This is a genomic window from Bacillus sp. FJAT-29790 (assembly GCF_019039215.1).
In the GTDB taxonomy this organism is placed as follows: domain Bacteria; phylum Bacillota; class Bacilli; order Bacillales; family Cytobacillaceae; genus Cytobacillus.
Genome location: NZ_JAHNZZ010000001.1, coordinates 2,571,424 through 2,629,094 on the forward strand (window position 1 = coordinate 2,571,424; position 57,671 = coordinate 2,629,094).

Annotated in this window: 45 protein-coding genes, 2 pseudogenes and 1 other annotated feature; of the genes and pseudogenes, 14 read left to right on the forward strand and 33 right to left on the reverse strand. The window is 39.3% G+C overall.

Translation table 11 applies throughout. The features are described 5' to 3' along the window. Positions 1–38 precede the first annotated feature (38 nt). The 5 genes from rarD to BGM26_RS12145 form a co-directional block, all read right to left on the reverse strand. On the reverse strand, positions 39–971 hold the full coding sequence (rarD, locus tag BGM26_RS12125; RefSeq protein WP_217040066.1) for an EamA family transporter RarD: 933 nt from the start codon (positions 969–971) through the stop codon (positions 39–41). Between the two features lie 327 nt (positions 972–1,298). Next, positions 1,299–2,885, reverse strand: a complete 1,587-nt coding sequence (mbcS, locus tag BGM26_RS12130) for an acyl-CoA synthetase MbcS (RefSeq protein WP_217040067.1) — start codon at positions 2,883–2,885, stop codon at positions 1,299–1,301. 154 nt (positions 2,886–3,039) lie between these two features. Next, the gene (locus BGM26_RS12135; RefSeq protein WP_217040068.1) at positions 3,040–3,240 is read right to left on the reverse strand and encodes an alpha/beta-type small acid-soluble spore protein; all 201 of its coding nucleotides are present in this window, start codon (positions 3,238–3,240) and stop codon (positions 3,040–3,042) included. Positions 3,241–3,579: 339 nt separating this feature from the next. Beyond that, on the reverse strand, positions 3,580–4,785 hold the full coding sequence (gene thiI / locus BGM26_RS12140) for a tRNA uracil 4-sulfurtransferase ThiI (RefSeq protein WP_217040069.1): 1,206 nt from the start codon (positions 4,783–4,785) through the stop codon (positions 3,580–3,582). A gap of 1 nt (position 4,786) precedes the next feature. Continuing rightward, positions 4,787–5,929 carry a cysteine desulfurase family protein gene (locus BGM26_RS12145; protein WP_217040070.1) on the reverse strand — a complete coding sequence of 381 codons (1,143 nt, stop codon included), beginning with the start codon at positions 5,927–5,929 and terminating at the stop codon, positions 4,787–4,789. A gap of 243 nt (positions 5,930–6,172) precedes the next feature. Here BGM26_RS12145 and brnQ point away from each other — a divergent pair, with 243 nt between their 5' ends. Further along, a complete protein-coding gene (gene brnQ, locus BGM26_RS12150; protein WP_217040071.1) occupies positions 6,173–7,528 on the forward strand; it encodes a branched-chain amino acid transport system II carrier protein in 1,356 nt (451 codons plus the stop codon). A gap of 140 nt (positions 7,529–7,668) precedes the next feature. Here the strand turns inward: brnQ and ezrA are convergent, their stop codons facing one another. Continuing rightward, entirely contained in the window at positions 7,669–9,357 is a 1,689-nt protein-coding gene (gene ezrA, locus BGM26_RS12155; protein ID WP_217040072.1) for a septation ring formation regulator EzrA, read from the reverse strand. A 406-nt stretch (positions 9,358–9,763) separates the two neighbouring features. Here ezrA and hisJ point away from each other — a divergent pair, with 406 nt between their 5' ends. Then, complete coding sequence (hisJ, locus tag BGM26_RS12160; protein ID WP_217040073.1) at positions 9,764–10,570, forward strand: histidinol-phosphatase HisJ; 807 nt, start codon at positions 9,764–9,766, stop codon at positions 10,568–10,570. A 21-nt stretch (positions 10,571–10,591) separates the two neighbouring features. Here the strand turns inward: hisJ and refZ are convergent, their stop codons facing one another. Next, positions 10,592–11,224, reverse strand: a complete 633-nt coding sequence (gene refZ / locus BGM26_RS12165) for a forespore capture DNA-binding protein RefZ (protein ID WP_217040074.1) — start codon at positions 11,222–11,224, stop codon at positions 10,592–10,594. Between the two features lie 193 nt (positions 11,225–11,417). On the opposite strand from refZ, the gene BGM26_RS12170 reads away from it, so the two are divergent. Beyond that, positions 11,418–11,897, forward strand: coding sequence for a GAF domain-containing protein (locus BGM26_RS12170; RefSeq protein WP_217040762.1), 480 nt, complete (start codon positions 11,418–11,420; stop codon positions 11,895–11,897). Between the two features lie 145 nt (positions 11,898–12,042). On the opposite strand, the gene megL is transcribed toward BGM26_RS12170, so the two are convergent. The 3 genes from megL to BGM26_RS12185 form a co-directional block, all read right to left on the reverse strand. After that, positions 12,043–13,230, reverse strand: a complete 1,188-nt coding sequence (gene megL / locus BGM26_RS12175; RefSeq protein ID WP_217040075.1) for a methionine gamma-lyase — start codon at positions 13,228–13,230, stop codon at positions 12,043–12,045. Between the two features lie 398 nt (positions 13,231–13,628). Beyond that, positions 13,629–15,509 carry a sensor domain-containing diguanylate cyclase gene (locus BGM26_RS12180; RefSeq protein ID WP_217040076.1) on the reverse strand — a complete coding sequence of 627 codons (1,881 nt, stop codon included), beginning with the start codon at positions 15,507–15,509 and terminating at the stop codon, positions 13,629–13,631. Between the two features lie 141 nt (positions 15,510–15,650). Then, entirely contained in the window at positions 15,651–16,238 is a 588-nt protein-coding gene (locus tag BGM26_RS12185; RefSeq protein WP_217040077.1) for a hypothetical protein, read from the reverse strand. A gap of 332 nt (positions 16,239–16,570) precedes the next feature. Here BGM26_RS12185 and rpsD point away from each other — a divergent pair, with 332 nt between their 5' ends. Further along, positions 16,571–17,173: a 30S ribosomal protein S4 gene (rpsD, locus tag BGM26_RS12190; RefSeq protein ID WP_217040078.1), complete on the forward strand. Its 603-nt coding sequence runs from the start codon at positions 16,571–16,573 to the stop codon at positions 17,171–17,173. Positions 17,174–17,298: 125 nt separating this feature from the next. Here the strand turns inward: rpsD and tyrS are convergent, their stop codons facing one another. Next, positions 17,299–18,558, reverse strand: a complete 1,260-nt coding sequence (gene tyrS, locus BGM26_RS12195; RefSeq protein WP_217040079.1) for a tyrosine--tRNA ligase — start codon at positions 18,556–18,558, stop codon at positions 17,299–17,301. A 47-nt stretch (positions 18,559–18,605) separates the two neighbouring features. Continuing rightward, positions 18,606–18,833 (reverse strand) — a binding site (T-box leader). 341 nt (positions 18,834–19,174) lie between these two features. Here tyrS and BGM26_RS12200 point away from each other — a divergent pair. Next, positions 19,175–22,096: a transglycosylase domain-containing protein gene (locus BGM26_RS12200; RefSeq protein WP_217040080.1), complete on the forward strand. Its 2,922-nt coding sequence runs from the start codon at positions 19,175–19,177 to the stop codon at positions 22,094–22,096. 57 nt (positions 22,097–22,153) lie between these two features. Here the strand turns inward: BGM26_RS12200 and acsA are convergent, their stop codons facing one another. Further along, positions 22,154–23,872: an acetate--CoA ligase gene (acsA, locus tag BGM26_RS12205; RefSeq protein ID WP_217040081.1), complete on the reverse strand. Its 1,719-nt coding sequence runs from the start codon at positions 23,870–23,872 to the stop codon at positions 22,154–22,156. A 291-nt stretch (positions 23,873–24,163) separates the two neighbouring features. Here acsA and BGM26_RS12210 point away from each other — a divergent pair, with 291 nt between their 5' ends. From BGM26_RS12210 to BGM26_RS12220, 3 genes are all read left to right on the forward strand, one after another. Then, complete coding sequence (locus BGM26_RS12210) at positions 24,164–24,796, forward strand: GNAT family N-acetyltransferase (protein ID WP_217040082.1); 633 nt, start codon at positions 24,164–24,166, stop codon at positions 24,794–24,796. A 280-nt stretch (positions 24,797–25,076) separates the two neighbouring features. Then, entirely contained in the window at positions 25,077–25,724 is a 648-nt protein-coding gene (locus tag BGM26_RS12215; protein WP_217040083.1) for an acetoin utilization AcuB family protein, read from the forward strand. After that, positions 25,721–26,893 (forward strand): acetoin utilization protein AcuC, encoded by a 1,173-nt coding sequence (locus BGM26_RS12220; RefSeq protein WP_217040084.1) that lies wholly within the window; start codon positions 25,721–25,723, stop codon positions 26,891–26,893. The genes BGM26_RS12215 and BGM26_RS12220 overlap by 4 nt, the downstream gene beginning before the upstream one ends. Before the next feature lie 32 nt (positions 26,894–26,925). Here the strand turns inward: BGM26_RS12220 and motS are convergent, their stop codons facing one another. The 4 genes from motS to BGM26_RS12240 all read right to left on the reverse strand — a co-directional run bounded on the left by motS (position 26,926) and on the right by BGM26_RS12240 (position 31,316). Then, complete coding sequence (gene motS, locus BGM26_RS12225) at positions 26,926–27,675, reverse strand: flagellar motor protein MotS (RefSeq protein ID WP_217040085.1); 750 nt, start codon at positions 27,673–27,675, stop codon at positions 26,926–26,928. Continuing rightward, positions 27,665–28,483 (reverse strand): flagellar motor protein MotP, encoded by an 819-nt coding sequence (gene motP, locus BGM26_RS12230; protein ID WP_217040086.1) that lies wholly within the window; start codon positions 28,481–28,483, stop codon positions 27,665–27,667. The genes motS and motP overlap by 11 nt, the downstream gene beginning before the upstream one ends. Positions 28,484–28,902: 419 nt before the next feature. Beyond that, positions 28,903–29,901 (reverse strand): catabolite control protein A, encoded by a 999-nt coding sequence (gene ccpA / locus BGM26_RS12235; RefSeq protein ID WP_217040087.1) that lies wholly within the window; start codon positions 29,899–29,901, stop codon positions 28,903–28,905. Between the two features lie 344 nt (positions 29,902–30,245). Beyond that, complete coding sequence (locus BGM26_RS12240; RefSeq protein ID WP_217040088.1) at positions 30,246–31,316, reverse strand: bifunctional 3-deoxy-7-phosphoheptulonate synthase/chorismate mutase; 1,071 nt, start codon at positions 31,314–31,316, stop codon at positions 30,246–30,248. A gap of 436 nt (positions 31,317–31,752) precedes the next feature. Here BGM26_RS12240 and pilM point away from each other — a divergent pair, with 436 nt between their 5' ends. Then, on the forward strand, positions 31,753–33,939 hold the full coding sequence (gene pilM / locus BGM26_RS12245; protein WP_217040089.1) for a cell division protein FtsA: 2,187 nt from the start codon (positions 31,753–31,755) through the stop codon (positions 33,937–33,939). Between the two features lie 34 nt (positions 33,940–33,973). Here the strand turns inward: pilM and ytxJ are convergent, their stop codons facing one another. The 3 genes from ytxJ to BGM26_RS12260 all read right to left on the reverse strand — a co-directional run bounded on the left by ytxJ (position 33,974) and on the right by BGM26_RS12260 (position 35,334). After that, on the reverse strand, positions 33,974–34,297 hold the full coding sequence (gene ytxJ, locus BGM26_RS12250) for a bacillithiol system redox-active protein YtxJ (RefSeq protein ID WP_217040090.1): 324 nt from the start codon (positions 34,295–34,297) through the stop codon (positions 33,974–33,976). Between the two features lie 69 nt (positions 34,298–34,366). Beyond that, a complete protein-coding gene (locus tag BGM26_RS12255) occupies positions 34,367–34,837 on the reverse strand; it encodes a YtxH domain-containing protein (RefSeq protein ID WP_217040091.1) in 471 nt (156 codons plus the stop codon). 17 nt (positions 34,838–34,854) lie between these two features. Further along, positions 34,855–35,334 carry a DUF948 domain-containing protein gene (locus BGM26_RS12260; protein WP_217040092.1) on the reverse strand — a complete coding sequence of 160 codons (480 nt, stop codon included), beginning with the start codon at positions 35,332–35,334 and terminating at the stop codon, positions 34,855–34,857. A gap of 413 nt (positions 35,335–35,747) precedes the next feature. Between BGM26_RS12260 and BGM26_RS12265 the strand changes: the two genes are divergently transcribed. Next, entirely contained in the window at positions 35,748–36,863 is a 1,116-nt protein-coding gene (locus tag BGM26_RS12265) for an aminopeptidase (protein WP_217040093.1), read from the forward strand. Positions 36,864–37,005: 142 nt separating this feature from the next. Here the strand turns inward: BGM26_RS12265 and murC are convergent, their stop codons facing one another. The 5 genes from murC to BGM26_RS12290 all read right to left on the reverse strand — a co-directional run bounded on the left by murC (position 37,006) and on the right by BGM26_RS12290 (position 44,728). Beyond that, positions 37,006–38,304 (reverse strand): UDP-N-acetylmuramate--L-alanine ligase, encoded by a 1,299-nt coding sequence (murC, locus tag BGM26_RS12270; RefSeq protein ID WP_217040094.1) that lies wholly within the window; start codon positions 38,302–38,304, stop codon positions 37,006–37,008. 522 nt (positions 38,305–38,826) lie between these two features. Next, positions 38,827–39,924 carry a nicotinate phosphoribosyltransferase gene (locus tag BGM26_RS12275; RefSeq protein ID WP_217040095.1) on the reverse strand — a complete coding sequence of 366 codons (1,098 nt, stop codon included), beginning with the start codon at positions 39,922–39,924 and terminating at the stop codon, positions 38,827–38,829. Between the two features lie 487 nt (positions 39,925–40,411). Then, a complete protein-coding gene (locus BGM26_RS12280) occupies positions 40,412–42,214 on the reverse strand; it encodes a DNA translocase FtsK (RefSeq protein WP_483297803.1) in 1,803 nt (600 codons plus the stop codon). 1,310 nt (positions 42,215–43,524) lie between these two features. After that, positions 43,525–44,325, reverse strand: coding sequence for a DUF1444 domain-containing protein (locus tag BGM26_RS12285; RefSeq protein WP_217040097.1), 801 nt, complete (start codon positions 44,323–44,325; stop codon positions 43,525–43,527). Between the two features lie 85 nt (positions 44,326–44,410). Further along, the gene (locus BGM26_RS12290; protein ID WP_217040098.1) at positions 44,411–44,728 is read right to left on the reverse strand and encodes a thioredoxin family protein; all 318 of its coding nucleotides are present in this window, start codon (positions 44,726–44,728) and stop codon (positions 44,411–44,413) included. A 718-nt stretch (positions 44,729–45,446) separates the two neighbouring features. Here BGM26_RS12290 and BGM26_RS21945 point away from each other — a divergent pair. Further along, positions 45,447–45,980, forward strand: a pseudogene (locus BGM26_RS21945) (HAMP domain-containing protein); the annotation flags it as partial. A gap of 402 nt (positions 45,981–46,382) precedes the next feature. Beyond that, positions 46,383–47,024: pseudogene (locus BGM26_RS21950) on the forward strand (methyl-accepting chemotaxis protein); the annotation flags it as partial. Between the two features lie 29 nt (positions 47,025–47,053). Here BGM26_RS21950 and BGM26_RS12300 read toward each other — a convergent pair. Continuing rightward, on the reverse strand, positions 47,054–47,560 hold the full coding sequence (locus BGM26_RS12300; RefSeq protein WP_217040100.1) for a hypothetical protein: 507 nt from the start codon (positions 47,558–47,560) through the stop codon (positions 47,054–47,056). A gap of 159 nt (positions 47,561–47,719) precedes the next feature. On the opposite strand from BGM26_RS12300, the gene BGM26_RS12305 reads away from it, so the two are divergent. Continuing rightward, positions 47,720–48,166, forward strand: a complete 447-nt coding sequence (locus BGM26_RS12305; RefSeq protein ID WP_217040101.1) for a YtoQ family protein — start codon at positions 47,720–47,722, stop codon at positions 48,164–48,166. A gap of 23 nt (positions 48,167–48,189) precedes the next feature. Here the strand turns inward: BGM26_RS12305 and BGM26_RS12310 are convergent, their stop codons facing one another. Then, positions 48,190–48,708, reverse strand: coding sequence for a DUF84 family protein (locus BGM26_RS12310; protein ID WP_217040102.1), 519 nt, complete (start codon positions 48,706–48,708; stop codon positions 48,190–48,192). Between the two features lie 166 nt (positions 48,709–48,874). Then, positions 48,875–49,948: a M42 family metallopeptidase gene (locus BGM26_RS12315; RefSeq protein WP_217040103.1), complete on the reverse strand. Its 1,074-nt coding sequence runs from the start codon at positions 49,946–49,948 to the stop codon at positions 48,875–48,877. Positions 49,949–50,279: 331 nt separating this feature from the next. Here BGM26_RS12315 and BGM26_RS12320 point away from each other — a divergent pair, with 331 nt between their 5' ends. Beyond that, a complete protein-coding gene (locus BGM26_RS12320) occupies positions 50,280–50,594 on the forward strand; it encodes a PepSY domain-containing protein (RefSeq protein ID WP_217040104.1) in 315 nt (104 codons plus the stop codon). A 247-nt stretch (positions 50,595–50,841) separates the two neighbouring features. Here BGM26_RS12320 and BGM26_RS12325 read toward each other — a convergent pair whose 3' ends face one another. The 6 genes from BGM26_RS12325 to BGM26_RS12350 all read right to left on the reverse strand — a co-directional run bounded on the left by BGM26_RS12325 (position 50,842) and on the right by BGM26_RS12350 (position 57,497). Further along, positions 50,842–52,272, reverse strand: coding sequence for an NAD-dependent succinate-semialdehyde dehydrogenase (locus BGM26_RS12325; protein WP_217040105.1), 1,431 nt, complete (start codon positions 52,270–52,272; stop codon positions 50,842–50,844). 126 nt (positions 52,273–52,398) lie between these two features. Next, positions 52,399–53,100, reverse strand: a complete 702-nt coding sequence (locus BGM26_RS12330) for an alpha/beta fold hydrolase (protein ID WP_217040106.1) — start codon at positions 53,098–53,100, stop codon at positions 52,399–52,401. After that, positions 53,100–54,269, reverse strand: coding sequence for an acyl-CoA dehydrogenase family protein (locus tag BGM26_RS12335; protein WP_217040107.1), 1,170 nt, complete (start codon positions 54,267–54,269; stop codon positions 53,100–53,102). The genes BGM26_RS12330 and BGM26_RS12335 overlap by 1 nt, the downstream gene beginning before the upstream one ends. Positions 54,270–54,283: 14 nt before the next feature. Beyond that, positions 54,284–55,846, reverse strand: a complete 1,563-nt coding sequence (locus BGM26_RS12340; RefSeq protein WP_217040108.1) for a long-chain-fatty-acid--CoA ligase — start codon at positions 55,844–55,846, stop codon at positions 54,284–54,286. 26 nt (positions 55,847–55,872) lie between these two features. Further along, the gene (locus tag BGM26_RS12345; RefSeq protein ID WP_217040109.1) at positions 55,873–56,715 is read right to left on the reverse strand and encodes a 3-hydroxyacyl-CoA dehydrogenase NAD-binding domain-containing protein; all 843 of its coding nucleotides are present in this window, start codon (positions 56,713–56,715) and stop codon (positions 55,873–55,875) included. Between the two features lie 17 nt (positions 56,716–56,732). Continuing rightward, positions 56,733–57,497 carry an enoyl-CoA hydratase/isomerase family protein gene (locus tag BGM26_RS12350; protein WP_217040110.1) on the reverse strand — a complete coding sequence of 255 codons (765 nt, stop codon included), beginning with the start codon at positions 57,495–57,497 and terminating at the stop codon, positions 56,733–56,735. Positions 57,498–57,671: the final 174 nt, after the last annotated feature.

Below are 57,671 nucleotides of genomic sequence, written 5' to 3' on the forward strand. Positions count from 1 at the left end.
TCACATTATAAAAGCAACAAACTTTACAAAACAGCCGCTTACATCCCGAGGTCTTCCCCTTTCTTCCATTTCGTTTCAAAGTGTAAAAAAAGCTTTGTTTTCGAAATAGAATAAAGCGTTAATGCTAGCCAAATAAAGAAAAACGCAAGTAAGTTTGTTTTCGAAAAAGGTTCGTGATAAATAAAAACGCCAAGAATTAACATGATCGTCGGGGCAATATATTGGAGAAAACCAAGCATAGACAAGGGAATTCTCTGAGCCCCTTTTGCAAAATACAGGAGCGGTATGGCGGTAGCGGCCCCGGCGCCTATCAATAAGAGATCTGTTCCAAGTGATATGCTTAGGAAAGATTGTTTTCCAGATGTAAATAGATTGATCATATAGATGAATGCAACAGGAGTAACAGCAAATGTTTCCAATGTTAAGCCTATGCTTGAGTCTACTTTAATTAATTTTTTCGTTAACCCATATAAACCGAAAGTTATGGCAAGAATAAATGCAATCCATGGAAAACGGCCATATGATATGGTTAAGATCATAACCCCAACCAGTGCTAAAGCAAAGGACATATATTGCGCAGGTGATAACCTCTCTTTAAAAACAAGCATGCCTAGTAAAACACTGACAAGAGGGTTAATATAATAGCCGAGACTCGATTCAATCAATTGGTCCGAATTGACTGCCCAAATATAAATAAACCAGTTGCAGCTAATTAAAAGTGAGGCAATTATTAAAGCAAATAACTGCTTTTTATTCGTCCGAAAACCTTTCAGCGTCTGTACAAAGGCCCCCCACTTCTTGGTGGCCAATATCATAAACAACATAAATGCAAACGACCAAAAAATCCGGTTAGCCAAAATTTCATCAGCATTTACATTGTTCAGGAGCTTCCAATAAACAGGTAAGAACCCCCATATGATATAGGAAAAGCCCGCGTATATAACGCCCATTTTGATTTCATTGTTTTTCATTTGCTTTGCCTCGATTCTTTCTAGTATCGAAATATTACTATTATAGATCGAATAGAAAGATGCTACAATCTTTTTGTTTTGGGGAATAGTTATCCAATTGTGGAATTATGGGGATTTAAGTCTAATCATTAGGCCGTTTTCGCATAGTTTGTTGTTTTTGGCATTAAAAGTTTACCCGTTGATTTCCGCTGGAGTCAAGTGCCCTCCGCTCCAATCAACTCAGATTCACTAGATAAAATCACACTAATAAAGCAACTAAGTTTACAATAACAGCCAATCATAAAAAAATGCAGGCGCGTATATGCCTGCATTTTAAGGTGTCATTATTTAACTTTGTGCAGCAGCTCCCAGCTCTTTCTTCCTGAGCTCGATCCGACGGATTTTACCTGAAGTTGTTTTTGGAAGTTCTGATAAAAATTCAATTTTGCGCGGATATTTATATGGTGCTGTCAATTCCTTCACATGATCTTGGAGATTTTTAACAAGATTAGAATCTGTTTCATCTATTCCTTCGCGCAAAACGACGAAAGCTTTGACAATATTTCCGCGAACTTCATCAGGACTTGCTACGACAGCGCACTCTTTTACGGCGGGGTGTTTGACGAGCGCATCTTCGACTTCAAATGGTCCAATTGTGTATCCGGAGCTGATGATAATATCGTCTGCCCTTCCTTCAAACCAAAAGTAGCCATCTTCATCTCTCTTCGCACGGTCTCCAGTTACATAATAATCCCCTCTGTATTGCATAGCAGTTCTCTCAGGATCTTTATAATAGTTTTTAAATAATGCAGGTGTTTCATTATGAACAGCAATATCCCCAACCTCGTTCACTTCGCATGGATTGCCTTCTTCGTCAATGATTTCCACACTGTTTCCAGGTATCGGCTTCCCCATTGATCCTGCTTTTAAATCCATTCCTTTTGTAACGCCAACAAGCAATGTATTTTCAGTCTGACCATAGCCATCCCGGACATCGATATTAAAATGCTTTTTAAATGTATCAATAACTTCACGGTTCAACGGCTCCCCAGCAGATACAGCACTCCGAAGATTCGGGAGCTTGTATTCATGGAGATTTTCTGCTTTTGCCATGATCCGGTATTCTGTAGGTGTACAGCATAGGACATTTACATCATAATCTTGCAAAAGCTGTAAATATTTATTTGGCTCAAACCTCCCATTGTACACGAAACCAGTACCGCCAGAGCCAAGGACGGATAAGAACGGACTCCATATCCATTTTTGCCAGCCGGGACCGGCAGTCGCCCATACAATATCCCCTTCTTCAATGCATAACCAATTTGGCCCCGCCGCACGGAGATGCGCAAATGCCCAACCATGAGTGTGCACGACCCCTTTAGGGTTCCCGGTTGTTCCTGATGTATAGGATAGGAATGCCATATCGTTCTTGTTCGTATCTGCTAATGGAAGCTCATCAGATGCATTCTTCATGGCCTCGTCCAAATCAATCCACTGATCTGCTTGACTGCCCACGACAAACTTTGGAAGACTTTCCGCTTCCTTTATTTCTGAGAATTGAACAGCATAAGGATAATAACTTACAATTCCTTTCACATCCCCATGTGTAATTCGATATTGAAGATCTTTCGAGCGAAGCATTTCTGAGCTTGGAATAACAACAAGACCCGCCTTTAACGCAGCAAGATATACTTGATAGGCCTCAATTAGCCGAGGCATGATAATAAGAAGAACATCGCCTTTTTTCAAACCGTGTTCGATAAAAACATTTCCAATTTTATTCGCATTTTTAAGAAGTTCCTTATAACTAACTTCTTTCTTCTCCCCTAACTCATCTTCCCATCTGATTGCGAGCCTGTCCGAATCCTTTGCAAAACGTTCCATTTCGCTAACAAGATTGTATTGTTCTGGTGCCAGTAAGTCTTCTCGCTTCATCAAACTTCCCCCTATTTTCAAAAACATATTTCTAAAATAATTATACTAAATTATTAAAAAATTTGTAATATTATTTTATAATAACGAGAAATGACAAAATAAAAGGAGCAGGCATAAATCCTGCTCCTTGTAGCCATATTATTTATTTTTTATATTATTTTTGATAACCGCCCATTTGCTGTTCAGCCATTTGGACTAAGCGTTTTGTGATTTCTCCACCCACTGAACCGTTAGCACGAGAAGTAGTATCTGCACCAAGGTTTACACCGAATTCAGTAGCGATTTCGTATTTCATTTGATCTAGAGCTTGTTGAACTCCAGGAACTAAAAGCTGGTTTGAATTGTTGTTTGCCATGTGGTTTTCACCTCCTTGTGAGTATAGAATGTGTAGAACCACATGGCTATATTCAGTTTTTCATTGGTAATTGTTTCAATCTTTAGAAACCGGAGCCAACAAATTTTTATTGCGGCAAACCATATATAAGGCTGTTTTCGTAAACTTTGTTGCTATTTAACTAAAATGTGGTCTAGTTGATCTCCGCTCCAGAAGCTTGCTTTCCGCGGGGCGGGCGGTGAGCCTCCTCAAGCATTAAGCCTGTGGGGTCGCACCTTCCGCTCCAATCAACTTTATACAAAATTTGTTTAAAAACAACACTCATTTAGAAAACAGCCATTTCAAAAGTCCATTATATCCTTAAAATAGATCCTCTATTGATTCCTCTTGAGCGGATTGCGGGGTAATAAGCACTGTTTCCGTATTAGCAACTGCCTTTGCAATGAGTGGTTCAAAATCAATAAAGCTTTCGAAATGCTGTACTTTTTCCCGCTTTGGTTTTGTTTTTGGTGATGATGGTACGAAAACCGTGCAACAATCCTCATAAGGACGATTAGAAATGTCAAAGGTATCAATCTTTCTAGAGATGTCAATAATTTCCGATTTATCCATTGTGATTAAAGGCCGTAAAATGGGGGTATTCGTGACGTCATTGATCGCATACATACTCTCGAGTGTCTGGCTTGCAACCTGGCCTAAGCTTTCCCCTGTAATTATTGCCAACCCATCATTTCTTTTTCTGATTTCATCTGTAATGCGAAGCATCAGTCGCCTTGTTGTCGTCATTGAATAATTCTCAGGAACCTGCTTCTGGATAAGTTGTTGAATTTCTGTAAAGGGGACAATATTAAGCGCAACAACTCCGCTAATATTTGCCAACCTTTCCGTCAGATCGATCACCTTTTGCTTTGAACGCTCACTCGTAAAAGGCGGGCTGTAGAAATGGACAGCCTCTAGTTCAAGCCCTCTTTTCATTGTTAAATAGCCAGCCACAGGGCTGTCAATTCCGCCTGATAACATTAACATTGCCTTTCCGCCTGAACCTACCGGAAGCCCTCCAGCCCCCGGAATATTCTCGCAAGATAAGTAAACTGCTTCTTCACGGACTTCAAGTTGGAGGTTGATATCCGGATTTTTAACATCTACTTTTAATCCAGGCACATTTTTAAGCATATGGGCGCCAAATGTATGATTTAATTCTTCTGTATTGAGAAAATAACTTTTATCCGCTCTTTTTGTTGTGATTTTAAATGTATTTCCTTCCTTGTATATTTTTCGGAAGAGAGCAAGGGCGGCATCCTTTATATTTTCAATTTCTTTATCGATTTTTACTGCAGGGCTAAATGATTGAATTCCGAAAACAGTCTTTAATCGTTCAACGATTTCAACTCCATCTTCCCCATTCAACAGGATAAACATTCTCTCTCTAGTTGCTTCAATTTTTATCTTCGAATAATTCTTTAATACCATTTTTATATTTTTTCTCAGTTTATCAATAAACTTGTTTCGGTTTCTACCTTTTGTTGATAGTTCCCCGTAACGAATGAGAATTCGATCATATTTCATATTAGTTCATAACCTCTCTTAGCCGTTTTATAGCTATATTTACCGCTTCGATAAAAAGCTTGGCCTCATCTAGCGTATTTTCAAACGACAGGCTAAGCCTAATCGCACTTATCGCTTCATCCTCAGAAACCCCCATAGCTAACAGAGTACCGCTTGCCTTCTGTTTTTTAGAAGAGCAGGCACTCGTCGTTGAGACGTAAATATCCATCTCTTCAAGCGCATGAACAAACACTTCTGCTTTAAGTCCCTTTATTGAGAAATTTATAATATGTGGAGCAGATTGGCAAGTTGGCGTATGAATCGTCACTGTCTCCAGCTTATCTAGTTCACTTCGAAGGAAGTCTCTTATCGTAATCATTGTTTCAAGATGTTTTTCATAATCGAGAAGGGTCAGCCTTAATGCTTTAGCCATCGATACGATCCCGGCAACATTTTCTGTACCGCTTCTTTGTAGCTGTTCCTGATTTCCTCCAGAAAAAAGGGGGGAGATTTTCACTCCATTACGGATAAATAATAAACCTGTACCTTTTAAACCATGAAATTTATGTCCAGATATCGACAATAAATCAATATGGCAATCTTTGATATGAAGAGGCATCTTGCCGATTCCTTGTACATTGTCAACATGAAAGAGAATTTTTGAATATTTTTTTAAGAGCAGCCCAATTTCTTTAATCGGCTGAACAGAACCAATTTCATTATTTACATGCATCACAGATACTAAAATGGTATCAGTAGAGATGGCTTTTTCAATATCACTCACACTTACGTATCCATTTTGGTCGACCGGAATAATGGAAATTCGAAATCCCATTGCCTTAAGCTGTTCCATCGATTCCCTTACAGAAGGATGCTCAATTGCAGTTGTGATTATATGACGTCCCCTGCCTTTATGCATGAGGGCTGTTCCTTTTATGGCCAAATTATTACTTTCTGTTCCTCCAGAAGTAAAGTAAATCTCATTCGTTTGGACGTTTAGAAGCTTCGCAATTTGTTGTCTAGCCTGCAAAAGAAGCTTCTCAGCTTGTGCCCCCATCCTATGCAGGGAGGATGGATTGCCAAAGTATTCGGCTGAAACTTTAGAAAACGAATCTAATACTTCCTTATATGGTTTTGTTGTTGAACTATTATCAAAATAAATCATGGTTTTCTCCTTCCGTTAACAAAACCAATTTTGCGCAGCTTCATAGCTTTTCTTCAACTGTAAATCTTACCATAAATAATTCGTTATTTAAATAGGGGGAAATTCATTTAGATTTCATGGGAATATTAATCGTAAAATCCTCGCCAAATTATTATCTCAATATATTTAAAATTGGCACTTCGATAATATTCGACATTTTTTTCACCACTTATGTTAGTATGTAAATGTTCTAAACATTTAGATATGATATCAGGAGGATTTAATGTGAAAAAGTTATCATCAAAGGAAATTATGGCTATAGGACTAATGCTTTTTGCGCTCTTTTTCGGGGCTGGCAATATGATTTTCCCACCATTTCTAGGGCAAGAAGCAGGTACCAATGTGTGGACTGCTATTATTGGCTTTTTAATTACTGGGGTTGGATTGCCTTTATTAGGAATCATTGCAATTGCAAAGACCGGTGATTTGCAAACGCTAGCAAACCGTGTTCACCCGACTTATGCAGTAATATTTACAGTCGTCTTATATTTGGTAATTGGACCGCTTTTCGCAATTCCTCGTACAGGAACTGTTACTTATGAAATCGGGGTTGTTCCGTTTCTTTCTGAAAGCGTTGCCAACAATGGATTATCACTCCTAGCGTTTACGATTGTTTATTTCGCTCTTACTGCATGGTTATCGATGAATCCATCTAAACTAGTAGACCGTATTGGGAAGTTTTTAACACCTGCATTATTGATAATTTTAGCAGTATTCGTTGTTAAAAGTCTGATTACCCCATTAGGAGCACCATCAGCTCCGACTGGTGCTTATGCTGATGGAGCCTTCTTCAAAGGGTTCGTTGAGGGATATTTAACAATGGATGCGATTGCAGCCCTTGTGTTCGGAATCATTGTCATTAGTTCAATTAAAGGGTTCGGTGTTACAGATAAAAAATCATTAACTAAAATTTGTGTGATTGCTGGCATCATTGCTGCTGCAGGTCTTGCACTCGTTTACTTTGCCCTTGCTTATATCGGGGCTACGAGTCCAGATGCATTAGGCGTACAAGAAAACGGTGGAGCTATCCTTTCAGGTGCTGCCAACTATTTATTCGGATCATTCGGTTCAATCATTTTGGCATTAGCAATCTCGTTTGCTTGCTTAACGACTTCTGTTGGCCTAGTTTCATCATGTGCAGAATATTTTTCTAAGCTGTTGCCTCGTTTTTCTTATAAAGCGATTGTCATTATTTTCTCGCTTTTTAGTACGGTTATTGCAAATGCTGGGTTAACACAGCTTATAAAATTCTCAATACCGGTATTAGTCTTTATCTATCCGCTTGCGATCGTACTAATCTTGCTATCGTTTGCACATAATGCATTTAAAGGATATTCTTTGGTCTATATTTGTGCATTAATTCCGACAGGATTCATCGGTCTCATTGACGGATTAAATGCGGCTGGAATGAACGTATCCGGAATAACAGAGGCACTTAATTTCCTGCCATTATTTGAACAAGGCATCGGCTGGCTTGTACCCGCAATAGGTGGCGCCGTAATCGGGTATGTCATTGCTTTAGCTACAGGAGAAGCAAAAAAGACCGTGCCAACTAATTAATAATATTCCAAAAGTCATTTTATACTGAAATGACGGGACGAAAAAGAGGAGTAATCGGCGAATTGTCGATTGCTCCTTTTTCTAATCTGCACAAAACGGCAAAAAAAAACGGTCCGCTATCATTATTGCGGACCATTTTTTTACTGTTCACTTATGATTACTTCAATTTTCTTCATTGCACTAGGATCAATTTCCTCGACTGCTGCTGCCGCCTGCTCTAAAGCCGTTTTGTAATCAAAGCCTCTGAAGGAAGCCTCCGCCTCTAATAACCCTTTATCTACAGATGGATACCTGCTTCGATACCTGTTCCCGTATTGAATCACTTTTTCAACAAGTAAAATCGTTTCAACCATATCGTCTGTTATGTTTGCGACTTTATCGACTGTCAGTACGGCGACTTCTAAATATTGCTGGATCGCTTGGATATTCAATGGCTTCTCCTCCAGCTTTGCTATAACGTTTTCAATGCCTTCTTTCGCATCTTCTAATAGGTATTTATAGTCCTGAGGTAGTCCAGGCACATTGCTTTTTGAAACAAGCCTGATCGATTCAGCCACTCTTTTTCTAAGTTCATTCACGCTTTCACGTGCAGTCATTTCGTCCTTCCTTAGTGCCTGAAGTTTTTCCGTAAATGAAGCTTGGTCATCTGCAATTTCTTCGAGTTGGATTTTAATACCTTCTAGCTCTTCTCTTAAAAGAGAATGAGCAGTATTTTCAGAAGCAACTTTGTGTTCAAGGACTTCGAACCTTTTAAAGGCTTGAGTCAATTTCCTATCTAGCTGCGATTGAATTTCGATATCCTTATCAGAAAGGTGGTAGCTTTGGCGAACTAGCGAAATTTCGGCCTTTAACTGATTGTTTATTTCCCTATGGGCGAAAAGCATATTTCTTGTTGCCTCATCCTGCTGACCTACATAATGTCTCGAATGCACTTCCTCTTCAAGAAGGTCATAAAGCAAATCAATACTTTCTTTAATTTCTGCTACACCATTTTGAACATCAGTAATTTCTCCATGTTCAATTTTATTTGCAAAATCAACAATTTCCTTTTCAAGCCTCTCTGTCTCTGTTGCTAACTGAATATGGTCAAGAATATAGCCATGCTCTGCCATTTCTTTATATCCCTCTTTAAGTTCATTAATTTGGGATGGGATTTTAGATTGACATTCCACAAGCAAAGTAGGAATGACATCCATTTTGAAATTAATTTCCTCGATCTCCATTTTAAGCGTTATTACAACTTCACGTGCTTCGAGGTAATTGCCATTACTGGTCTTTTCGTCAAAATCTTGGAACTTAGCGAAGGCTTCATTTAATTGCTCTTCTAAAGGATTTGCGGCTTTTCCATATGTATGATGATGAGCAAGCAAGGACTTCTTACTTTCACGGTACATGTCTTTTATCTCTTCGATCTCCGTCCTGTTTTTTTCTTCGCTCCCAACAAGTTCGTTCAATTCGCTTAGCAGCTTCTTAATATCGTCTTCAATCTCTGTTAAGTATTTTTCAATTTCTCCCTGAACTTCCTTCGCTTTTCTGAATCGATATTTATCAATAAATTCCTCAGCATCAAATAAATATTCTTCAACATCCGGGAGTCTTACCGTAACAATCTCATCCCATTCATTTCTCCAACGTTCAAATAGCTCTTCTGTTTGTCCTGTCATATTTAATTTCTTAACCTTTGACATTTCATCAAGAACGGGGCGATTCGTAATATCCATCTTCCATGTTTCAAGCCGGTCAATTTCTTTATAATACTTTTTCTTTAATAAATATCCCGTTAAAAATAAACCTATTAGAATGACGATACCGCCAATAATGTAATTCATTTTTATTATAAGCCCCCTGTTCTGTTCCGAGCCGTTATGATGATCTATGTTAATAATTGAAATCATGTTAAGTTCAATGTTTTTATGATACCATGTATACGACATTTTTTGACTATTTATTTCACTTTTTTGTATAATTTATTGTTGAAAAGCTTGTAATCTTATAATAATGTATACATTTATTGAATAACATAGATTCTTTATTTTCAAATAATTCGCTCAGCTATTTTAATTTTAGGCTGTTTTCGCACATATTAATGTCTTTAGCCTTCAAAGTTTGCCCGTTGATTTCCGCTGTGGGCACTTACTTTCCGCTCCAATCAACTCAGATTATTAAATAAAAATCACATTATAAAAACAACAAACTTTACGAAAATAGCCATAACAAAGAAAGGCGGGATTTTTGATGTTAAAAGATGGACATATTCATACCCGTTTTTGCCCTCACGGCACACAGGATGCTTTGGATGGATATGTAGAAAAAGCACTGTCATTAGGTCTAAAAGAAATATCTTTTACGGAACATGCACCATTGCCGGACGGTTTCATCGATCCTGCGCCTGCTAAGGACAGTTCAATGAGAATGGAAGAGTTGGAGATTTATTTTGAAGAAATAGCGCGAGTAAAGTCTGTTTACACTAGAAAAATAAAAATTAATACAGGACTTGAAGTGGATTTTATCGAAGGCTTTGAACAGGAGACGGAAAACTTTCTCGACCAATATGGCAAACATTTAGACGATGCGATTTTATCCGTTCATTTTCTAAAATATGGGGGGCAATATGATTGTGTTGACTACAGCCCGGATACATTCGCAAAAATGATTGAGAGATATGGGACAATTGAAGAAATTTACCGAGTATACTACCAAACATTGCTTCATTCTATTCATAGTGATTTAGGGCCATACAAACCGAAACGGATCGGTCATATGACGTTAGTGAATAAATTCCAAAAAAGGTTTCCCATCAAAAAGGATTTTTCAGAAGAGATTATGGATGTGCTATCAGCGATTAAAACAAAAGGATATGAAATTGACTATAATGGTGCCGGGTATTTTAAGCCGCTTTGCAAAGAATCGTATCCGCCTGAATGGGCTGCTAAAGAAGCATTAAATAGGGGAATCCCGCTTGTATATGGTTCTGACGCACATCAAATAAAGGATCTTGGGCAAGGTCAAAACCTTATGAAATATTGGCGGGAAGTCCTTTAATGGGATTTTCCTCCGCTAAAGTCAATTAACTGCTAAATATACCCTTTCGTATTCATGCCTGCATAGAACCCCATCCACCCATTTGAAAATTTCCTTTTTATATTTTTCAGCAAAATATGGTTCATGGGGAGGAACATGCAAAACCTCGGTCATATACTGTGTATTTAAAAAAGGCATGCTCAAAAGGCCCTTCAGCTGCAAAATGATATAATCGGACGTAAGGGGACGAAATTCTTTTGTTTTCAAACCTCTTTCGAAAACTTTACTAAAATAAAACCGTTCTTTCATCAGATAAGTTGACATAAGTTCACGAACAACTTGCGAATCAATTGAAATCTCTCGTAAAATCAGTCGAGTTAAATGGATATTTTCAAACTGATAATACCAAATATTTCCGACAATCTGCTTTAAACATTGAGCTGCGCCTTGATCAAGGGAGGTAAAACCCTTCTCAATTTCTTCAATATACCTTTCAAAAAAAAAGGTAAAACAATGCTCAAGAAGTCCCTGTTTATTTTCAAAGTAATAGGAAATATTGGCGGGATTCACCTTTGCCTTCCCAGCGATATCCCTGATAGAAGTCCCATTAAATCCATTGGCATTAAACAAGGAAATCGCAGCCGAGACAATGGTGTCTTTAGAGTTTTTTCTCATGTTACCACCTCTACTTTGTTTTTATAAAAGAAATTGATCTCATTAATGGTCATATAAAGTGAATTTCTTGTTATAAATAAATATTCTTGTTAAAATCACCTTATCCTTTATATAAATCTCGACAAATTTTCTGCTATTTCTTCGAATTTAGCCAAAGTACCAAAAAACACTCTAGGAAGTATGGTGAATGAAGTTGTTTAACGTCGAAACTTATCGTGGAAGCCGTCAAGAAAATTATACATTAGTAAAAAAGCAGCTTGCTGCACTGCTTGAAGGGGAGTCAAACCGAATTGCAAACCTGAGCAATGCTTCATCCTTATTAAATCTTTTTTTAGACCGAATCAATTGGGTAGGCTTTTATTTGCTTGAAGACAATGAACTCGTACTAGGTCCCTTTCAAGGTCTTCCAGCATGCGTTAGAATTCCGCTCGGAAAAGGCGTATGTGGTACTTCTGCCAAACTTATGGAAACCGTACGAGTGGAAGATGTCAATCAATTCCCTGGCCATATTGCCTGTGACGCTGCATCCCAATCGGAGATCGTTATTCCATTAATTAAAGATGGCAGCCTTATTGGCGTACTGGATATTGATTCTCCTGAAAAAAATCGCTTTGATGAGCTTGATCAAGAGCAATTGGAAGCTTTTGTAGAGGTCCTTGTTTCTTATATTTAGGCTTTGTAAAACAATCTTTTTTCCGCTTATACAGGGATTTCAACAACAAAAGGGGCTATCCAAAGCTAAGAACCTTCTCCTTCTTTCATTTCTTATAGAAAATAAAGGGAGGAGAAGGCACCATGGGATAGCCCTTTTTCTATTATCATATTTTTTCAAATGCCTGCTCTAAATCAGCTCGAATATCTTCCCACGATTCAAGTCCAACTGATAACCTAAGCAATGTGTCCTCAATCCCCATTTTTTCCCGCGACTCTTTTGGTACAACCGCGTGTGTCATCGTTGCAGGATGTTGAATTAACGTTTCTGCGTCTCCAAGACTGACAGCAATTTTTATGAGTTTTAATTCATTCATGAGTGTTTGAGCCGTTTCTTTATTCCCATGTAGTGTGAACGAAATCATCCCTCCTGGTTTTTTCATTTGCTTTTGGGCGATTTCATACTCGGAATTCCGTTCATCTCCTGGATAATATACCTTTTCCACTTTGGGGTGGGATGATAAAAAGCTTGCAAGTTTTTCAGCATTCTCACAATGTCGGTCCATCCTTACCGCCAAAGACTTTAAGCCGCGTAGCAGCAGCCATGCATCGAACGGAGAGATAACTCCACCTACATCTTTTAGTGTCGTCATCGCAACATTTCCAATAAACTCCTTGTTTCCGACCGCAATTCCTGCGATTACATCACCATGTCCACATATATACTTTGTTGCACTATGGACAACGATATCACAGCCAAGGGAGATCGGATTTTGCAAATAAGGGGAACAAAATGTATTATCTACGACAACCGCAATTCCTTTTTCTTTTCGAATTTCAGCAATCATTTGTAAGTCTACTAGTCTCATAGTAGGGTTAATTGGAGTTTCTACATAAATACAAACCGTTTCTGGACGAATCTCCTTTAATATTTGTTCTTTTGTTTCCATTGCGGAAAAATTATGGCTGATTTTATACTTTTCATCCATCATTTGCAGCAAGCCGAACGTACAGCCATATAAACCTTGCGAACATAAAATATGGTCACCCGTTTTTGTTAAGGCAAGCAAAATCGCTGAAACAGCAGCCATTCCCGATCCGAAGGCAAGGGCAGCCTCCCCATTCTCAAGAGCCGCCATTCGATCTTCAAGCATCTTCACTGTCGGATTGCCAAGCCTTGAATAGATAAACCCTTCTTCCACTCCCGCAAAGCGCCTTTCTCCTTGTTTTGCGGTCTCGAAAGTATAAGTCGACGTTTGAAAAATGGGCGGTGCAAGACTCCCATGATACTTTTCTGATTCATATCCCTCATGGATTAATTTTGTTTCAAATTTAGTAGGATTCTTTTCAGTCACAATTCTTCCCCCTTTAATGTAAACGCTTTCAATTATATTCAGAAATATAACACTCTTATAGAATATGATAACTCAAATCACATTGAATGTATTTATTTATTAAAATATTGAATGTTAATTTCATTATTTTAGGCTGTTTAGAAAAATTTATTGTTTTCTGTAACAGTAATAATCATTTCCAAAAATGGTTATTAGTACCGAAAGGGTAATTGAAAGGAGAAAAACGAGCACGAAAAGGGGTTATTCGTGCCCTAAACTAATCGAATCAGGAAAACCGGTCATTATAAGGAGATCATGGTTATTTAGATAAAAAAGCATGTAACAACAAGCTCTTAGAGATGAGCTTTATTTTTGAAAAATAAAGAAAGACCTGTCGCACATGCATCACGACTAGGTCCTTATCTGTTAGCTTCGTCAAACCCTTGATTGACAACCTTATTTTTTCCTGTTTGTTTAGCTGTGTACAGCGCTTTGTCTGCTCGTTTAAATAAGGCAGAGTAGGTGTCTTTGCGCCCTCTGTTCCAATAGGAGACGCCACATGAAATGGTCACTTGCGGTTTCGTATTTTCAAATACTCTTCTGACGAGCCTTTCTGCTATTACGAGTCCAGCAGTTAAAGATACACCTGGCAAATAGATAGCTAGCTCTTCTCCACCCCATCTTGCACCGATGTCAGTTCCTCTTATATTCGCATTAACGATGTCGGCTACTTGAATAATAACATCGTCCCCCACCTGATGGCCGAATGTATCATTGACTAATTTAAAATCGTCAATATCAATCAGCATAAATGTGCCTTCGTGATCTTCATTCATCGAGAGATGTATCTTTTCATCAAGATAGTTTCGTGAAAACAGCTTCGTTAGATGATCCGTGACAACCATTTTTTCAAGTTCTTCCCTAAGCATCGAATTGGTAAATGCGAGGGTTGAGTGATGGATTAGTGATTGGAGCAATTTAAATGTATCAAAAGAGAAATGGTAAGGTGCTTGACTCATAACAAGCGCAAATCCTTTTAATAGCCCTGATTGAATCATCGGAACGGCCATAATTGATTTAAAGTGAATACTAGGAGAATCTTCTTGCAGATTAAAATCCCCGATGAAAAGGGCTTCTTTCTCCTTTTCTACTTTTCCCTTTATGTAATTGATATAAATTTCTCCAGCTTTCGAGTGAAAGAACTCTGTACTGCCTTCTAACACTTTTATTTGCTGATAGTCTTGGGAGAGCAGGATAAATCCGACTTCCTCCGCATCAAATGAATTTGAAATCTGCATAGTAATGAAAGCCATTGTTTCTGTCAGCCGCAAATTGGAATTTAATTTATGTGACGTTTCATTGATTAATTGAAGATCTGATATTAAACGTTTTGATTGCTGATAAAGCTGAGCATTTTCTAAAGCGCTTCCAGCTGTGTTTGCCAAAAGAGTAATAAATTCCACTTCATTATTCGGGAACACAAGTGTATTTGGCGCTATTACCTGTAAAACCCCATACACCCCTTGCTTCCCCTTCAAAGGAGCATAAAGAACGGATCTTCTCTCTTGTATTGAATCTTCAAATTGAACGATTCCAGTTACATATGCCTGCATCGCAGCAATATTTTCACTATCATACTCTAAATCTCTTATCGGTAAATCCCGATGTTTATTGTTGTCATGTGATAAAAGAAGATAGTAGGAAAATGTTGGGTAAACTTCCTGCAATGTATAAATGATTTCCCCTAGTACATCGTCCATATTCATCGAGGAATGAAACTTTTCCGTAACACGAAACAGCTGTTTATACCTTTTTTCTTCTAAAACAGTTTTTGCAAGGCTCTGTACCTTAAATAAAAATTGTGCAGATTCTTCGCTTAGCTTTTCAAGAACAGGATCTGGGAATTGGTCAAAAAAACCTTTTTGCCCTTTTAAAGCTAAAAAACCAAGCATACAGTCTTTTTTCATAAGGAGCAGCATTATATTCGATTCTTCAAATCCGGGAAATGTGTGTTGAAAGATCCTTTTTTCTTGAGCCTTTTCTTTGAGCTCAAGCCAGGAAATATCAGGCTGAAGGAATAATGGATCTGAATCTGCCATTGTAGAAGCTTCAAGCAGTATTTCCTGTTTCCACTCATTATAGCTAAACAGAGTCACATCCTGTGCACCCGTCACTTCTTTTATCACTGCAAGCATTTTTATCAATAAATCTTCATAATTCAATAAACCATTTTCCGTATCTATAATCTCAAAGAAGCGACTTTTCAATATTAAAATCATTTTGTTTTCAAGATATTCCATCTTTGTCATCACCTATTTATAATCCTATTCGCTACCCCTAATGTAATAATTTCAATTGTACCGTCCAACATAATAAATAGAAACTTCATTAAACTAATTATATATTCTTTTGCCTGAAATCCCCTACAAAACTTATGTCAATTATGTTTCAATCGTCGCAATTTTCAAACCTTGACGGGTAATGACTAACCACAACAACCCATCTTCTGATAGAGAATATATGCCTTTTGGCGTTTCCCCATCCATCAAGGGGATTGACTGCTTGTCGTTTATTAAAATGACAGATTTTTTTTCATTATAAATAAAAGTTGTTTCTAACGGAGAAGTCTTCCTCTGGCTTTGATTTCTTTTTACTTCCTTTAAGCTGTTGGTAAAATACAGCCACTCTCCATTTATATGAATCCAGAGCCCTATTCCACTTAGATCTAGGGACATATCGTCTGGAGCACTCCCCAGTTCCGCTGCCTGGAGCGTTTTGAATTTAAAGCGATTCGTTCTTTCGATTTCATAGACTGCCAAAAGGTGCTTGCTGTTCTTATATTCATAAAGTGCCACAACCGGATGGTCTTTCGTATGTATACTAGTCTGAAGAACGAGGGCTAAAGGATGATTTGCTTCGACTTTTAACCGACTATTCTCATGACGGTATAAAAAAGCACTTATCGTAATGAGAATAAAAAAGCCGATTAACATAAATCGGACACATTTCTCTTTCATCGTTTCGTTCATATAATCACTCTTATATCAATTAAACTTTATTTTATTATACCATATCTTTTTGAAGTAAAAATAAAATAATGTAAGGCGATTCTTGTATTCGAAATTGATTACCCCTTGACTTCCCATTATGAAAAATTATATACTATTAGTTGTGTAAAATATTGCAGCCTATGTGATCGCATGATGTCTTATTTTGTTCCTCAATAGAATCTATTTCTAGGATGGGGTACTGTGTAACCCTCTGCTGCTAGGGCGAAGGTACATGAAAACAAAATGAACATGATTGCTCGGCACATCTGTTTTTATTTTACCAAAATAAAAACATTAAAGGAGGAGTCTTAATGGCTCGTTATACTGGTCCAAGCTGGAAACTTTCCCGTCGTCTTGGAATCTCTCTAAGCGGAACTGGAAAAGAATTAGATAAGCGTCCTTACGCACCTGGACAACATGGTCCAAACCAACGTAAAAAATTATCTGAATACGGATTACAATTACAAGAAAAGCAAAAACTTCGTCATATGTATGGAGTAACTGAGCGCCAATTCCGTAACTTATATGACAGAGCTGGCAAAATGGCTGGTAAACACGGTGAAAACTTCATGGTTCTTTTAGAATCACGTTTAGACAACGTAGTTTATCGTCTAGGATTAGCTCGTACTCGCCGTCAGGCACGCCAAATTGTTAACCACGGTCACGTGATGGTTGATGGAGCACGTGTTGATATTCCATCTTACCGTTTACAACCAGGTCAAACAATTACTCTACGCGAAAAATCTCGCAATCTTGACATCGTTAAAGAAGCAATCGAAGTGAATAACTTCGTTCCTGACTTTGTAACTTTCGATGCTGATAAATTAGAAGGTACTTTCGCTCGTTTCCCTGAGCGTTCTGAACTTCCAGCTGAAATTAATGAAGCTCTTATCGTTGAGTTCTACTCTCGTTAATCTTTATTATCAAAAAATCCTGCCAAGAGTATTTGGCAGGATTTTTTATTTTTCTTTATTTAAACCTCCAATTGAGCGCAAAATAAAACAAGCTGACCTATGAATAGGCCAGCTACTTAGGATATTTAGTACTTAATCAAATGATATTTCTTTTTCCCCCGGCGGATAATCGTAAATTGATCTTCTATCCGATCTTCTGATGACAGAACATAATCCGTTTCCGCAACCCGCTCACCGTTTATATAAACAGCTCCATTGGAGACATCTTCACGTGCTTGGCGCTTTGATGGTGAAATCTTAGCAGCTACTAGCAGTTCAACGAGTCCAATATCCTCTCCAGAAGTGTGCTCATAAGAAGGAACATCTTTAAAGCCTTGTTTTATTTCTGCCGCTGAGAGATTTTTCACCTCACCGCTGAATAACGCTTCTGAAATTTTTATAGCTTGGTCCAAAGCATCTACGCCATGTATCAGCCGCGTCATTTCTTCTCCAAGAGCTTTTTGAGCCTTACGCAAGTGTGCTTCTTCCTTGACAGATTGTTCAAGAACTTCAATTTCTTCACGAGATAAGAAAGTAAAGTACTTTAAGTATTTAATAACATCGGCATCGGCTGCATTGATCCAGAATTGGTAAAATTCATAAGGAGATGTTTTTTCCGGATCTAACCAGATCGCACCGCTCTCTGTTTTTCCGAATTTCGTTCCATCTGCCTTTGTAACGAGCGGGATCGTCAATCCGAATGCTTTCGAACCTTCTGGAGCCATTTTACGAATCAGCTCAAGGCCTGTTGTAATATTGCCCCATTGGTCACTGCCGCCAATCTGCATTTTACAGTTATGGTTTTCATATAAATGAAGGAAATCCATCGCCTGCAAAATCGTGTAAGTGAATTCTGTAAATGAGATACCCGTGTCTAAACGGGAAGAAATCGTATCCTTCGCCAGCATGTAATTTACCCCAACATGTTTCCCGTAATCACGAAGGAATGTGACGATATCCATCGAGCCGGCCCAATCATAGTTATTAACCATAATTGCTCCATTCTCGCTATCAAAATCAAAAATACTCTCAAGCTGTTTCTGGATGCATTTTACATTGTAATCAACCATTTCCAAGGTTTGCAGCTTGCGCTCTTCGCTTTTCCCGCTTGGATCACCGATCAGCCCTGTTGCTCCGCCGACAAGCACGATCGGACGGTGGCCTTGTTTTTGAAAGCGTCTCAATGTCAAAAATGGCAGCAAATGGCCGATATGCATACTGTCTGCTGTCGGGTCCACTCCACAGTATAATGAAATTTTCTCCTTCTCCAGCGTTTGCTGAGTCCCCTCTTCATCTGTCTGCTGGTAAACAATCCCTCTCCACTGTAACTCTTCTAATAAATTCACTCTAATCGTCCTCCTAATAAAAAAATAAAAAAGCGCCCCTGCTAAAATGCAGGGACGCATATTTTTTTTGCGCGGTACCACCCAAATTGAGGACATAATGTCCTCCACTCTTTACTCGATAACGGATAACCGTTCACTGCTATAACTGCTAATACAGGTTGACAGTGAAAGCTCAGGGAGGTAATTCATCCTTCTATGTGTACCGACTCGCAGCAACCGCCGGCTTTCTAAAACAGGGATAGAAGAATTACTTGGGGTCCCATCAACGCTTATGATATTTTTTTAGATTAAAGTATTTTTATCATATCCAATAAAATATGTCAAATCTCTTTAATAGGTATTACATTAAGTTGATTGGAGCGGAAGGTGCGAGACTCCTGCGGGAGCAGCGGGACAGGTGAGACCCCACAGGCGCAGAGCGCCGAGGAGGCTCACCGCCCGCCCCGCGGAAAGCGAGCATCCTGGAGCAGAAATCAAATACACCTCCTTTTTTAATAGCAACAAAGTTTACGAAAACAGCTTTTCTAAAAAGGAAATTTCAGAAAAATGGCGAACCTTGTCATAATGAGGTATCTGTTTATGCTATAATGTATGTGATTTTAGGGGGATTGATTCGATGAAAAAGGAACAAAACTTGATCGATAAATTGAGGTCGTCATTCAGCCTCATTGCGAATAAAAAAGCAAAGAAAGGCGCAAGTATCACTTTTCAAGTTACCTGGAATTTAGCATTACTTTTTATTATCCTAGTTGTCCTCGGCGGTTCGTTTGCCAGCGGAGTTGGTGCAGGATATTTTGCTTCACTTGTAAAAAACGAGCAAATACGCCCATATGAAAAAATGAAAAAAGATATTTATAACTATGAGGAAACATCAGAGGTTTATTTTGCAGACGATATTTACCTTGGTAAACTTCGTACAGATCTTGAGCGGGAAGAAGTAAAGCTCGAGGATGTATCTGAGTATTTGACAAATGCAGTTATTGCAACGGAAGATGAATATTTCTATGTGCATGACGGAGTCGTTCCTAAAGCAATCATGCGCGCCATTTTTCAGGAAGTAACGAATTCATCTGTCCAAACAGGTGGAAGTACACTTACCCAACAATTAATAAAAAACCAAATGTTAACGAATGAGGTAAGCTTTGAACGGAAAGCCAAGGAGATTTTACTCGCACTCCGATTAGAGAAATTTTTTGATAAGAAAGAGATTTTAGAGGCCTATTTAAATGTCTCAACTTTCGGTAGAAACTCTTCCGGAAGAAACATCGCTGGGGTCCAATCAGCAGCAAAAGGGTTGTTCGGCGTAAGTGCAAAAGAGTTGAATCTCCCACAATCTGCGTTCATTGCTGGTCTTCCGCAAAGCCCATTTGGCTATACCCCTTACACTCAAAAGGGTGAATTGAAAAAACCAGAGGGAATTGAACCCGGACTAACACGTATGAAAACAGTTTTAAAAAGAATGTATGATGATGGAAAAATTGATCAGAAACAATATGAAGAGGCACTAGCCTATGATATAACAAAAGATTTCATCCCTCGAGTTGAAAGCACGATTGAAAAGTATCCATACTTGACAATTGAAATTGAAAAACGAGCGATTGAAATCATGGCCGGCATATTAGCAAAAAATGACGGCTATGATGAGCAGGACTTAAAAGAAGATAAAGAGCTTAGAAACGAATATAAGATTCTTGCTGACCGCAATCTGCGGCAAAATGGGTACCAAATTCATACAACTATTCATAAGGGTATATACGATGCCATGCAAGTGGCAAAAGACAAGTTCACCTACTACGGAAGCAATAAAGTCCAGTATGTGAAAGATCCGGAATCCGGTGAAAAGAAGGAGATCATCGAGCCGGTCCAGCTTGGTGCTATTCTCATCGAAAACAATACAGGAAAAATCCTTTCTTTTGTCGGTGGCAGAGATTATCATACGGAGGCGCTAAATCACGCAACTGATGCACTGAGGTCTAATGGCTCCACAATGAAACCTTTAGTTGTTTACGCTCCTGCCATGGAGTTAGGTCAAGCCTCTCCGGGAACTGTTATTCCAGATGTGGAAGTTTACCTGAATCCACAGCGCCCTGGCGTTCCTTATCCGACAAACTATGACAAAGGATATAGCGGATTGGTTTCTGCTCGTTATGCTTTGGCGATGTCATATAATGTTCCTGCTATGTTAACTTACAGAACAATAATCGATAAGCGACCAGCTCAATATTTAGAGAAAATGGGTATTACTTCTGTTATTGAGAATGATTACACAATTCCTTCCTTAGCCCTTGGTGGGATTACCAATGGCGTTACGGTCGAAGAAAACGTGAATGCTTACGGTACTTTTGCTAACGGAGGAAAATTTATCGATGGTTATATGATTGAAAAAATCGTTGATAAATCAGGTAAGGCGGTATATCAGCATGAAGTAGAACCTGTTGAGGTTTTCAGTCCGCAAACAGCCTATTTAACGATTGATATGATGAGAGATGTAATCAGACATGGGACCGCAAGCTCCCTTAAAGGCCGTTTGAAATTCAATTCTGATTGGGCGGGAAAAACGGGAACGAGCCAAAATTTATATGATTCTTGGTTTGTAGCTGTCAATCCAAATGTTAGCTTTGGTGTCTGGAACGGTTACGATACGCCGAAATCATTAGAGCTTAGATACAAAGGTCTGTACCATGGTGCCCGTAACGTTTATTTATGGGCAGATTTAATGAATGCTGCCTACGATGCAGCTCCCGAACTAGTTGGAGCTAATAAGCAATTCCAAATGCCTGGCGGAATCGTCCGCAGATCGTACTGCGCCGCATCCGGTCTCCTCCCTTCAGACGCTTGCTCAAAAGCCGGCCTCGTCGAATCGGATTGGTATAATGCCAAGTTTGTCCCTACAAAAGCGGATGACAGCTTTGCAGGAGGAAAATATGTACAAATTGGGGACTCACGATATTTAGCACTAGAAAGCACGCCCGAGGAATTCACACAATCCGGAGTCGTTATTAGTCCGAAGCTTTTTGAGGAGAAATACCGCATACCGATAAGAAATGCAGCTCAGCTCATACCGAAAAGAGAAAGATGGGGAAATCTTCTTGTCGCAGAGTCAACATTAAAAGAAAATGGAAAAACGCCAAATGCACCAAGTATCCGTGATTCAAATACAACGCTTATATGGGACAAACACCCTGAAAATGATGTAATAGGATACCGCGTGTACCAAAAATCGGGCGATAGCGCCAAAAAGGTCGGAAGTATTTCCGCAGGAAGCGGGCTTTCATATAAGGCCTCAAACGGAGAATACTATATAACAGCTGTTGATATCGCAGGAAAAGAATCCGCACCATCTAATATTATTCAAATTGGACAGCCAGCGGAATCAAAACCAGATAAAGAAGAGCCTATCAAACCTCCAAAAGAGGAAAAACCGAAAGATCCCATAGGCGATAACGATAGCACAACGCCGGGAACAGGAACCGATCCCAAACCTGGGGAAAGTAATGGAGATGGCGGAGCCTCAGGGCCTCCATCCACTAATGAATAACACCCTCAATCGACGAAAAAGAACCGCACCATATTGGTTGCGGTTCTTTTCATTCTATTAATCCTCCATTGTAGAAAGGTCGCCTGTAGGCAGGTTTAATTCCCATGCTTTTAAGACGCGGCGCATGATTTTTCCACTTCTTGTTTTTGGTAGCTTATCACGGAATTCAATTTCACGTGGAGCTGCATGTGCTGCAAGTCCCTTTTTAACAAATTGGCGAATATCTTCAGTTAGTTCTTCAGTAGCTTCATACCCATCAAGTAAAGCGATAAATGCTTTTATTATTTCTCCGCGAACAGGATCCGGCTTCCCGATCACACCTGCTTCAGCTACCGCAGGATGCTCTAGCAGCTTGCTCTCTACTTCAAATGGACCTACCCGTTCACCTGAAGTCATGATCACATCATCGACACGGCCTTGGAACCAGAAATAACCTTCGGGGTCCATATAAGCAGAGTCACCTGAAACATACCAATCACCTGGCATGAAATAGGACTCATATTTCTGTTCATTATTCCATATCGCATGCATCATGGCAGGCCAGCCTTTTTTAATCGCTAGATTGCCCATTCGATTTGGAGGTAGTTCATTCCCTTGATCATCCACAATCGCTGCTACGACACCAGGAATTGGTTTTCCCATCGAACCAGGCTTAATTTCTACGCTAGGATAATTACAGATTAACAATGCCCCTGTCTCTGTCATCCACCATGTATCATGAACACGTAAATGGAATACTTTCATACCCCATCTTACGACTTCCGGATTTAACGGTTCACCAACACTAACAATATGACGGAGACTGCTAAGATCAAATTTCTTTACAACCTCATCCCCTGCTCCCATTAGCATTCGGAATGCAGTAGGCGCACTATACCACACTGAAACCCCATATTCTTCAAGCATTTTATACCATGATTCAGGATTAAACCTTCCACCGACAACCAAGTTTGAAGTTCCTGTTAACCACGGTCCGAACATGCCGTATGAAGTGCCCGTTACCCAGCCAGGGTCTGCAGTACACCAGAAGACATCCTCTTCTTTTAAATCAAGAACCCATTTAGCCGTTTGATATTGTTGGATCATCGCATTATGTACATGCAGTACTCCCTTAGGCTTTCCAGTTGATCCGGAAGTATAATGAAGAATTAGTCCATCTGTCCGCTCTACCCATTCAATAGAAAGCTTGTTGCTAGCCTCTGCAAATCTTTTATTAAAATCAATATATTTTCCTTCTTCTTCAATATCATCTCCCACAAGGAAAATATGTTTTAATGCAGGAAGCTCATTGACTGGAACACGTTTTAAAAGCTCTGGTGTAGTAATTAAAACTTTAGCCTCGCTATCTTCCAAGCGATCACGAACAGCTCCCTCCATGAATGCTTCAAATAGTGGTCCTACAATGGCTCCAAGCTTGATTACACCTAATGCGGCAAAATAAAGTTCAGGTGAGCGTGGCATAAAAATAAATACCCTGTCCCCTTTTTCAACATCTCCAAATGTCTTTAGAACATTTCCTGCCTTATTCGAAAGCTCTTTCATCTCTTTAAAAGTATATTTTTCATTCCGCAAGCCTTCCCGATAGTACAAGGCAATCTTATTCTTCCTAAAAGATTCAGCATGCCTGTCAATCGCTTCATAGGCCATGTTTAACCGCCCAGATTCATACCAAGAGAATGCCTTCTCTGTTTCTGTCCACTCGAATTGCTTGTACAATTCGTCATAATTCTTTAAATTGTAATCCCCCTGAGTAGCCGGCAATGCTTCTACTTGCATATCCCCAAATCCCCCTTTGTGATGTTCAGCTTTAGCCTTCTGCTACATCCTCTTAAAGCATATCAACCGAGTTTAAGCAGTATGCCTCCGCTTTTCTTAATTTTCTATCATTATATTATAGGTTTCTACTTTTCACAATATTTTAAAAAATATTATAATTCGACTATTTATCCATTCAATTGTCACAATTCGTTTTCAAACTATACAGAAAATAATGTGAAAGCGGTTTAATTTGCTAGATTTTATGTATAATAGAATTAATATTGATCATGCGATTTAGGCGGTGTATAAATGGAACATCGAAAAACGTATAATGCAAAAGAAATAATGACCCCAAGGGGAAAGTTAATTATTGAGGGACCCATTTCACCCGGAAAATTAGCCGATTTGGAGTTTCATAAGGATTTAGTTGCTTTCCGTCCACCTGAACAGCAAAAGAAGGCACTTGTAGAAATAGCCGCCCTGCCGGAAGGAAGAATTATTATAGCCAGAAACCGGGATACAATTGTTGGCTACGTTACATATGTATATCCCGACCCGCTTGAAAGATGGTCCGAAGGAAAAATGGACAATTTAATTGAACTTGGCGCGATTGAAGTCATTCCAGAATTCAGAGGTTCAGGCATCGGGAAGAACTTAATTAAAGTTTCAATGATGGATGATGCAATGGAAGATTATCTCATCATTACAACCGAGTACTATTGGCACTGGGATTTAAAAGGGACCGGTTTAAATGTCTGGGAGTACAGAAAAGTAATGGAGAAAATGATGAACGCAGGCGGCCTCGAGTGGTATGCCACAGATGATCCAGAAATCTCTTCTCATCCTGCCAATTGTTTAATGGCCAAAATCGGCAAACGAGTTGATCTAGACTCAGTCCAGCAATTTGACCGTCTTAGATTTATGAATCGATTTATGTACTAATACAAGAGTAAAAGCGCCTAGGTCACCCCGTCAAGCACAGGACGTGACAGTCATCTAACTTCAAAAAGCTTATTCTTATTATCTTAAGGCTGTTTTCGTAAAGTTTGTTGCTTTTATAATGTGATTTTTATTTAATAGTCTGAGTTGATTGGAGCAGAGGGCTTCCCGTCACTCTCCGCGGAAAGCAAGTGCCCGCAGCGGAAATCAACGGGCAAACTTTGCAGGCTAAAACAACAATTATGCGAAAACAGCCTATCTTAATAATAAGGGGGATATGAAAGTGATTGTTGAAGAAATTATGAAGGCGGAAGTTACCACTTTGTCAAAGGATGACAGCATAGCAGATGCCATTAAGTTAATGGGAGCAAAGAAAATCCGCCACCTTCCTATTATCGATGAAGGCAAGCGGCTAGTCGGGCTTGTAACAGATCGCGATATTCGCGATGCAACGCCATCCATATTTGAAACAGAAGATTTTAAAAATGGCTTACAAAACCCGCTGAAAATGCTTATGAAAACAGAAATCATAACTGGGCATCCGCTCGATTTTGTTGAAGAGGTTTCAGCAATTTTATACGAGCATCGCATTGGCTGCCTACCCATTTTAAAAGACGAGAAGCTGGTAGGGATTGTAACAGAAACCGATCTGCTTCGAACCTTAGTTGAATTGACAGGTGCTCACCAGCCTGGCTCACAAGTTGAAGTGAAAGTGCCAAATCGGGCTGGAATGCTGTGTGAGGTTGCTACAGTTATCAGTAATCGAAAAGCAAATATTCAAAGTGTGCTAGTTTACCCTGATAAAAGTGATGAAAACTATAAAATTCTTGTGCTAAGAGTACAAACGATGAACCCACTAAATTTAATAGATGATTTAATGAATGCTGGGCATCAAGTTCTTTGGCCGAACCATCCGGGGAAATCATCATGATTCAAGATTCTATTTTTATTTTTTCAGAAGACTTGTTGAACTACAAATTCAGCGAGAATCATCCTTTTAATCAAATTAGAATTAAACTAACGCTTGATTTGCTCAAAAATATGAATGCGATTCAGGAGCTTCACCTCATTCCACCCCGCACTGCTTCAGATGAAGAGCTTCACCTCATTCATGATCCAAGTTACGTGAATGCCGTGAAGCTTGCGGGCAGTGGGCAGCTTTCCGCAGGTGTTGGCGAAAATTACGGACTTGGCACGGAAGATACCCCTATATTCCCAAATATGCATGAAGCAAGTTCATTGTTAGTTGGGGGGACTTTAACAGCTGTTGATTATGTGATGAGTGGGCGTGCAAAGCATGCACTGCATCTTGGCGGGGGCCTACATCACGGCTTTCGGGGGAAAGCATCCGGTTTTTGTATCTATAACGACAGCTCTGTTGCCATTAAATATATTCAGGAAAAATATAAGGCAAGGGTCCTTTATGTAGATACAGATGCCCATCATGGGGACGGAGTTCAATGGTCATTTTATGATGATCCTGATGTTTGCACACTGTCCATTCATGAAACAGGCCGGTACTTATTTCCAGGCACAGGAAACGTCAATGAACGGGGGCAAGGGAAAGGGTATGGCTATTCTTTTAATATTCCAGTCGATGCGTTCACAGAAGATGACTCCTGGCTTGATGTATATCGTACATCATTAAGGGAAGTGGCTGATTTTTTTAGGCCAGATGTTATTCTGACACAAAACGGTGCCGATTCCCATTATTTAGATCCGCTTACCCATTTATCATCATCCATGAAGATCTATCGTGAAATCCCAAAGCTTGCCCATGAAATCGCCCATCAATATTGCAATGGAAAATGGATTGCTGTCGGGGGTGGGGGATATGATATATGGCGAGTCGTCCCTCGTGCTTGGGCTTTAATTTGGCTAGAGATGACGGAAAACTCAAATTGTTATGGGAATTTGCCGCCTGAGTGGATAAATAACTGGATGGATGCTTCTCCCGTTGCACTCCCTGTTCAATGGGAAGACCCCGATGACCTATATCAGCCCATCCCAAGGAAAATGGAAATAACCGAAAAAAACGCACAAACATTAGATAAAGCACTGTATCCAATTAGAAATCGTAGTAAAACTAATTCAATGTAAAAAGGATGACTCAGGTTTTGAGTCATCTCTTTTTAATTAGAAACGATATCTTTTTCATTATATTTCGGATCAGAGATAATAATTTCTACACGGCGGTTTTTTCGCCTATTTTCCGCATCTGTATTCGAAACAATTGGCCTTGTATCCGCATAACCGACCGCGATAAATCGATTGCTTTCAAGTTGATGGTTTTCGATAAGATACTTAATAACACTGCTTGCGCGTGAAGCAGATAGCTCCCAATTAGATGGGTATCGGTAGGTGCTCATCGGAATATTATCTGAATGGCCCTCAACCTTTATTAAGTTTGGCAGCTTTGTTAAAAGCTCCCCTACTTTATCTAGAAATGCATAGGAGTCATCGAGTAGAATGGCTTCCCCGGGATCAAAAAGAACCTTTTCTTGAAGTACGAGGACGACACCGCGCTCAGTCCGGTTGGCGACAATCACATCTTCCATCCCATTCTTATCCAAAAAGCTTTGTACTTCCATTAAAAGGGTTTCCAAGGATTTCTCTGCCTCTGAATCTCCTTTATCATCTTTTTTTACCGGCATGTCGCCTTCTTGCCCGGCCGAGTTTTCAAGCGGAATAACTGAAGGATAGAAATCAAAAAATTGCTCGCGGAAAGACTCAGAAATGGCTTTGAATTTAATCATATCAATTTGCGACATTGAAAATAGCAAAATAAAAAAAACTAATATTAAGGTAACTAAATCAGAGAATGTAACCATCCACCCAGGAGCACCTTTGGCAGGTTCCGATGATCTTCTCTTAAGCCTCATCTTCCAAAGCCTCCCCTGCTGTCAACACTTTTGCAGCCTCTCTCCGCTCGTTTGCTGATAAAAAGGCACTTAGCTTTTCTTCCAAAAGCCTAGGATTCTGACCAGCCTGTACCCCGATTACACCTTCAATAATAATTTGCTTTAAGAACACTTCTTGCTCGGTCTTCAATGCCAGCTTGGACGCTAATGGGAGAAAGACGAGGTTTGCAAGCAATGTCCCATATAAGGTAGTTAGCAGGGCAATGGCCATATTAGGTCCTAGACTGGATGGATCATTTAAACTTTTCAGCATAAGAACGAGACCGATTAACGTACCGATCATCCCCCATGCAGGAGCATACTCCCCAGCCTTTTCAAGAATACTTCTACCTTTTCTATGTCTTTCTTCCATTGCTGCAATTTCCGCATTCATTATATCGTTAATAACGTCTGATTCGATTCCGTCAACAGCAAGCAAGACTCCCTTTCGAATAAAAGGGTCTTCAACTTCTACCAATACCGCTTCCAAAGATAGCAGACCTTCTCGACGAGCTCGCTCAGAGAGATTGACAAAAATTCTAATTAAATGGTTAAGGTTTTGCTCATTATGAGAAAAGCCCTGTTTGATTACAGGCAACATATTTTTCATATCTTTAAATGGGAAACTAACTAGGAGCCCGGCTAATAAGCCACCTAATACAATTAAAAATGAAGCAGGATCGATAAAGGAAAAGAAACTGCTTATTCCTCCATTTGACATAATACCGAAAATAAGCATTATGAAGCCGAAAATCAATCCAACCGGTGTTAAAACATCAAACTTTCTCATATTCCCTCTCCAGATTCTTCAAAAATAATGAAATTCAATTAGCGTTTTCTTTGTCTAACTAAGGCACCCCCGGGTAAAACCGTCCCAGCTTTTCTACTTGTCCATCTACAGCACCTAGCCCCGACGTATAGGACGTACTAGTGTCGACAATGCGACAGGATAAGGAAAGCTTCGGTAGAATAATCATCGCACGCAGAAAAAGTGCTTTTCTTTTTCGAGGACACAGCTGTTTGTCGATCTCGAGGTCATAAGCCAAGCCGACAAGAAGGTTAAAGAACACCCTTCATGCCGACTCGTCTTATGCTTGTCGGACTTGCACAGGATGTGCTGACGTCGACGTTCGCCACGGGACGTGGCGAGTTTAGTCGACGCTCCTCTACCAAGATGCCTCCACTTTTCTACTAATATCGCCATTTTCATTATTTTGTTGAGTTTCGTTGTTCAATCCTGTGTGGAAGGACGACAATATGGTCCGTCACTTCTTCTTTGTTCATATATTTCGTAAGAAGTCTCATTGCTACTGCTCCAATATCATATAAAGGCTGGATCACAGTTGTCAGCTGTGGACGGACCATTAATGATAACCGTGTATTATCCGAACAAATCACCTCAAAGTCATCAGGAACTTTAAAACCTCTGTCAGCTGCTCCATGAACGACTCCTAGCGCCATTTCATCTGAGCCGCAAAAAATAGCTGTTGGTTTCGTTTCTGCTTGAAGAAGCCTTTCAAGTGCCTCTATGCCTGAATCATAGGTATAATCCTCTTCTGATGCAAATAACTCTTCTTTAAATGAAAGCCCCGCCTCAGTGAGTGCTCGCTCATAGCCCGCTAGTTTTTTTCCGTTTATCGGCTCACGCATAGGTCCCAAAACAATTGCTATCTCTTTATGATTGTTTTTAATAAAGGACGTTACTGCATCAAAGGTTGCTTTTTCATAATCAATATTCACTGATGGTATTGTTTCAGTTTCCTCAATTGAGCCGGCCAAAACGATCGGCACAGGTGATTTTTCGAATTCCTCCACAAGTTCAGATGTAATATTCCCCCCCATAAATACGATGCCATCCACTTGTTTGCCAAGCATTGTATTAAATAATCGGAGTTCCTTTTCTAAATTTTCATCTGAATTGCTTAAAATAATATTGTATTTATACATCGTTGCGATATCTTCTATCCCTCTTGCAAGCTCTGCAAAGAAGATGTTCGAAATATCCGGGATGATAACCCCAACAGTCGTCGTTTTTTTGCTCGCTAGGCCGCGAGCAACAGCATTGGGACGATAACCTAGCCTTTCAATCACTTCTGATACTTTTTTCCGGGTAGCTGGCTTAACATTCGGATTTCCATTAACAACGCGTGAAACTGTTGCCATCGACACGTTCGCTTCTCTTGCAACGTCATATATCGTAATGTTCATTACTTTCACTCCTTTTTAAAATCGTCACAATATTTTTCTTATTAGTTTACAGCAAATAGCTGATCCCTACTCACATTTTCATTGTGACCAGTTACACATGCATAATTATGTATTAATGATACGACAGTAATTGGCATGCCGCAATGTCAATCCTCCTTTTTTTACAAAAAAGAGAGATTTGAGTATTATACCGTAAAAAAATATTCATAAGCGCACTCCCAACCTCATATGTAAATGTTGTTCGATCTGCTTTTACAGCACTAACTAGACTTGCTCAAGACAATTAATAATTCGCAAAGAAAAACAGAAAAAAGCCTTCTGTCGCTACAGAAGGCTTCTTTCTATTACACTCTGACAAACGCCGAAGATTGAAGTTCGTTCATGAAATCATCAAACTGTTTTAAATTCATCTGCTGTGCATTATCCGATAGCGCTACTGCTGGATCAGGGTGAACCTCTGCCATAACGCCGTCAGCACCAATTGCTAGTGCAGCTTTTGCTGCTGGAAGCAACAGATCGCGTCTGCCTGTTGAATGTGTAACATCAACTAATACAGGCAAATGAGTTTCTTTCTTTAAAATTGGAACAGCAGAAATATCAAGAGTATTGCGTGTTGCCCGTTCATACGTACGGATTCCGCGTTCACAAAGAATGATTTGCCCATTTCCTTGAGCCATGATGTATTCAGCTGCATTAATAAACTCCTCGATCGTTGCCGCAATTCCCCTCTTCAAAAGAATCGGTTTGTTCACAGCGCCTGCCGCTTTTAATAGCTCAAAGTTCTGCATGTTTCTTGCACCGATTTGGATGACATCAAGATAATCGACAGCCGTCTCAATATCCGCTGGACTGACGATCTCACTAATGACAGCCAAGTCATATTCATCTGCTACTCTTTTTAGGATTTTGAGCCCCTCTAAGCCAAGCCCCTGAAAATCATATGGAGATGTTCTTGGCTTGAACGCTCCGCCTCGCAGAAGCTTAAGTCCTTTTGCCTTAACTGCCTCAGCAACAGTCGCAACTTGTTCGTAAGATTCAACCGCACATGGACCAAACACCAAATGCGGATTTCCGTCACCGATTTTTTCTCCTCTTAAGTTTACAATTGTATCTTCAGGCTTTTTCTTTCTTGAAACTAAAAGAGCCTTGCGATGATCATCTTCTTGAAGCTCTAATCCTGCCTTAAATATCTCTTTGAACATATGTTCAATCGTGGAATTTTCAAAAGGACCATCATTATGCTCCTTAATTAAATTCAACATATCCCGCTCGCGGACAGGATCATAACGGTAAACCCCTTGTGTTTCCTTTGCCTTTCCAATTTCCTGAACAAGCTTTGCTCTCTCATTAATTAATGATAAAAGCTGCAAATTCAGCTCATCCACACGATCTCTTAGTTGATCAAGATTACTCATTACATTCCCTGCCCTTCGGTTTAATAGTAGAGTCGCAAAAAGAAAACCTCTATGAAAAAGGAAAATCAGATAACCTTCCATTCATCATAACGAATAATTTTCTTTCTTCTTTATTGACTCGGTAATATGTGATACATTTTTAATAATTAGAATTTATTATATATGAATTATCTTTGCATGTCACGTAATATTTCTTTATTAATTAAACGCTTTTAAGTATTAAAGCGCTTTTTACGCGTGAACATGCATGATACACACCTAAAAGACAAATTTAAAAGCATGATGGGAAAACAAAAAACTTATACATGCTGCTCTTTTTATTAGCGTTTCCCAAAAAGAACACACCTATCATTTTTATCGTGAATGAATGGAGAGTTCCCCCTAAGCTATAGTTAATTATCACTTTATGATCATATCGCAAAGAAGGTGTATCCCCATGATTGAACAAAATAAGCTGTTTGCCTTAGATATTGGTACACGTTCTGTCATCGGAATTATTCTAGAGGAACAGGAAGGTCAATATCATGTTGTTGATATTCTAGTTAAAGAGCATCCGGAACGGGCAATGCTTGATGGACAAATACATGATGTTTTATCTGTTTCGAAAGTTATTTCTGAAGTAAAAGAAAGGCTTGAAGCAAAACATGGCCCCTTGAAAAAAGTTTGTGTGGCCGCTGCCGGAAGGGCTTTAAAGACTGAGCGGGCGAAAGTAACCGTCGATATTAACGGAAAGCCGCTAATCACCAAACAGGATATTCTTCATCTCGAACTAAGCGCAGTTCAGCATGCACAAGCGATTGTTGCTGAAAAACATCAAAATGATAAATCCCATTATTATTATTGTGTTGGCTATTCCATTCTCTATTATCGATTAGATGGCGAAGAAATTGGCCATTTAATTGATCAGCAAGGAGAAGAGGCTTCAGTAGAAATTATTGCTACCTTTTTACCTAAGGTAGTAGTTGAATCACTCCTCTCTGCACTTCAACGCGCAGGTCTTGAGATGGAAGCATTAACTCTTGAGCCTATTGCTGCGATCAATGTATTGATCCCTCCATCTATGCGCAGGTTAAATGTAGCATTAGTCGATATTGGAGCTGGAACTTCCGACATCGCCATAACAGATCTCGGGACAGTTGTTGCATATGGAATGGTGCCGATCGCAGGCGATGAAATAACGGAAGCGATCAGTGATCACCTGCTTCTTGACTTTCCGCTCGCTGAAAAAGCAAAAAGAGAATTATATACACAAGATACAATAACAGTCACGGATATTCTTGGATTTGACACCGAAATCCCAAAAGAAGAAATCACCTTGCAAATCTCTTCAACATTAGATCGGCTCGCTTCATCGATTTGTAAGGAAATTCTAACTCTTAACAATCAAAAGTCCCCTAAAGCCGTTATGCTTGTTGGGGGAGGAAGCCTCACGCCGGAACTGCCAAAACGGGTTGCCGAAAAGTTGAGTTTGCCAGATAACAGGGTTGCAATCAGGGGGATCGATGCGATAAGCTCTTTAACTATTTCTGAAAACATCGCAATGGGGCCTGACTTAGTGACACCGATTGGCATCGCGATCGCAGCCCATAAATCGCCAGTTCAATATAAAACCGTTTATGTGAATGAACAGCCAGTTCGTTTGTTTGAAGTCAAAAAGCTGACAATTGGTGATTGTCTTCTCGCCGCTGGAATAAAAATGAATAAGCTGTATGGCAAACCCGGTTTGGCAATGATTGTTACTTTAAATGGTCAGCATATTACAATCCCTGGCGGACATGGAGAGCCTCCGCTCATATTACGTAATGGCAAACCAAGTTCATTAGACGATGAGATCGAAAGCGGCGATCTGCTTATGGTTGAAAAAGGGGAGGATGGACATAAGGCAGATCTGCAAATTAGGGATCTAATTGATGAAATTCCAAAGAAGGACATAAAAGTAAATAATGAGGATTATACTTTATTTTCTGTGATTACTTGTAATGGCAGGAAAACCTCACCCGAGCAGTATTTGAATGACCGTGATGTGGTTGAATGCAAGATGCCGGAAACAGTTGAAGAAATGCTTGGCTCCTTAGGCTTACATGAACTAGTAAAAGAGCTAAGACCGTTTCAGGTAAAAATAAACGGACAAGAGACATACATCCCCCCACTTTCCGGCAAGTTGTACCGAAACGGGATCGAGATTAAACCCCATAATAGTTTTGAACATCATGATCATATTGTTACAAGTAAAAAAGCTACACCGACAGTACGAGAACTAGCACAACTTAAACAAATAATACTATCGCAAAGTATTCCAATCTCATTCGATGGAAAAAAAATACAGCTTACAAAACCCGTTACAAGCTTTAAGAGAGATGGGGTACAATTGTCAGACGATGATACGATCCGTAATGGAGATCATCTAATCATTGAACAGCGAAGGATTGAACCATTTATTTTCCAAGATTTATTCGGCCATGTTGAAATTGACATGCCTGCCCAAGCAAATGGAAGATTCGTTTTATTAAAAAATGGCGAGCAAGCAGCGTTTAACAGCGAACTTAAACCTGGTGATGACCTCAAAATCGTCTGGCCGCTTAAACAGAAAAGTACTGCTGGAGATAAAACACATAAAACATAAAAAAACATCCAAAACATGGATGTTTTTTTATGTTTTATTCCGCTATTACACTTTGTAAAGAGTCATACGTGATTTTCCAGTGCGAAGCATGCCAAGCAATAGCTCCATTTTTGAAAAGGATTGCCTGTGGTGATTCATGCTTAATTTCATATTTTTCAGCGATATGGTTGGATAAAGGACGATCCTCTTGAACAACTAAATAAAAGGTTTGCAGCTCTTTTTGTTCGTCTGCGAATTTTTCATATTCTTCATAGGCCGCCTGGCTGATCGGACACGTTGAACTATGCTTTAAAACAAGGAACTGTCCCTCTGCCTTTACTGCCTGATCAAAAGCTTCGATTCCCTCAAATTTTTTCATATTCACTTTCTCCTCCCAAAAATTAAACGATGAAGCAATCGTACCACTTCACCGTTTCTAAAACAATTTTTATTGATTATATTTATCCTCTGTCTCGTCGAAAGCCCGTTTCGTCTCTTCAAGCCTCCTTTGGATCTCTTGATCATAATCAGTGTTATGATTTTTTTCAAAATCACTATCAGCCGTTTGCCGATTTGCGCCCGAATTCGGCTTTATACTTTTTACTTTATTGACTATCTCTGTTGACTGTTTGGAAACGTTTTGGGTAAGGACATTTGTCTTTTCTTTCGCAACGGTTGCTAATTCGATTCCCTTATTCATAGCTGTCTCACGAAATTGACCGGTCTTTTCCTTTAGAACTGATGCTTGTTCATTTAAGTTACTTCTTATTTCCCTGCCTGATTTAGGGGAAAGGAAAAGGGCAGCTGCTGCACCAACCATACCACCGATTAAGGCACCGATTAAAAAATCCTTTGTATTCATGCTATCTTCAGATTTGGCCTGATTGTCGCCATGCTGTTTTCGTTCTTGACTGCTCATACTAGCATTCTCCTCCTTTAATCTCTTCCTCGTAATCTGCTTTTTTTGGGCACTTCCTTATCCACCAATTTTTCCTTATCAGAGTCCTGTCTTCTCATTTTCCATTTCTCTTTTATTTCAAAAAATACTTGACTCCATTGGACGACTTGCGAAATTTTATCTTTGTTTTCCTCAATCTGATTGTTTACCGAAGATGTGATCTTTTGGATCGAGCCATTGAATCCGCGAACAGATTCACCGACATCTTTAACAGCATTTACTACACTATTTAAACTCTCCGACTTTTCTGCGATATCATCAGCCAATGCATTTGTTTTATGCAAAAGAGCGGTCGTTTCTTTTGTCACTCCATCCAATTGCTTTTCCAAGCCTTCTATCGTTTTCGAAACGCTTTCTAATGTTACCTGCAATGATTTTAACGTCCTTGATAAATAAATGACTAGAATGAAAAAAGCGATGGCTATTAAAGCTACACTTAAATATAAAATAATTTGCACTAATTATACCTCCGGCTATTGTTTTGTTTATCTTTTTACCCTAATGGTTGATAAATAAACCACTATCAATATAAGAATTCCATTTAAAAGGGTCAATTTCCTTCTATAATTTTCTTCAATTCTGTGTACATAATTTTAACATAATCAAATTCGCCTTGGCGAATTTCGCCCAGATTTTTACCTTAGCTTGCTCGATAAATTCCTTTAAAAAATCTAAAGGCTCGCCGGGGGCTTAACTTTATTTAGCCGGGAGTTAAACCTCCTTGAATAGGATACCTTTCATCTCGCCACTTATATAAAAAGAGACTTCTGCTAAATAGAGTTAAAGGGGTTTGTAAAATTCAACAAAACGGACAAATTCGGTTACAATAAATAATGGTTCATATAATTTGTTTTTCGGAGGGATTTAAAGGATGAAAGATCCTCGTATTGAAACATTAGCAAAAAATTTAATTAATTATTCGATTCGCCTGCAAAAGGGAGAAAAGGTTCTGATCGAAAACTTTGGCCTGCAAAAGGAGCTTGTGACTGCCCTTGTGAAAGAAGCTTATGCAGCTGGCGGCTATCCATTTGTGTCTTTAAAAGATCATCAAGTGGACCGTGCTCTTCTATTAGGCGCACAGGAAGAGCAGTACAATCTAATGGCGGATTTTGAAGCAAATGTCATGAGCAAGATGGATGCATACATAGGCCTTCGTTCTGGCGATAATATTAATGAACATGCGGATGTTCCTGATGATAAAATGAAAATCCATGGAGCAACGATCGGCAAAAAAGTACATCGTGATATTCGTGTGCCAAAAACAAAATGGGTCGTTCTTAGGTACCCGAATTCTTCGATGGCGCAATTAGCAAAAATGAGTACAGAAGCATTCGAGGATTTTTATTTTAATGTATGTAACCTTGATTATGGAAAAATGGATAAAGCAATGGACAATCTTGTGGAATTAATGAACAAAACAGACAAGGTAAAAATCACTGGCCCTGGAACAGACTTAACATTTTCAATCAAAGATATTCCTGCGATCAAATGTTCAGGTCAAATGAACATTCCTGACGGTGAAGTTTTTACGGCTCCTGTTCGTGATTCAGTTAACGGCATCATCACTTATAACACGCCTTCACCATACAATGGCTTTACCTTTGAGAATGTAAAACTAACATTCAAGGATGGAAAAATTGTTGAAGCTGAAGCAAATGATAATGAAAGAATCAACAAGATTTTTGATACGGATGAAGGTGCACGCTATATCGGGGAATTTGCGATTGGGGTTAATCCTTATATTTTACATCCAATGCAGGACATTTTATTCGATGAAAAAATTGACGGCAGCTTCCATTTCACGCCCGGTCAATGCTATGATGAAGCCTACAATGGCAATAAATCCAATATTCATTGGGATATGGTGAACATCCAGCGTCCAGACTACGGTGGCGGTGAAATCTATTTTGATGATGTTCTTATTCGAAAAGATGGTCGCTTTGTCATTTCTGAATTAGAGGATCTTAATCCTGAGAACTTAAAATAATTATTAACAGGAACCAAACATAGTCTTAAATAATAAAAAAGGGTGCAAGCCTTCTGGTACCAACGTGAATCCTGTTGGTAATAGGCCGCATCCTTTTTATTTTTTGGCTGTTCTCGCAAACTTTGTTGCTATTCAAACTAAATTATGAATATTGTTTTTCGTATGCTTCTTGAAATTTTTGAATATCCCCAGCACCCATAAAGATAACGACGCCATTCTCGTGCGCCTTTAAAATGGCTGTTTCTTCCTCTGCTAAGATTTCAGAATCTGGGATTTTTTCCTTTAGATCCTCAATGGACAGCTTTCCGTGGTTTTCACGGGCGGATCCGAATATTTCACATAAGTATACTTTATCTGCCAAATTTAAACTCTCAGCAAATTCAGTAAGAAACGTTTGTGTACGTGTAAAAGTATGTGGCTGAAAAACACTAATAATTTCACGTTCAGGATACTTTTGCCTTGCTGCATCGATTGTCGCTTTAATTTCAGTTGGATGATGTGCATAATCATCAATAATAATTTGCGAGCCAATCTTCTTTTCCGTGAATCTTCTTTTTACGCCCTCAAAAGTGAGAAGCTGTTCCTGAACGATATGTGAATCAATTTCTTCATAATGGCAAAGAGCTATAACCGCCAATGAATTTAAAATGTTATGGTCTCCAAATGAAGGTATGGAAAATGTTTCATAAAACGTATTACGAACAAACACATCAAATGTCGTGCCCTCAGTTGATTTAACGACATTCCGAGCTTGAAAATCATTTTCTTCTCCAAATCCATAGAAAAGCACTGGTACTTTTGCTTGGATTTTTTGCAGCTGTTCGTCATCTCCGCATGCAAAAATGCCCTTATTTACTTGCCATGACATTTCCTGAAAGGCCGAAAAAACATCATCAATATTGGCAAAATAATCAGGATGATCAAAATCAATATTAGTCATGATCGCGTAATCTGGAAAATAAGACAGAAAGTGCCTTCTGTACTCGCATGCTTCAAAAACAAAACATTCCGCATCCTCGTCCCCATTTCCCGTTCCATCCCCGATCAGGAATGAAGTTGGTTTTGCACCTTTCATTACATGTGCAAGCAAGCCCGTAGTTGACGTTTTTCCATGAGCGCCTGTCACGGCGACGCTCGTAAAATTATTCATAAAGTCACCAAGGAAACGGTGATAACGCACAATAGGCAAGCCAAGCTTCATTGCTTCTTGAATTTCTTCATGGGTATCCGGAAAGGCATTTCCAGCAATAATTGTCATTCCGGGCTGTATATTTTCCTTTTGAAAGGGAAGGATCTTTATTCCTGATTGTTCAAGGGCCAGTTGAGTAAAAAAACGTTTATCATAGTCTGAGCCTTGTACTTGAAAATTCATATCATGGAGAACTTGAGCCAAGGCACTCATTCCGGACCCCTTAATACCTACGAAATGGTAAATAGTCATATAAAGAACCTCCAACCATCGTATATCTGTAAAACAGTATATGACATTTATCTAATTTTGCGCATATCCTCATTTCGGATATGATCCATAATGTTTAGTAAGAAAAATCGCTATAGGCAAACAGCATAATAAATTATTATAACATTGATTACATTAAAAAACTATGTAACGAATTGGAAACTTCTATTTGAGTCTTTTATTTGGCTCTTTTCGCATATTTATTGTTTTTAGCCTTCATAGTTTGCCCGTTGATTTCCGCTGCGGGCACTTGCTTTCCGCAAGGAGGGACAGGAGCCTCCTCGGCGTTACCGCCTGTGGGGTCTCCCGTTCCCTCTATTTCCCGCAGGACACTGAATTTACATCCTTGAATCTGCCCACGCACAAAGGAAATGCGATAGCATTTTCGGGGAGTCAAGTGCCCTCGGCTCCAATCAACTCTGCTTGTAATATATAGTCATACTAAAAAAGCAACAAAGTTTACGAAAACAACCTTTATTTTTCTCCGCATAGAAGATAGCCGCTCTATTCAACCTTTTCCAAGCGCGGGTTGGGACGGTAGCGTCTACCAGCTTTGGCAGCATGTTCTCCATTAATTAATACATTATCACCTGTAAAGCCAATATTTACCTTTAGCAAGCTGCTCCCGATCCCATAAGTGTCAACAGGAACACCAGCTTCTTCAAATTCTAAGATTCGGGATTCATTAAAACCACCGCTGACAACAATTTTAACATGATTAAAGCCTTCGTCATCTAATGCTTTTCTTAATGCAAAAATAAGCTCCGCATTTACCCCGCGCGGATCAAAAGTTCCTAGCAAATGCTGATTTCTTAAGAAGTATTGATCAATTAATGTGCGAGAAGTGTCTACACGAACGCCTTTAAGATCATCACCAAAGATTCTTGCTAATTTAAGAGAGTCAGCAATTGCATCATTGTTATAATCAACTAAAGCGATTAATTCATCTTCCGGAAATGTTTCTTGGTATGCCTTTGTAGCCGCAACAAGATCTCCATTAAAAAGCTGGATCAGCGCATGCGGCATTGTCCCCATTCCTTGTTTTCCCCACCACTCATTCATCGCATGGGTAGCTTTTGCAGTTGCTCCTCCAATATGGGCTGCATATCCATCTCCTGCCTGAGTCGTAAAGTGGTCATCGCGATCACCCATGAAAATAACTTGCTTTTGTTTGCCAGATGCACTTGCTGCTTTAACAACGTTATATACATTTGTAGCGACCGACGTACGTCTTGAAAGTATTCCGTCAATAATTCCTTCCAAATAGCCGAAGGTTTGATACTTTCCTGTAATCGTTAAGACGGTTTCAAATGGCGTAATTTTGTCACCATCTTTTAAAGAATATATTTCAAGTTCATCTGGATTATCTGCAAATGTTTTAATAAGTGCGATTACTTCATCTGTCCCACATAAAACCGCATTGCTTCTTTGGAAAAATTGCATCGTTACCACATTATCTTGAAGATATTTATTCACGATATCTCTTGTTTTTAAAAAGTAAACGGCAGAAAACCAACCATCTTTGACCCGCTCGTCAAATTTAAATGTATGATTTGTTAACCGTTTTATTTCCCCTTTTAACTTAAGTTCAATCTCCTTCATCCTAATGCCCCTCACGTTCTATTCAATTATCAAGGCTATTTACGTAATCTTTGTTGCTTCCCTTCCTTTACTAATTACTTCCAGTTCCCTTATCCTATTAGCGATGTGAAGCCAGATATGGGTGAGAGGCAACCGGCGGCACACCGATTGCCTCTATTATGTCATCTCAGACAATCCCTATTTAAAAACAACAATCATTTAGAAAGGCTCTTTTCGCATATATTGTTGTTTATAGCCTTGAAATTTTGCCCGGTGATTTCCGCGGGGAGTGACGGGAGCCTCCTCGGCGTTACCGCCTGCGGGGTCTCCCGCTCCCTCTATTTCCCGCAGGAGTCAAGTGCCCTCCGCTCCAATCAACTCAGATGGTTAAATAAAATCACACTTAAAAAGCAACAATGTTTACAAAAACAGCCTCTAGAAAAAAGCCTATACCAAAATGGTTTATTATCTCTATTATTTAAAACATGCAAGTAAAGAATACCATGGATTAATTTATTGTACTAGTGTCTTGAAGGGATTCTAGTTCAGCTTCTGTAATAAGAACATCTCTTGGCTTACTTCCTCTGTTTTCAGAAATCAATCCTTGCTGCTCCATCATATCGATTAACCGTGCTGCACGGTTATAGCCGATTTTAAATCTTCTTTGCAGGCTTGAGGTAGACGCAGCCTTTTGGTCAACGACAAACTCGCATGCTTCATAAAAAAGCTCGTCTTCCTCTTCAATCATTTGTGCCTTTTTCAATAATTCTTCCTGTTCAAACAAATATTCAGGATCACGCTCTCTTCTCACATGAGCAACAACATCATCAATTTCTTTATCGGAGACAAAGGTGCCCTGCAGCCGAACTGGCTTGGAGGAGCCGTTTTCCAGAAATAACATATCCCCGCGCCCAAGCAATTTTTCAGCTCCACTAATATCAATAATCGTCCGTGAATCAATTTGTGATGATACGGAGAAGGCAATTCTTGTTGGGACATTCGCCTTAATTAAACCGGTAATCACATCAACAGACGGCCTTTGTGTTGCGATGATTAAATGAATTCCACATGCCCGTGCTTTCTGGGCAATTCGGCAAATCGCTTCCTCCACATCTGCTGGTGACATCATCATCAAGTCTGCGAGCTCATCAATGATAATGACGATGAATGGAAGCTTATCCGAGTATCGTTTATTTTCTTCAGCAAGCTCGTTAAAACGGCCAATGTCCCGGACTCCAGTATGGGCAAACAATTCATAGCGCCGCTCCATCTCTTCAACTGCCCATTTTAAAGCCGCTGTAGCTGCCTTTACATCCGTAATCACCGGACTAACTAAATGAGGAATCCGATTATAAGGAGCTAGTTCCACCATTTTAGGATCGATTAGGATTAGCTTTAATTCGTCAGGGTTCGCCTTATAAAGCAGGCTGACCAAGATAGTGTTGATACAGACGCTTTTTCCGGACCCGGTTGCTCCTGCGATTAATCCGTGTGGCATTTTTCGTAAATCCGTCACGATCGGGCTCCCTGAAATATCTAGTCCAAGTACTGCCGTCAAAGGTGATGTTGCGTTAATAAACTCTGGACTGTTGATGATTTCGCTAATAAACACAGGCCTGCTTGTCCGGTTTGGTACTTCGATCCCGATCGTATGCTTGCCCGGAATTGGCGCTTCAATCCTAATGTCTCTTGCAGCCAAGCTTAACTTAATGTCATCTGAGAGGTTAGTAATTTTATTCACTTTCACCCCTGGCTCAGGCTGAACTTCATATCTCGTAACTGCTGGCCCTTGGGTAACATTGACAACTTTTGCTCCAACATTAAAATTTTTCAATGTAGAGTTTAATAATTGTTCTTGTTCATGTAGCCACTCTGATGTCTCCTCTTGAGGGACAGCCGGAGTGAGCAGATTTTTTGATGGAAATTCATAATAAGAAATCTCTTCTTCATCAGGTACTACCTCTTTTATTGGAGGTTTTGTTTCAGTAATCTCCACCTGTTTTGCTGCTGGATCTATTTTTACTGGAGCTGCTGGTCTTAGTTGCTGTGCAAGCTTTTGTTTATCCTTATTGAGCATTATGACGTTAAATGGAATATGCGCCCTAGATGAAGAAGGGGACTTTTTCTCCTCTTTATCGGGTTCTTGCTCATTAAAGCTTGGACTTTTGTTTTCTACTGGGACTTCTATACTTTGTTCTGCCTCTTCTAGCAGCTCATTGGTCTCTATGGTTTGCGTTTGCACTTCAATAATTTCCTGCGTCCCTAAGCTTTGTGTGCTTTCCTCAAAAGTATCGGGCCTTTGAAAATTCATTTCTGCAAGATTTTCATTTGTTTCACTAATGTGCTCGGGAGCATCACGACTGCCCGCTGTCTCAATACCTTGATCGGGATACACGTGGCTCGCTATTACCTCAATACCTCGTTCATTCTCTAAATCCAATGCCTTTCTTATATTGTCTTGCTCCCACTCCTCATGCACTTCTTGAATATTTGTGCCCTGACTCTGTTCTATATCTATTTCTGGGATAATAGATTCTTCTACTTCAAGTGCAGCCGCATGGAGTTCAAGCGTCTCCATCTGATTATCAAATGAATCATGGCCTATAATCTCTTGGAATTCTTTTTCAAAATCATTTCCCTGAATATTTGAAGTATCTTTATTAACATACTTTTGCGTGTTTTGCTGTGTAGGTTTTTCTTTTATATCGTTATATGTAACATCGTTTAATTCGAACTCAATCGGTTCCTGATTCACGGGTACAGGTGTCGTCCTCGTTTTCGAACGTTCAAATCCATAGATCGGCGAAGGGATTTCCGTTGGTCGAAAAGGGCCGATTTTTTTGACTCTCTCAATCTCATTGCTTTTTGGAAACGGGACGTTTTTTTTATGTTTCGGATTAGGTACATGCTCCGTTACCCTTTTTTCGGGGTGCCTTTCGAGCGGCTGTTCTCTTTTTTCTTCCCGTTTAACTTTTGGAACCCTTTTCAATGATTCATTCCGTTCATCAGGTATTACCGGAAACCGGAATTGGCCTTTCGGATATTGATAAACAACCTTTGCATTTACGTCTTTTGATGGCTCCATCGAACTGTTCGTTAGAAATTCTCTCTCTACCTGCTTTTGTTCCATATATTCCTGTCTATTTTCATCCTCATCGTCATTCTTAAATATTCCAAATAATTTTTTAATCCAACTCAATTTATACCAACTCTTTCTTTCATTCTATCTTTCTTATTTTAGCAGTATTTCTCGAAATTTGGAGAAAAAAAAAGAGAATGAGTCTATTGGTTGAATTTAAAATCAAAATTGAATATTTTTGACATATGATCATAAGAAAGACTCATTGAAGATGAGTCAAGACAATCAAGGCTATTGACGACCGTTATCCAGGGGAGCGACCATTTTGGGATTAATTTCTCCTTTTCTATGCACAGCTTAATTAACAATGATCTCCTGTAATTCTTTAACCTTGGCAAACTTTTTAAAATTACTGATTGTATCTGTACATGTTAAAGAAGTTTTGGATCTTATAAGGCTTCTGATTATTCCCAAAACAAAAAGAATCACAAATTTGCGATCCTTTTGCCTTCTTATTCAAATCATTTTTTAAGTGCAGCCTTCTATTTCTTTCTGTTTTGTCCGAGGATAAAGATCGGTTCAAGTTCCCCATTTTCATATAAAAATGATAATGCGGTTATCGGTACGCGCCCGCTTGTGAAAAAGCTCATCGTTAGTTCGGCGAGGATGTCATAGCCGGTATCATTCATGATGTCTGCAATTATTAGTACGTCCTGATGGGGAACTGCAATCGCCATGGATCCATTCATCTTCCGTTCCATTCCTTTAATGAACGATTCATTTAATATTCTGCTTGCGTCATACCCGTCATTTTTATTTAAAAAGTAAAACATATTTCCGGCAACTTGATCGCTCTTCATGTCTGTAGAAAGTGAACGAACATTAAACAGAGCTGTTTCCTTTATTCTTTCCGGGATCCATCCCTCTTTCTGCATCAGCTGCAGATCGATTAGGCGATAGGTTGTTCCTAAATCGAGGGCGTAGTAGATTCTTGTTTCCGCCGTATGTTCATCAAATAAAAAAGGCACATCTTCCTCTGATTCTGAAGGAAATGAGGTCGAGCGGATGACCGGAAAGATATTTTTCTCTTTTCCTGACAGCTGGACATCTCCGTCCATTGCTTGCAATCCTTCTTCCACATAATAGACAACCTCATCAATCGCCTTTTCTTTTTGCACTTCCCATTTGGCAATAATCCCCGGCAAAGAAATGGTAATCCCTTTCCCAGTCTGTTTATTCTCAATTCGAAGTTCATCCTTTTTCCTGTCAAAAGAAAAAGTGCGATTCGAATTTGTTAGCCGTTTTTCCAGTTCATTTTTCATTTTTTTGCTATCCATTTTCATTTTAAGTCCCTCCTTAAAGGAGCTTTTCTAAACAATATTCTACACTAAAATCCCCCTATCTTAAAGGATGGGGGGTTAGAACGGTTTACTTATCTAGTTTTTCAATAAAATACTCAATTTCTTCCTGTGTTTTTCGATCTTTGCTAACAAAGCGGCCAAGCTCCTGACCATCCTTATAGCCGATAAAGCTTGGAATCCCGAATACATCAAGCTCGATGCACAAATCAATAAATTGGTCGCGATCCACATAGATAAATGTATAATCCTGATATTTCGCTTCAACATCCGGTAAAATCGGATCGATCACACGGCAATCAGGACACCAGTCTGCAGAAAACATAAAGATATGCTTCCCATTGTCAACCAATTGTTTAAACTGTTCCATTGATTCAAGCTTTTTCATTTCTTATTCCTCCTATAGATCTTTAATCACCTAATCGAATCCATCCTATTTTCCCCATATATTCTGATAATAACAAGCTAATAACAACGGGTCCAATTTAATGACTTAGCAGGAAGACTTCTTTCTTTTATTTTTAGTATATATTGTTTTAATAGGGAAAAAGTTCTATAATTAATCAAAATCGTAATTTTCCGAATATAATAATGAGGTGAACAGCTTGAAAACCATACGGGGTAAATTGGTTCTAATCTTGTTTATGACAATTGGAGGACTAATTTTACTATTATCTTTAAATTTTTTACTTAATATGATCCAAGAGAGTAGTAGGGAAAAAGAATCATCATTGATTGCAATTGTAGATGGAAGCAAGGATATCAAATACAATCTTGCAATGACAAGAAAATATGAACAGCAATTTTTAAGGGCGCCTGACCAGCCCGGGGCCGATCTAATCACTCAATCAATATTACGAGTGAAGTCAGACTCGGACAAGTTGACGGAACAAATTGAAAGTAAAGAAATGAAAGCCCAGTTTGCAAAAGTAAACCAAAACGCTGAAAAATATTTAATGGATTTCGAAGTACTATCCAAAATGTATCAACGAGCTGGTTATAGCAGCACAGAAGGAATTAAAGGACAAATCGAGGGCACAGCTAGCGAAATTACAAACCTGACTAAACTTCTAAAAAGTCCAATCATTGATGAACAATTTTTACAAATGCGACTATACGAGAAACAATTCTTAGCAGCAAGAGATAAAGAATCTTATGAACAATTTGTCAATGCAACCAACGTGCTTACAGATGAAATTCAAGCTAACACGAACCTTAACGATCATTCAAAAAAAGAACTATCCGAGAAATTATTTGAATATAAACTTGCATTGAATTCTATTTATTCCTCATTTATCCAAACCGAAGAGTTTATTGTTAAATTTGATGAACAAGCAAGCTCGATCGATAGTGCTGCAGTTGAGGTTGAAAAAGCAGTAGTAGCTAACCAGAACATCCTTCGAATAGAACTTGAAAAGCAGAATAAGACTTATACCTATGGCGTTTATGCGATAAGTTTATTGCTTGTGTTAGTATTATCGATCACTGGTTATTTCCTACTGACAAGCATTACAAGGTCTGTTCGTTCATTAACAGTAGGTGCAGAGAAAATCGGGAACGGAAACTTGGCTTATCGAGTCCCATATGGAGCTAAAGATGAAATGGGTGCGCTCGCCAATACCTTTAATCTGATGGCTGAGAAAGTCCAGCAAGCATTCTTGCATGTCCTTGACTCGGCTAATCAGCTGCAGGCTTCCTCCCAGCATCTTACTGCGATCTCGGAAGAAACATCCGCCCAAGCTACAGAGGTTAATGAGGCAATTAAACATATTGCGGTCGGAGCAGAGGACCAGACAGCCCAACTTGAAGCAAGTAAAACCGATATTGAACAAGTTACAAAAGCAATTCGGCATACAGAGCTTTTAAGTGCAGAAATAGCTTCCGAAGCTGATCTGACTGAAAAGGAAGGTCACATCGGATTAAATACAGTACAGGATTTGCAAATCATTTCAGATCAATTCTTGCTGCTATCGAATCATCTGACTGAAAAAGTAAGCGAAGCATCTGTACAATCAGACAATATTACTTCAATTGTCGACACCATTCAAAGTATAGCCGATAACACAAATTTATTGGCTTTAAATGCTGCGATCGAGGCGGCAAGGGCTGGTGAAGCAGGAAAAGGATTTGCTGTTGTAGCTACAGAAGTAAGGAAATTAGCTGAACGTTCAAAACAAGAAGCACAGAACATTCATTCACTTGTTTCTTCCATGAATACAACAATGTCACAATTAATGTCTGAATCAGAGAAATTTAATGATTACGAGCTTCGCCAAAGTGAATCGGTCCAGATGACGAAGAACGCTTTTGAAAATATTGTGCAGCATGTTAAAGGGATTAACGAAAAAATTAATACGATCGAAGCTGCCGTAATGAATGTACAAGCTTCAAACAGTTCGTTAACGGAACGTATTCAGGGCGTTTTCAATGTTTCCGAACTATCTTTAGCGGCATCTGAAGAAGTTTCTGCATCGAGCGAAACACAGCTTGAAGCCATTTCGGGAGTAAACTTGGCGGCAACTGAACTCAGTCAAATTGCCGGAGACCTTCAGTTAGAGGTTAACCAATTTAAGCTTGACTCGATTGAAGAACAAGCAATTAAAACTGTTGCAAAAAAGCGCAAATTTATATTTAAGGCTGTATTCAACAGCTTGAAAACAAAAATCATCAAAAAAAGAAGATAAAAAAGCGAGGGAATCTCCCCTCGCTTTTCTTATTTCATCTTTACCGAGTTAACGATGGCGATCATTGTTGCAGCATCAGATGATAAATTTTTTGTTTTCGATTGGGCTGTAATTTTCACTCCGCCAATTCCTATAGTCATTTCATTCATTTTTTTTTCTTTATTTTTGATCAATAGGAAACCTAAACGTCCATCTTTCGTAAATGTTTCATTTAAATCATACTCATTTTGCTTCATCGTCGCTTTATACACAACTTTACTTTCCGGTCCCTCATGTTGGTTATAAAAAAGAATATATGTTTTCGAACCATTTTTTAAGATGATATTATTAGGGGTCTCCTTTTTCACTTCAACACCAAAAGGCAAATAAAACTCGATATCTTCATTTTGATTATTAGTCTTTTTTGGTGTACTGTTGAACGCTTCAATTACAGCACTCTTAGCCGCATTTTGCTCTTCTTTTAAAGAAGCAGAACAAGCACTTAGTAGTAAAACTGCAAAAAATAAGAGCAAGGCAGCTTTAGAATTTTTCCTCATACTTTTTTCCTCCTTGCTAGGAATCATATCATACTTTTCTATCATACATTTCTTATTAATAGTCTGACAACCCTTCAATAGTAAATATAAAGCATTATGTATGTAAATCATTGGAGATAGTGGTAAAATATAGCCATTATGCTGTGAGGAGGAATTATAATGGAATTAACTGTTTACTTAGCAGGAGAAATCCACACAAGCTGGAGGGATGAGCTAAAAGAAAAAGCAAAATCTCTACAGCTTCCCCTTCATTTTGTCGGGCCAATGGAAAATCATGACCGATCTGACCTGATCGGAGAAGAGATCCTTGGTAAGCAACCTGATCCGATTTTTCGCGATGAAGCGGCATCAAATATTAACAACTTGAGAACACAAATTTTGATGAAAAAATCAGATCTTGTTATTGCCCTGTTCGGGGAGAAATATCGGCAGTGGAATACCGCAATGGATGCTAGTTCAGCTCTCTCTCTAGGAAAGCCGCTGATTTTAATTCGCCCACAAGAACTTCATCATCCTTTAAAAGAGCTTTCCAGTAAAGCAAATGTAACGGTCGAAACGGTTAATCAGGCATTGAAAGTATTATCATATATTTTTGAAGATAAATAAAATGAAGAGGAGATGGCTACTGCCTATCTCTTCTCCATTCCCCTAAATTCATATTGCCCTACTAGAAGCTTCATAACATGTGTAAACATTTCAGCCCGGTTAATTTGGTTATTTGTAAATATCCCTACTGCCCCTTCTTTTTTCCTGACGTTATCTTTCTTGACGTAATTCTCCATCACAGGACCTAGCTCTTCACCGGCTAGTACATGGTCTGCCACTTCGACAGGAAGAGGAATTCGTGCTCCACCTGCTATGATTGGCGACTCCCCGATTTCTGCCAATGCACCCCAATTACATAAAAACAAACCATATTTAGTTTCTTGTACACCACCTTCTAAACCTATCCCAATATGACCTTCACCTAATTTCAAAGCATCATAAGCCCTATTAATCGCTCCTTGAATCGTTTCTTCATCTGAAAAGGGCTGTGCACTGACGCCAGAGGGGATATTCATAGGGATAAAATCAGTTTGATAATGTTTAAACGCTTCCTGTACAGCCAAAACTTTGGCTGGATTTTGAGATCCGATAATAATTTTCATCAATGCCACTCCTTATTTATTGGATTTGGCTGTGTTAAATATAGCTGTTGATTTCCGCTGCAGGCACTCGCTTTCCGCTACAATAAACAAGTGCAATTATCACAATTAAACTTAAACATAGCCATTTGATTTAAAAAGAGGCAACGCTTAGTTGCCTCAAAAAAGCTTAGCTGTTTTGACGTATCGCTTCAACTGTTGAACGATCACATGTTTTAACAAGTTTCACTAACAATTCTTTAGCAGCTGCATAGTCGTCTACATGGACAATGGAAGCATGAGTATGAATATAGCGAGAACAAATTCCAATGACTGCACTTGGTACCCCTTCATTGGACATATGAACTCTTCCTGCATCAGTCCCGCCTTGAGAAACAAAATACTGATATGGAATATCGTGCTTTTCTGCCGTATCTAAGACAAATTCTCTCATTCCACGGTGAGTAACCATTGAACGATCATAGATTCGTAAAAGGGCCCCTTTGCCTAATTGGCCAAACTCCTTTTTATCTCCTGACATATCATTTGCAGGACTCGCATCTAATGCGAAGAAAATATCTGGTTTGATCATGTTGGCTGCAGTTTGCGCTCCTCGAAGCCCCACTTCCTCCTGAACCGTTGCACCAGAGTAAAGAATGTTCGGAAGCTTTTCATCCTTTACTTCTTTAAGAAGCTCTACTGCTAAGCCGCAGCCATAACGGTTATCCCATGCCTTTGCCATAATTTTCTTTTCATTTGCCATCGGTGTAAACGGGCAAATAGGCACGATTTGCTGACCAGGCTTAATCCCGATTTTTACAGCGTCTTCGCGGTTATCTGCTCCAATATCAATAAGCATATTGCTAATTTCCATCGGCTTACTACGTTTTGCCTCATCTAAAAGATGCGGAGGAATTGAACCGATTACTCCAATTACAGGGCCATTGTCTGTCATAATTTGCACGCGTTGTGCGAGTAAAACTTGGCTCCACCACCCGCCAAGAGTCTGAAAACGCAGCATCCCATTTTCTGTAATAGAAGTAACCATAAAACCAACTTCATCCATATGTCCAGCAACCATAACAGTCGGACCGTTTACGTCTCCTACTTTAATGCCAAAGATGCCTCCGAGCTTATCCTGGACAATTTCATCCGCAAATTGGCTTAATTGCTCGCGCATAAATTTGCGAACCAAATGTTCATTCCCTGAAGTTCCAGGTAATTCTGTTAATGTTTTAAAAAGCTGTAAAGTTTTTTCGTTCATGTTTTCCGCTCCTTTAAAATAACCTATTTAATCAAATTCGCCTTGGCGTATTTGCGCCCAGATTTTACCTTAGCTTGCTCGATAAATTCCTTTTAAAAATCGAAAGGCTCGCCTGAGGCTTAACTTTGCATTCATCTCGCCACTTATATCGTCTAGTGACTTCTGCTGAATAAAGTTAAAGACAATTATGTATTCTATTATTTTACAGAACTTTATTATGTCTTACCACTAATTCTAATTCTATACGGTTCACTTATTTGATAAGATTAAAGATAAGATTTTTAAACAAAGCGGAGAATTTTCGATTGTTTTCACAAATGGAGGTGTTTTTATGAACTGGAAATCGTTTTTATTAGGGGTGGGAGTCGGATTGGCAAGTGGTTATGCCACAAGGGAACTACTCGCACAAAAAACAACCGTTTCTCCTGAAAAAGCTTTAGCAAACGCAAAAGACGCATTCAAGAAAGACGGACCTATCAGTGGTTCGTGGATTTACATGAACGCAGAGCCTTATAAAAAAGGCTACCTGCAATACCAAGTTTATAAAGGCGGTATTTCTAGATTGGCAAGCGGGGAGATGGAGCAGTTTGAATTCGTTGCCGATGTTGGCACAGGGACAATTTTGGAAATGAATAGACTAACCTAAAAATCGTCTATTATAGAAAGAGCTCGTAGAGAATAAGCCATTCTTCTCCACGAGCTTACAAATTACAAAAACAAGTAACATTTAAATAGGCTGTTTTCTAAAAGGTTGTTGCTTTTATCAACATTTAAAACGATGTGTGGAGTGAAGTGGAAGGCACTTGACTCCAATCAACTCAGATTATAAAGACAACAAACTTTAAGAAAATAGCCTTAATAAATCAATGATTATTGTTAAGGGCGCCTTACTGTTAGATCGAAAATCCGCCAAGCTTCGTTTCTAAATATTCTTGAATTCCTTCCTTTCCGCCTTCCCTGCCTAGCCCACTTTCGTTCATTCCCCCAAATGGGGCAGCGGCGGAAGTTGGATTGATATCGTTTATACCAATAATAGCAAAATTTAGTTCTTCAAATGCCTTCATAGCTTTTGATAGGTCTTTCGTATACACATATGCCGCCAGACCGTACTGCGTATCGTTTGCCATCTCTAACACTTCTTCATCAGACTCAAACGTAATAATTGGGGCTACAGGGCCGAATGTTTCTTCCCTGAAAATTTTCATTTCCTTATTAATTCCCGATAAAATCGTCGGTGCATAATAAGTGCCCTTATCAAGCCCATTATCTGTCAAGCGGTATCCCCCAGTTATTAATTGGGCTCCCTTCTCGGTCGCGTTTTTTACTTGTCCATCCACCTTTGCAATTGCCGTCTCACTTACAAGCGGACCAATACTAATTCCATCCTCTAATCCATTGCCAGCCCTTAGTTTATTTACCCGTTCAATCAAGGTTTTAGTAAATTCTTCTGCAATTGACTTATGTACAAAAATACGATTCGGGCTAATACACGCTTGCCCGGTATTTAGAAATTTCACTAATGAAACGCCTTTTGCAGCATGTACTGGGTCAGCATCATCATAAACGATAAATGGTGCATGCCCGCCCAATTCCATCGATATCCTTTTTACATTTTTTGCCGCCTTTTCAGCGATATTTTTTCCGACTTCAGTTGATCCAGTAAAGGTTATTTTTTTCACAGCTGGATTCGTCAATAATTCCTCCCCAATTTCTTCTGGCCGGGATGATGAAATTAAATTAATAACACCATTTGGAATTCCTGCATCAGCAAGAACTTTAAATACCTCTCTCGCACATAGGGGCGTTTCTTCAGCGGGTTTTAAAACAACGGTACAGCCGGCAGCAAGAGCTGGAGCAATTTTTCTAGTAATCATTGAAACTGGATAATTCCATGGAGTAATCGCACCAACCACTCCGATTGGCTGTCGGATTGCTATAAACCTTTGATCTCGTCTTGAAGCTGGAATGACCTCGCCGTATACCCGTTTTGCCTCTTCTGCATACCACAATAAAAAATCAGCTGCATATTGAACTTCATTACGCGCAGCCTTTAATGGTTTTCCTTGTTCCAAAGTCATTAATCTCGCAAGCTCTTCTTTTCGTTGTATCATTATTTCATATGCTTTATATAAAAAATTAGAGCGCTCATAAGCCGTAAGTTTAGACCATGTACGAAAGCTTTTGGCAGCTGCTTCAATCGCTTTTTTCGTATCATTAATATTCCCATCAGCAACTTTTTCAATCTCTTCCCCATTTGCAGGATTGAAAACAGGAAACCAATTATTTGATTCTGATTCGATCCATTGACCATTAATATAGAGCAAATTGTATACCTCCTTAACTGTAATAAGAAAGAGAGAAGAATCTCTCTTCCCCCCTCGAATTTATTAGTAAATTTTAATTATTCCCCAACCCATATAAGTTGTTTTTCTGGAGTAAATAACGATGGATTAAACTGTTTGCGTTTCAACCTCTTGTACAAATTCAGTAAGCGCAAGAATAAACTCCTTTGGTTTTTCTAGCATAATATAATGACCTGAGCCCTCAATTTCTGTAATTTTCATATCCGATTTTACATTTTTTAGTGATTCGGCTGCACCAATTGGCAATAGTCGGTCTTGGCTTCCTAAAATTGCATAAATCGGAATATTCAGTGACGAAAGAGCCCTTTTTCCTTCTGTATATTGATTACAGGCGTTAAAATCTGCATAAGTGATTTCAATTGGTACTTGATTTAATTCCTGTTTTTCTTCTTCAAGCAAATGTTCACTTATGTCTTTGTTGTATGATGCGTAAAATAACGAACTTGGATACTCACCATTTTCCAACTTTTCAAGCATTTTGGGATGTACTGGTAATTCATAGAAGCTTGCTGCAAGGACAACTCCTTTTACTTTTTTGCTTCTGGCAGCCAATTCAAGTGCAATTAGGCCACCCATCGAATGACCGACTACAATTGTATCTTCCTGAATGGCTTTGTCAATATTAGCGGCATAATCTTGAATACTAGCAAATATGCTAGTTTCATTGTCCCCATGCCCCGGAAGATCAATCACTTCAAATTGGGATGATTTGAAATAACCCCCTACTGCTCTCCATTTACTTTTTGTTCCGCCAGCACCATGAATGAATAAAATTTTATATTTGCCCATTAGCGCCCTCCTAAGATCGTCCTTGCAATTATTAAGCGTTGAATTTGGTTCGTTCCTTCATAGATTTGCGTAATTTTAGCATCTCTCATCATTCTCTCCACTTCATATTCCTGGATAAATCCATATCCGCCTAGAAGTTGGACTGCATCTGTCGTGACCTTCATTGCAACGTCTGAAGCAAACATTTTCGCCATGGAGGATGCTTGCGTTAATTCCGGATTTTTTCCAGTTGATGTCAGTTCATTTACTTTTGAAGCCGCTTTATAAACAAGACCTCGTGCAGCTTCGATTTGTGTAGCCATATCTGCCAGCATAAATTGAACAGCTTGAAAAGAAGCAATGCTTTTTCCAAACTGTTCTCTTTCTTGAACATATTCTACTGCAGCATCGAATGCACCTTGTGCGATTCCTAAGGCTTGAGCAGCAACAGTTGGTCTTGACTTATCAAAGGTTTTCATGGCAATCATCCAGCCATCCCCATCTTCACCAATTCTATTCTCTACGGGAATTCTACAATTATCAAAATAGAGCTGAGCTGTTGGCGATCCTTTGATTCCCATTTTTTTCTCCAATTTACCTACTTCAAATCCTGGAGTGTCCTTCTCTACTACAAAGGCTGTAATTCCCTTATCAGTCTGCGCAAATACAGAGTAAACATCTGCAACACCACCATTGCTGATAAACATCTTCTGGCCGTTTAAAATATATGAGTTCCCGACACGCTCCGCGCGGGTTTTTAAGCTTTTTACATCAGATCCCGCATTCGGTTCAGTTAAGGCATATGCTGCAATCTTTTTTCCAGTGGCTAAATCAGGAATATACCTTTTCTTCAAGGAATCTCCCCCGCCAATAATAATCGGTAATGTTCCTAGCTCTTGTACGACTGCCACTTGTGAAGATGATGCACAAACCCTTGCAATTTCCTCTACAATCAGGCAAAAACTAAGCAGATCAAGACCCGCCCCTCCATACTCTTCCGGCATATTCGCACCAATATATCCATACTCTGCAAGGAGATGCAAAATATCCATCGGGTATTCCGCTTGTTCGTCAATTTCTATTGCTCTAGGCTTAATTCGTTCCTGTGCCAAACGATGAATTTCCTGTTTAATTTGAAGGTGATCCTCTGATATTTCAAAACTATGATGCTGCACTTTTTCTGCCTTCATCTAACTTTCCTCCCCTAAATTTCAGCAAGCTGGTCAGCAAGCACGAATTTTTGCATTTTTCCGCTTGTCGTCTTAGGAAGACTTCCTACAAAATGATATTCTCTAGGGCGTTTAAATTTTGCCAGCTGCTTTCCTTCAAGTAAAAATTGGTCAAGCTTGTCCTCTGTTAATGTGCTTCCTTCCTTTTTAACGATAAATGCAACAACGATTTGCCCCCATGTCGGGTCAGGCTTGCCTAACACGGCTGCTTCAAGGACTTCAGTATGTTCTAGTAATTGATCTTCTACTTCTCGGGGATAAATATTCTCTGCACCAGAGTTGATCATGTAATCCATTCGATCTTTAATCCAAATATAGCCTTCCTCATCAACATAGCCCATATCGCCAGTATGATACCAGCCATAGGCAAGAGCATTTTCAGTTGCTTCAGGACGTTGAAAATATTCTTTCATCATGCATGGACCTTTTACAAGAATTTCTCCTATTTCCCCTACTTCACATTCATTATCGGGATTCGTCGGACTTCCATCCTCCTCGACACGGGCAATTTTCATTTCATGTGTAAGGATGGCTTTACCAGCTGATCCGGCCTTTTCTAATTGCTCATCGGCATAGAGAACGCTCATGACTGGCCCCATCTCTGTTGTCCCAAACATTTGCACTAAATCAGCATTGGTTTTCTCTTGAAACCTTCTGATCAGCACTGGAGCCATAGAGGCCCCTCCATAACCAAGAAGTCTCAGTGAAGAAAGATCAAAATCTTCAAAGCTTTTCACGTTTAGAAGCATGTTCACCATTGTCGGGGCTGCAAAAATATGAGAAACCCTCTCTTCCTCAATCGTCTTTAACACTTTTTCCGCTTCAAAAGAATGCAGCAGGATCGTTGTAGCGCCTACCATTACTTTTGGAAGAAAAGACGTATGTAGTTCCGCTGTATGATTCAGAGGCGCAACGGAAAGTCCGATATCATTTTTGCTAAATCCGTTGCATTCAATCATGAGAAAGTTATGGTGGACCATATCTCGATGCTTGTGAATGACACCCTTAGGACGCCCGGTTGTTCCGCTTGTGTACATCATAATGTAAGTATCATTTTCAGTTACATGAACATTAGGCTCTGATTGATGGCCTTTTTCTAGTAGTTTATAAAAATCAAGTGCTTCTTCAGGGACCGTTTCGTCCGTATAAATATAATGCAAAACATTTGCTCCTAATTTCCTCGTTTCTTCAATCACACCTGCCACTTCTTTTTCAAATAAAAGAACCTTTGATTGAGCATCATTTAAAATATACTGTAGTTCACTCGCGGTTAGACGGTAATTGATAGGATTGAAAATCGCCCCAATTTTCGCCGAAGCAAATAAAGCGACAACAAATTCACTTGTGTTATAGAGAAATGTAGAAACAACATCACCCTTTTTAACACCTAATTGAATCAAGGAAGAAGCAAATTGATTTACCTTATAATTTAATTCACCAAACGTAAAGCTTTGATTTTTCTCCCGATAAATTAATGCAGGTTTATTCGGATAATTTTGAGCGGACCAAACGATTAATTCCCCAACTGTGGTACTCACGAATCTGCCTCCTATCTCCTAACCTTTCAATATTCAAAAAAGCCTTTTCCTGTTTTTCTACCTAAATGTCCCGCCCTTACCAGCTTTCTTAGTAGTGAAGCAGCCCGGTATTTAGAATCTTGTGTTTCTTCATATAATGAATCTTGAACAAATAGAAGGGTGTCTAGACCAATTAAATCGGCAAGTGCAAGTGGTCCGATCGGATGATTGGCACCAAGCTTCATACCTTTGTCAATGTCCTCGGCGGTCGCTACACCTTCTTGTAGAACAAAAATGGCCTCATTTATCATCGGAACTAAAATTCGATTGACGGCAAATAGTGGTGATTCCTTAACCGCGACTGCTTCCTTGCCAAGCGATTCTACAAGCGCTAGTGATTTTTCGTAAGTCTCATCCGTAGTGTCATATCCCCTAATCAGTTCCACCAATTTCATAACTGGCACTGGATTAAAGAAATGGAACCCCATGACTCTCCCGGGATCTTTCATCACACTTGCTATCTCAGTAATACTCAACCCTGATGTATTGCTGACGATAATTGCTTTTTCATTCACTGATTGATCGATTTTCCTGAAAATATCTTTTTTTAGCTCCATATCTTCACTAACCGCTTCAATGACAAAGTCAGCATCCGCAATGCTTTCCCACTCCGTAGATGTAACGAGCAGTTTTTCGTATTTTGTTTGAGTTTCTTCATTCAATCTTCCTTTTTCAATCGCTCTGTTCCAATTTTTCTGAATTTGTTTCAATCCGCGATCAAAGTAAGCCTTTTCCTTTTCAATCGCAATGACCTCATAGCCTGCCTCAACACATACTTGTGCAATCCCAGCACCCATAGTACCAAAGCCGATAACGCCAATCTTCTTCATCCTTTTCTCCTCCTCAATTAATTACCTTTAAATACTGGTTCTCTTTTTTCAAGAAAAGCGGATACTCCTTCTTCCTTATCCTCTGTTGTACAGATTTCACTAAACAATTTAGCCTCAAGCTTTAAGCCTTCATCTAAAGATATGCCGATACCCTTTGTTATCGCTTCTTTCGCCTTTTGGACAGCAATAGGTCCTCTTGAAGCAATCACTTCCGCAAGCTCTATTGCCTTGCCTATTGCATCTATTTCTGTCACTTCTTCAATGATGCCATAATGAAAAGCTTCCTCAGCAGAAATGAATTCTCCTGAGAAAATGAGCCGCATCGCCTTTCCCGTGCCAATTAAACGAGCTAACCGTTGTGTCCCCCCGTATCCTGGAATGATGCCAAGCTTTACTTCAGGAAGGCCAAATTGAGAGCGTGCGCTAGCAATGCGGATATCACATGCAAGCGCAAGCTCTAACCCTGCGCCTAAAGTAAACCCGTCGATCGCGGCAATTACTGGCTGTTTCAATTTAGCTAACCTGTTAAAAACAGACTGCCCTCGCAAACAAAGTGCTTCGCCTGCTTCTGGTGTTAATCCCGGGAATTCCTTAATATCAGCGCCAGCTACAAACGCCTTTGTTCCAGCCCCTTCAATAATGACAACAGCAACATCTTCCTCTATTTGCAAGATGACCTCTTCCAAGCGATTAAAAACAGCACGATCGAGCGAGTTAACAGGAGGGGAATCTATTGTGATAATGCCAATCTTACCTCTTTGTTCGTATTTAACTTTAGACATATATATCACTCCTAATCTTTTCGATTTTTAAATTGCCTATTTTCATACATTGATTGTTTCGATGATTTCTCCCTTTATTCAAATATGAATAATAGGAATTATAATTTTAAAATAGTCTCACCTTCTATCTAAACTAGCTAGAATAAAAAAACCTCTTCTATAGAATTAGAAGAG

What these genes read in the sequence shown, in the direction of transcription:
- hisJ (WP_217040073.1), top strand. Translation starts at nt 9,764, where the DNA reads ATGTTAAAAGATGGACATATTCATACCCGTTTTTGCCCTCACGGCACA.
- BGM26_RS12145 (WP_217040070.1), bottom strand. Translation starts at nt 5,929, where the DNA reads ATGATTTATTTTGATAATAGTTCAACAACAAAACCATATAAGGAAGTA.
- motP (WP_217040086.1), bottom strand. Translation starts at nt 28,483, where the DNA reads ATGAGAAAGTTTGATGTTTTAACACCGGTTGGATTGATTTTCGGCTTC.
- refZ (WP_217040074.1), bottom strand. Translation starts at nt 11,224, where the DNA reads ATGAGAAAAAACTCTAAAGACACCATTGTCTCGGCTGCGATTTCCTTG.
- BGM26_RS12310 (WP_217040102.1), bottom strand. Translation starts at nt 48,708, where the DNA reads ATGAAAATTATTATCGGATCTCAAAATCCAGCCAAAGTTTTGGCTGTA.
- BGM26_RS12220 (WP_217040084.1), top strand. Translation starts at nt 25,721, where the DNA reads ATGATTCAAGATTCTATTTTTATTTTTTCAGAAGACTTGTTGAACTAC.
- acsA (WP_217040081.1), bottom strand. Translation starts at nt 23,872, where the DNA reads ATGCAAGTAGAAGCATTGCCGGCTACTCAGGGGGATTACAATTTAAAG.
- BGM26_RS12135 (WP_217040068.1), bottom strand. Translation starts at nt 3,240, where the DNA reads ATGGCAAACAACAATTCAAACCAGCTTTTAGTTCCTGGAGTTCAACAA.
- BGM26_RS12240 (WP_217040088.1), bottom strand. Translation starts at nt 31,316, where the DNA reads ATGAGTAATCTTGATCAACTAAGAGATCGTGTGGATGAGCTGAATTTG.
- BGM26_RS12280 (WP_483297803.1), bottom strand. Translation starts at nt 42,214, where the DNA reads ATGAATTTTCAAAGGCCCGATACTTTTGAGGAAAGCACACAAAGCTTA.
- BGM26_RS12185 (WP_217040077.1), bottom strand. Translation starts at nt 16,238, where the DNA reads ATGAACGAAACGATGAAAGAGAAATGTGTCCGATTTATGTTAATCGGC.
- BGM26_RS12300 (WP_217040100.1), bottom strand. Translation starts at nt 47,560, where the DNA reads ATGAGGAAAAATTCTAAAGCTGCCTTGCTCTTATTTTTTGCAGTTTTA.
- BGM26_RS12285 (WP_217040097.1), bottom strand. Translation starts at nt 44,325, where the DNA reads ATGAAAATGGATAGCAAAAAAATGAAAAATGAACTGGAAAAACGGCTA.
- BGM26_RS12200 (WP_217040080.1), top strand. Translation starts at nt 19,175, where the DNA reads ATGAAAAAGGAACAAAACTTGATCGATAAATTGAGGTCGTCATTCAGC.
- motS (WP_217040085.1), bottom strand. Translation starts at nt 27,675, where the DNA reads ATGAGGCTTAAGAGAAGATCATCGGAACCTGCCAAAGGTGCTCCTGGG.
- BGM26_RS12330 (WP_217040106.1), bottom strand. Translation starts at nt 53,100, where the DNA reads ATGGGCAAATATAAAATTTTATTCATTCATGGTGCTGGCGGAACAAAA.
- ezrA (WP_217040072.1), bottom strand. Translation starts at nt 9,357, where the DNA reads ATGAATTACATTATTGGCGGTATCGTCATTCTAATAGGTTTATTTTTA.
- BGM26_RS12315 (WP_217040103.1), bottom strand. Translation starts at nt 49,948, where the DNA reads ATGAACGAAAAAACTTTACAGCTTTTTAAAACATTAACAGAATTACCT.
- BGM26_RS12265 (WP_217040093.1), top strand. Translation starts at nt 35,748, where the DNA reads ATGAAAGATCCTCGTATTGAAACATTAGCAAAAAATTTAATTAATTAT.
- pilM (WP_217040089.1), top strand. Translation starts at nt 31,753, where the DNA reads ATGATTGAACAAAATAAGCTGTTTGCCTTAGATATTGGTACACGTTCT.
- BGM26_RS12320 (WP_217040104.1), top strand. Translation starts at nt 50,280, where the DNA reads ATGAACTGGAAATCGTTTTTATTAGGGGTGGGAGTCGGATTGGCAAGT.
- BGM26_RS12255 (WP_217040091.1), bottom strand. Translation starts at nt 34,837, where the DNA reads ATGAGCAGTCAAGAACGAAAACAGCATGGCGACAATCAGGCCAAATCT.
- BGM26_RS12275 (WP_217040095.1), bottom strand. Translation starts at nt 39,924, where the DNA reads ATGAAGGAGATTGAACTTAAGTTAAAAGGGGAAATAAAACGGTTAACA.
- BGM26_RS12210 (WP_217040082.1), top strand. Translation starts at nt 24,164, where the DNA reads ATGGAACATCGAAAAACGTATAATGCAAAAGAAATAATGACCCCAAGG.
- thiI (WP_217040069.1), bottom strand. Translation starts at nt 4,785, where the DNA reads ATGAAATATGATCGAATTCTCATTCGTTACGGGGAACTATCAACAAAA.
- BGM26_RS12290 (WP_217040098.1), bottom strand. Translation starts at nt 44,728, where the DNA reads ATGAAAAAGCTTGAATCAATGGAACAGTTTAAACAATTGGTTGACAAT.
- mbcS (WP_217040067.1), bottom strand. Translation starts at nt 2,885, where the DNA reads ATGAAGCGAGAAGACTTACTGGCACCAGAACAATACAATCTTGTTAGC.
- murC (WP_217040094.1), bottom strand. Translation starts at nt 38,304, where the DNA reads ATGACTATTTACCATTTCGTAGGTATTAAGGGGTCCGGAATGAGTGCC.
- BGM26_RS12350 (WP_217040110.1), bottom strand. Translation starts at nt 57,497, where the DNA reads ATGTCTAAAGTTAAATACGAACAAAGAGGTAAGATTGGCATTATCACA.
- BGM26_RS12335 (WP_217040107.1), bottom strand. Translation starts at nt 54,269, where the DNA reads ATGAAGGCAGAAAAAGTGCAGCATCATAGTTTTGAAATATCAGAGGAT.
- ytxJ (WP_217040090.1), bottom strand. Translation starts at nt 34,297, where the DNA reads ATGAAAAAATTTGAGGGAATCGAAGCTTTTGATCAGGCAGTAAAGGCA.
- BGM26_RS12305 (WP_217040101.1), top strand. Translation starts at nt 47,720, where the DNA reads ATGGAATTAACTGTTTACTTAGCAGGAGAAATCCACACAAGCTGGAGG.
- rpsD (WP_217040078.1), top strand. Translation starts at nt 16,571, where the DNA reads ATGGCTCGTTATACTGGTCCAAGCTGGAAACTTTCCCGTCGTCTTGGA.
- rarD (WP_217040066.1), bottom strand. Translation starts at nt 971, where the DNA reads ATGAAAAACAATGAAATCAAAATGGGCGTTATATACGCGGGCTTTTCC.
- BGM26_RS12345 (WP_217040109.1), bottom strand. Translation starts at nt 56,715, where the DNA reads ATGAAGAAGATTGGCGTTATCGGCTTTGGTACTATGGGTGCTGGGATT.
- BGM26_RS12180 (WP_217040076.1), bottom strand. Translation starts at nt 15,509, where the DNA reads ATGGAATATCTTGAAAACAAAATGATTTTAATATTGAAAAGTCGCTTC.
- ccpA (WP_217040087.1), bottom strand. Translation starts at nt 29,901, where the DNA reads ATGAACATTACGATATATGACGTTGCAAGAGAAGCGAACGTGTCGATG.
- brnQ (WP_217040071.1), top strand. Translation starts at nt 6,173, where the DNA reads ATGATATCAGGAGGATTTAATGTGAAAAAGTTATCATCAAAGGAAATT.